The organism is Pseudomonas sp. NPDC086581 (assembly GCF_044746165.1).
Lineage (GTDB): Bacteria > Pseudomonadota > Gammaproteobacteria > Pseudomonadales > Pseudomonadaceae > Pseudomonas.
Map to the genome: position 1 here is coordinate 338,841 of NZ_JBIVBR010000005.1, position 55,206 is coordinate 394,046.

Genomic DNA, 55,206 nt, shown 5'->3' on the forward strand with positions numbered 1-55,206 from the left:
GAAAGCCAGCGGGTAACTGGTGATGAAGCGCACCTCGTCGTAATCGCTGGCGTAGCTGCTGCGAACTGTGGAGGTGCGCATGAGGAACGACAGGGTCTTCAGCGGCCCGCTCTGGATCGTATAGCCGACATCGGTATCGCGCTCGTACTCGTGGCCATCGCTCTTGCCCTGCCGCGAGATGTCGGTGCCCTTGGTGTAGCGCGTCGTCAGGGTCAGGCCCGGCACGCCGAGGCTGGCGAAGTCGTAATCGTAGCGCAGCTGGTAGGAGCGTTCCTGCGCCCAGAAGAAGCCGCCATTGGTGACCCAGTTGACCAGGTACGGTTGCGGCGTGTTGCCCAGCAGCATGGGGAACATGTCTTCGCCGAGCATGCGCTGGTAGGTGGCCGACAGCATGTGGCCGCCGTGCTTCACGCCGAGTCTCGCGCCATAGGCACGGTTGTCGATGCGCCCGGCCAGAGCCTGCCCGGATTCCTCGTTGTGGAAGTAGCTCAGGGTGCCGAGCAGCGCAGTCTTCTCGCCCACCGGCTGCTTGAAGTTGGCGCCGACGTAGTGCTGGTCATAGATGTCCTCGAGCTGGGCGAAGTAGTAGCTGGTGGACAGCCCGGGCGTCCACTGGGCATCGACGCCGCCCAGGTTCAGCTTGTTGCTGTCCTGGCTGGCGGGACGGGTAGCCAGGTAGAACGACTCGCGGTCGCTTGAGGCACGGGTGCTGGTATTCCAGAGTTGCGCGGCAGTGAACTTGAAGCGATCCGACTCCTTCGACTCCAGCATCACGCCTTGGAAGGTCTGCGGCAGCACGCGCACATCATCCTGGAAAATCACCGGCAGGCGCGGCTCCAGCAGACCGACCTTCAGCGTGGTCTTCGAATAGCGCAGCTTGAGCGTGGCGCCGCCACGGCTGAAGTTATCCACCGGCTCACCGCTCGTGCGGTCGTAGGGCAGGTTGCTGTCGTTGCTGGTGCCGGCGCCGCCGTCGAGCTTCAGGGCGTAGAAACCGGTGAAGTCTACGCCGACGCCGATGGTGCCTTCGGTGAAGCCGGAGCTGAAACGCGCCAGCACGGCCTGGGACCAGCTGCCGGCCTGGGATTGGGGGGCGTTGTCCTGGCGGTAGTCGCGCAGCATGTAGAAGTTGCGCAGGGTGGCGTCCAGGCGGCTGTCGTCGATCAGGTCAGCCTGGGCGCAGAGGGGCATCAGCGCGCTGGACAGCAGCGCACCGGCAAAGCGAATACGGAACATCGTCATCTCCTGGGTGCCGTTCGCCGGGGTGCAGGGCGCCACGCCGGCGAACGGGCGTACGTCTTGTCGAGGCGGGCGCGATCAGTTCGCGGCGGCGTTATCCAGCGGTGCGGCTTCGGACTGGACCGTCTGCTCCTGGCCCAGGCTGCGGCGGAAGTGCTTGCGCCCGTTGCCCAGCAGCCACAGGCAGAGCAGCCCGGCGAGGGTGACGATGATGCCGATGGACGAGCCGACGGCCTTCGGGTCCTTGAAGTATTGGTCGGTGAGCAGTGCCACCAGGGTGGTGCCGACGCCCAGGCCAATCAGGTTGGAGACCAGCAGGAACAGTGCCGACACCTGCGCGCGCAGGCGGTTGGGCGTGAGCACCTGCATGGCGGCCGCCGAGGTGGAGATGCAGAACGCGCAGAAGAACATTGCCGGCCCCATCAGCATTACCGACACCTGCAGGCTGCTGGCAGTGACCGAGCCGATGACGAAAGGAATGGTGCAGGCGGCGCCGAGCATGCCGCTGATCATCGCGGCGTCGCTGCGCCCGCGCTTCTGCAGCACGTCCACCAGCCAGCCGGCGCAAAACACCCCGGCGGTGTTGAGCACCAGCAGGATGCCGCCGAGGATGTAGCCCACCTCCAGTGGCGTCAGGCCGTACTGGCGGATGTACATGGCCGGCGCCCAGCCCATCAGCGCGTACTGGCACATGGCGAAGAAGGAGAAACCCAGGTAGTGGCAGGTGAAGGTCGCGCGGTGGCGCCGCAGGAAGCGCAGGCCGTCGCCGATGGTTGCCTTGTGCTGCGGGTTCGTTTCCTTGCGCGCCGGGTCACGGATGGTCAGCGCGATCAGCAGCGCCACCAGCACGCCGGGCAGGCCGACGATGAAGAAGGCGATCTGCCAGGAGCGCACCTGGCCCAGCCAGCCCAGGTCGATGGCCGGCACGTCGCGCAGGGCCTCGATCACGTAGCCGCCGACCAGGAAGGCCAGGCCGCCGCCGAGAAACGCGCCCATGGAGTAGAGCCCCAGCGCGCGGCCGAGTTTCTCCTTGGGGAATAGGTCGGCGAGCATCGAGTAGGTCGCCGGTGTCAGCGCGGCCTCGCCGACGCCGACGCTCATGCGCGCGAGGAACATCTGCAGGAAGTTCTTCGACAGGCCGCACGCGGCGGTGGCGATGCTCCAGAAGGCCACGCCGATGGCGATGATCTTCACCCGCGAGGAGCGGTCGGCGAGGTATGCGATGGGCAAGCCCATGAAGGCGTAGAACAGCGAGAAGGCCAGTCCGCTGAGCAGGCTGAACTGGGTATCGGTGATCTGCAGGTCGGCTTTGATCGGCTCGATCATCAGCGAGAGGATCTGCCGGTCAACGAAGGAGAAGATGTACGCCACCATGCACAGCACGACGACATACCAGGAATAGCGCGGAGTGAAGACGGATTTCGAGTGGGATTGCGGGTTCACGGTTACTGGCTCCTGAAGCGGGTGAAGGCAGATGGCCAAGCACGTCGAGCTCGTTGTTGTTGTAGGTAACCAGGCGCCACTGGACGCAAGGCAGGGGCAGCCGAAAGTGTCTGATTGCGTGACACGGTTTTTTGTTTGCCTGCCGCTTTCACGGCAGTGCACGCAAGACTAGGGAAGGGACGAGGCAGGGGTAATCGGGGCGAGTACCAGCATTGCGGAGACTGCCCCCTAGGAAACTAGGGGGAATCTTTAGACGGGAGGACGCAAGGGATCAGGCGTTGCCGGTCAGGGGCAGCAGGAAGGCGGCGCCGAAGACGATCGCCATGATGACGATCAGGAACAGCAGGCTGATGCCGAAGGCGCGCCAGTTGGACAGGTAGCCACCACCGGCCGCGGCGTGGCGATCAAGCGCTTCGCCGGTATTCTGCTTGGCGTACTGGTGCATGGCGAATACGGCGGCGATGTTGATCGGCGCGGCGGGAAAGTTGTCCGGCAGGAACCAGGATAGGACGAAGATCAGCACGGTGATGCCGATGCCGACCCGCCAGGCTTTCTGCACTTCCTGCGGGCGGTTCAGACGCTTGAGGTTCTGCGCGATCACCCAGCTGCCGGCCACGGGCGTGCCGAAGAAGGTGGCGATGCCGGCGGCGGCCAGGCGGTAGAGTGGCTCGCCAGTGGCAACGCCGAGGCCGTCCTGGAGTGCGGCGGCGGGGGGCTGGAAAGGATTGTCCTGCGGTGCGGTCGTCATGTTTTCACTCCATCGAAAACAGCCCCGGACGCACGAGGCGTCCGGGGCAAAGGGACTTACAGGTTAACTGAGGCTCACGCGGCTTTCGCGTGGCCCAGCGTCACGGCGCGGTTCAGGGCGCTGAACAGCGCACGGAAGCTCGCGGTGGTGATGTTTTCATCAATGCCGATGCCGTGCAGCGAACGACCACCCTCGACACGCAGTTCGATATAGGCGGCTGCGCGGGCATTGGTGCCGGCGCCGATGGCATGCTCGTTGTAGTCCATGATCTCGACGTCCACCGGCAGCGAGGCGACCAGGGCTTCCAGGGTACCCTTGCCCTTGCCGTGCCAGCGATGCTGCTCGCCCTTGTGGGTCACGTCGATGTCGATGGCGCAGACGCCGTTCTCTTCCTGCAGGCGGTAGTTCTTCAGGCCGAACGGGGAAACGGCCTGCAAGTACTCGGTCTGCAGCAGGGTGTAGATCTGCTCGGCGGTCATTTCCAGGCCGAGACGGTCGGTCTCGTTCTGCACCACCTGGCTGAACTCGATCTGCATGCGACGCGGCAGGCTGATGCCGTATTCCTGTTCGAGCAGGAAGGTGATGCCGCCCTTGCCGGACTGGCTGTTCACACGGATCACCGCCTCGTAGCTGCGGCCGATGTCCGCCGGGTCGATCGGCAGGTACGGCACTTCCCATACGGCATCCGGCTGCTGCTGGGCGAAGCCCTTGCGGATGGCATCCTGGTGGGAGCCGGAGAAGGCGGTGTGGACCAGGTCGCCGACGTACGGATGACGCGGGTGCACCGGAATCTGGTTGCACTCTTCCACCACCTTGCGCACGGCGTCGATGTCGGAGAAGTCCAGCTCGGGGTCGATGCCCTGGGTGTACATGTTCAGCGCCATGGTCACCAGGCAGAGGTTGCCGGTGCGCTCGCCGTTGCCGAACAGGCAGCCTTCGACGCGGTCGGCGCCGGCCATCAGGGCCAGTTCCGAAGCAGCCACGCCAGTGCCACGGTCGTTGTGGGTGTGCAGGCTGATCAGCACGCTGTCGCGCTTGTTGATCTGGCGGCCGAACCACTCGATCTGGTCGGCGTAGTTGTTCGGGGTGGCGCACTCGACGGTGGCGGGCAGGTTGAGGATCAGGCGGTTGGCCGGGGTCGGCTGGAACACGTCGATCACCGCGTTGCACACCTCGACGGCGAAATCGGTCTCGGTGGAGCTGAAGACTTCCGGCGAGTACTCGAAGCCCCACTGGGTTTCCGGCGCGGCTTCGGCCAGGCGCTTGATGGTCTGACCGGCGGCCACGGCGATGGCTTTCACACCGGCCTTGTCCTGGTTGAAGACGATCTTGCGGAAGCTCGGTGCGCAGGCGTTGTAGTAGTGGACGATGGCCTTCTTCGCGCCCTTGAGGGACTCGAAGGTGCGCTCGATGAGGTCGTCGCGGGCCTGGGTCAGCACCTGGATGGTGACGTCATCGGGAATGTGGTCGTTCTCGATCAGCTCACGCACGAAGTCGAAGTCGGTCTGCGAGGCGGACGGGAAGCCCACTTCGATTTCCTTCAGGCCCACCTGAACCAGGCACTTGAAGAAGCGCATCTTCTTCTCGGCGTCCATCGGCTCGATCAGGGACTGGTTGCCGTCGCGCAGGTCGGTGGACAGCCAGATCGGCGCCTTGTCGATGATCTTGTCCGGCCAGGTGCGGTCGGGCAGGGTGATCTGGGTGAAGGCGCGGTATTTCTTCGACGGGTCTTTCAACATGCTCATGAGCGGAATCCTTGTTCTCTGCGGCCTGCGTGGCCTGCGCAAAAAAATCTGAATGAGGCGAAACGGGGGAGGGGGGCTCAGCCACGCAGTCGCGGGCTGACCAGGCGCAGGCAGGCGTGTTGGCGAAGCAGGATGAGGGTGTGTGCGGTTTTCATGAGTGCCAAGCTAAAGGCCTGGAAGACCAATGGCAAGCATTTGGGGAAATTTGGTAGGAAAAGTCTTCGATAGCGATTGAGGGGTGAATAATTGTCGAAAAATTACTATTTAAGCAATTAATCCTGAAGCTTAGCGCTGTGCTTAACTGATTCTGCGTCTTCGTGCCGCAGCGGAGCTTTATCACTCCGTGCGATCATTGCGCACCCCGCCTCAGGCAGGGACCTTCCATCCGCAAGGACTTTTCGTGACCCGTCGTACTCGACAAGGCGTAGGCACCTGGCTGGCGTTGTTCGCCATGCTGATGATCTATGTCGGCCCGCTGGTTTCCCAGTCGATGCCGATGGATCACGCCATGCCCATGGATCACGTCATGCCGATGGAGCATGGCAAGGCGCCGGCCCATGAAATGTCCCATGACATGGCCGGCATGGACGACATGGCCTGCTCCGACGGCCAGCGCGCCGCGGGCCATCACGCTGCCCCCGTATCCCACGGCGAACAGCCGCTCACCGCCGACGCCTTCATGGAGAAGTGCGGCTATTGCAGCCTGCTGATCCACAGCCCGCCGCTGACGCCGCCGCCGGTCCTGCTTGACCACGGAGTGCCCGCCGTTGGCGCACCGGTTGCCCAGTTCGTTTCCTCGCGCATTCCCGCCTCACCGGTCTTCCCCGGTGCTCGTTCCCGCGCTCCTCCGTTCCTGATCGGCTGACCTGCAACCCCGACTCCCCGACCCCGGCGCACTTGGCTGTCCTCAGTCTGCGCGCCGTGCGAGTACGCGCGGAGCGGGCGTCATCACCGATCATGGAAATCATGCAATGTCCCGCATGCCTATGCGCCGTCGGCAAACTGCCGTCGGCCTGCGCGCCCTGTGCGCGCTGACCGCCCTTGGCGGTTTCACTGCCGTCCCTGTGCTGGCCGAGGAAGAAGATCACTCGGCGCACGCCAGCAATGCGTCGGTCACCGAACTGTCGCCCAGCGTCATCACCGCCGTGGCGCAGAGCTCACCGCTGACCGTGGTCACCGACCCCAAGCAGCCGCGCCAGCCGATTCCCGCCAGCGACGGCGCCGACTACCTCAAGACCATTCCCGGCTTCTCCGCCATCCGTAACGGCGGCACCAACGGCGATCCCGTACTGCGTGGCATGTTCGGTTCGCGCCTGAACATCCTCACCAACGGCACCACCATGCTCGGCGCCTGCCCGGCGCGGATGGACGCGCCCACCTCCTATATCTCGCCGGAAACCTTCGACAGGCTCACCGTGGTGAAAGGCCCGGAGACCGTGATCTGGGGCCCCGGTGCCTCGGCCGGGACGATCCGCTTCGACCGCGAGCCGGAGCGCTTCGGCGAGCTGGGCACGCGGGTCAATGGCAGCCTCGTCGCCGGCTCCAACGGCCGCTTCGACCGCGTGCTGGACGCCGCCGCTGGCGGGCCGCTGGGCTACGTGCGGGTCACCGGCAACAAGTCGCAGTCCGACGACTACGAAGACGGCGGCGGCAACACCGTGCCCTCGCGCTGGAACAAGTGGAACGGCGACGTAGCGGTGGGCTGGACGCCGGACGCCGACACCCTGGTCGAGCTCACTGCCGGAAAGGGTGACGGTGAGGCGCGCTATGCCGGGCGCGGCATGGATGGCTCGCAGTTCAAGCGCGAAAGCCTCGGCCTGCGCTTCGAGAAGTCCAACATCGGCGAGGTGCTCGACAAGCTGGAGGCGCAGGTCTACTACAACTACGCCGACCACGTGATGGACAACTACAGCCTGCGCACGCCCTCGGGCACCGGCATGATGGCTGGCCCCATGGCCTCCAACGTCGACCGTCGCACCCTAGGCGGGCGCCTGGCCGCTACCTGGCGCTGGGACGACTTCAAGCTGATCACCGGGGTCGATGCGCAGACCAACGAACACCGCGAACGCAGCGGCATGGGGATCAATACCTATGACGAGCAGCCGTGGGACAAGGATGCGGTCTTCCATAACTACGGCGCCTTCGGCGAGCTGACCTGGTACGCGGCCGAGCGTGACCGCGTGATCACCGGCGCGCGCCTGGACCGTGCTTCGGTCAAGGATTACCGGCAGACCACCGGCTCGGGGATGATGGCGATGCCCAACCCCACCGCCGATGACACCCGCGCTGACACCTTGCCCAGCGGCTTCGCACGTTACGAGCATGATCTGGCCGACACGCCGACCACCCTCTACGTCGGCCTCGGCCACGTACAGCGCTTCCCCGATTACTGGGAGCTGTTCTCCCCGGACAAGGGCCCGAGCGGCTCGGTCAACGCCTTCGACAGCATCAAGCCGGAGAAGACCACCCAGCTGGACTTCGGCGCGCAGTACGAGGACGAGAAGCTCAAGGCCTGGGCCTCGGGTTACGTCGGCGTGATCCGCGACTACATCCTCTTCGACTACCAGCCCGGCGGCATGATGGGCCGCACCTCCCAGGCGCGGAACGTCGATGCCCGCATCATGGGGGGCGAGCTGGGCGCGGCCTACGCGCTGACCAGCAACTGGACCGCCGATGGCACCCTGGCCTACGCCTGGGGCAAGAACACCACCGACGACACTGCGCTGCCGCAGATGCCGCCGCTGGAAGCGCGTTTCGGCCTGACCTACGAAGAAGGCGACTGGAGCGCCGGCGGCTTGTGGCGCGTGGTCGCGCACCAGGGCCGGATCGCCGAGAACCAGGGCAACGTGGTCGGCTACGACTTCGACGAAAGCCCCGGCTTCGCGGTGTTTTCGCTCAACGGCTCGTACAAGCTGAGCAAGCACCTCAAGGTCAGCACCGGCGTCGACAACCTGTTCGACAAGGACTACGCCGAGCACCTGAACCTGGCGGGCAACGCCGGCTTCGGCTACCCGGCCAACGATCCCGAATCGATCCACGAACCGGGCCGTACGTTCTGGACCAAAGTGGACTTCTCGTTCTGAAGCCCGACCGGCCCCCGCCCGTCGGGGGCCTCCTTGCGTGAGGAGATCAACGAATGCAGCACAAGACATTCGATTTCTACAACCTGGCCTGGCGCTGGCACTTCTATGCCGGGCTGTTCGTCGCGCCCTTCATGATCCTGCTGTCGCTCACCGGCATCATCTACCTGTTCAAGCCGCAGCTCGACCCGCTGATGTACAGCGACCTGCTGACGGTAAAGCCAGGCGAGGTGCGGCTGTCCGCCGACGAGCAACTGATGCACCTGCATCACCAGAACCCGCAGTTGCAGGTCAGCCAGTACCTGCCGGCGCCGGCCGCCGACCGCAGCGCGCAGTTCGTCGCCCAGCTGGATGGGCGCGAGGTGAACGCCTTCGTCGACCCCTACAGCGGCAAGCTGCTCGGCCTGCAGGACGCCAAGTCCAATCTGCAGGCCATGGCCCGCGCGCTGCACGGCGAGCTGATGATCGGCACCGTCGGGGATCGGCTGATCGAGCTGGCGGCGGGCTGGGGCATCGTGCTGGTGGTCTCCGGCCTGTACCTGTGGTGGCCGCGCAAGCGCTCGCTGCGCGTGCTGCTGTGGCCGGACCTGTCGCGTCGTGGTCGTGCGCTGTGGCGTGAGGTGCATGTGGTGGTCGGCTTCTGGGGCTCGCTGCTGATGCTGTTCATGCTGCTCACCGGCATGACCTGGACCGGCTTCTGGGGCAAATCCTTCGCCGACGTGTGGAACCGCTTCCCGGTGGCCATGTGGAACGAAGTACCCAAGTCGGACCTGGAGGCGCGCACGCTCAACGAGGCGCACCGCCAGACCATCCCCTGGGCCATGGAAAACACGCCGATGCCGATGTCCGGCGGCGCCCACGCCGAGCACATGGCCCATGGCTCCGGCGGCATGGCGATGCCGCAGATCAGCCTGCAGCAGGTGGTCGACACGGCCGATCAGGCCGGCGTGGTGCCGGGCTACGCCATCGCGTTGCCCAAGGGCGAGCAGGGCGTGTTCACCGTCTCGGTGTTCGCCGACGACTCGCGCAACGACGCCACCCTGCACATCGACCAGTACACCGGCAAGGTACTCGCCGACGTGCGCTGGAAGGACTACGGGCTGGTGGCCAAGGGTGTCGAGTCCGGGGTGATGCTGCACGAAGGCAAGATGTTCGGCCTGTTCAACCAGCTGCTCATGCTCGGCGTCTGCCTGATGATCCTGCTCAGCGCCGTCAGCGGCCTGTGGATCTGGTGGAAGCGCCGCCCGCAGGGGCGCCTCGGTGTGCCGCCGATGCCCCATGCGTTACCGGTTTGGAAGGGCGGGGTGGCGATCATGGTCATCCTCGGCGTCGCCTTCCCGCTGGTGGGTGCGTCGCTGTTGCTGGTTTGGGCGCTGGACTGGGCGGTGCTGTCGCGGATCAAGCCGCGCAGCCCGGCCTTGAGTTGAGAGTTGCGGGTGGAACGTGCTTCCACCCTGACGCCTGCCGCGAGGCAGGCTATGCTGCGGCGCGATCGTTGCGCCCGCGGCCCGATGGATTCCCGCCGCTGCGGCGGACCTGATCACAAGCCAACTGGAGTCTCGAACATGCGTAAAACCCTGCTTGCTTTCGCTGTCCTGCTGGGCTTCTCCGGCGCCGCCATGGCCCACGAATACGAGGCCGGCAACCTGCACATCGACCACCCCTGGTCGCTGCTGCTGCCGGCCAACTCGGTGAACGGCGCCGCCTACTTCATCGTGCAGAACCACGGCAAGGAGGCGGACCGCCTGCTCGGTGCCGACACCGACCGTGCTGCCAGCGCCGAGGTGCACCAGCACGTGGAGAAGGACGGCATGATGAAGATGGTGAAGGTCGAGGGCGTGGAAATCCCCGCCGGCGGCAAGATCGTCTTCGCGCCCGGTCAGTACCACCTGATGCTGTTCGGCCTGAAGAAGCCGCTGGCCGACGGCGAGCGCTTCCCGCTGACCCTGCATTTCCAGAAGGCCGGCGACGTGAAGGTCGAGGTCGCGGTGCAGAAGGAAGCTCCGAAGGGCACCGACATGGGCCACGACATGCACGGCATGCAGATGAACTGATGAGCGACCGGCTCCTGCGCCCGCTGGTGTGGGCGCAAGACGGCGAGTGGCTGCTGGGTTTCGACGGCAGCTACTCGAGCGACTCGATCCTGCGGATCGAGAGCGCCGCCGATGGTTTCATCCTGCGCGAGGAGCGTCTGACCGAGACGCAGACCAAGCGCTATCCCTTCGCCGACCTGAAGGACGACGTCACGGCGGCCGACTGGACCGCCGTGGTCGTCGACGAGGAAGGCGAGCGGCTGGGCTTTGCCATCGCCCGCTACGAAATCTGGAATCGCCGCGCGGTGCTGGACGACCTGTTCGTCCTCGCCGACGCGCGCGGCCAGGGCGTCGGCCGGCAATTGCTGGAAGGCTGCCTGGACTGGGCGCGCAGCACCGAGGCGCGCCACCTGTGGCTGGAAACCCAGAACCTCAACTTGCCGGCGGTGGGCTTCTACCGCTCCCGCGGCTTCGCCCTCAGCGGGCTGTCCACCGATCTCTACGATCCCGCGCAGGTGCTGCCCGGGGAGATGGCGCTGTTCTTCAGCTACCCGCTGGCCTGAGGGCCAGGCGCGTCTGCCGCGCCGCGAGGATCAGCACGAAGCCGATGCAGTAGGCCAGCACATCCAGCCAGTCCGGCGTGGCGCCGAGCACGATGCGCAGCGCGCGGTTGCCTATCTGCCAGTGGAAGGTCGCGGCGAGGTACTGGCCGAGCTCGATGATCAATCCACAGCCCAGCGCCGCAGAGGCCAGCCAGTGGGCAGGAGCATCGATAGCTGTGCGCAGCAGGCAGTACAGCCAGATCACCGCCAGCACGTCGCCGCCGAAGCCGCGCAACCAGCCGAGGTGCGCCCCGCCCGTGGCCAGCCAGGCCAGTACGGCGAACCAGAGCAGCGCGAAGAGGGCGCTGCGTCCATCGAAGCGAAGCCGCATCAGGGCTTGAACGCGCCGATGAAGATCGCCGGGTCGACGCGGGCGTCGTTCAGGCTGACGTTCCAGTGCATGTGCGGCCCGGTGGCGCGGCCGGTGGCGCCGACGCGGCCGACCACGCCGCCGCGCGGAACCGCATCGCCGACTTTCACGTCGATCTTCGACATATGGCAGAACATGCTGATGAAGCCCTGGCCGTGGTCGACGAACACGGTGTTGCCGTTGAAGAAGTAGTTGCCGATCAGGATCACCTTGCCGGCGGCCGGTGACTTGATCGGGGTGCCGGCGGGCACGGCGAAGTCCAGCCCGGAGTGCGGATTGCGCTCCTCGCCGTTGAAGAAGCGGCGCAGGCCGAAGGGGCTGGAGAGCGGGCCGTTGACCGGTTTGTCCAGTACCAGGTTGCTCGGCGTACCGGGGCTGAAGCTGCGGTAGGCGGCGGTCTGCTCGGCCAGCTCGCGGTTGATGCGCTTGAGGTCTTCGGGCAGCGGGTTCACCTGGCGGGTGTTCTTCAAGGTGATGCGCTGCTCCTTATAGTGCTTGTTGCCGACGCTGAAGCCGAGGTTGCGGCTGGCGCCTGACTGCTTCACGGCGATCTGCTGGCTGCCGGCCTTGGTGGTCAGCGGGATGCCGACGATGGCGATCCAGTCGCGGCCTTCTTCGCGTACCACCAGCACCGGTTTGCCCTGGTAGGTGGCGGTCGGCACGGCGGCGTCCTGGCCCAGCTGGACGACGGCGACGCCGCCGGGCACCGGCTTGTTCAGCGTGCGGCTGATGAAGCCTTCGGCGTGGGCGGTCAGGGTGAACAGGGCGGTGACGAGCAGGCAGGAAATTCGAAACATGGCGCTATCCGTGGACGTGTCGGCGGATGAAGCGGGCAGTCTACACGGGCCGCTCCGGCGGGCGCGGCGATTTCGTCGAAAGCGGAATCCAGTTGTGCAGCAGACCAATCCAGGAGCACGAACGTAGGGTGGGTGGAGCGCAGAGATACTCATCGATAACCCAGCTGCGCCATTGATGGGTATCGCTGCGCTCCACACCATCCTACAAAAGCAGCTGCTAGCGACGCAGGCCTTCGAGCTGCTGGCGCCACAGTTGTTCCAGCGACGGCACCTGCGCCGGGCCGTAGATGGCGTGGGGCTTGCCCAGGTGCGCGGCCCACAGCTGGTCGCCGTAGTCGTAGTGCCACCACTCGCTGGAGAGGTTGCTGAAGCCCGCCGCCAGCATGGCGTTGAACAGCATCCGGCGGTTGTCGCGCACACGGCGCTGGGCTCCGTCGGGCTGGGCAATCTCCTCGTAATGGCGGGTATAGGAGCGCGGCGTCGCCTCGTCGAACAGGCTGCCCATGTCCAGCCAGCGACCTTCGCTGTCGCACAGAGTCAGGTCGATGGCACCGCCGGTGAGGTGCGGGCTGGGCGACTCGGCGCGGGTGCTGGGCGGCGCGACGAACTCACGGGTGCGCCGGGTCAGCTCGCGCGGATCGGCGTCCGGCTCGTGCTGGCGGAGGATCTCGTAGAGCGTGTCGTACAGGTGCTGCTGCACCGCGAAGGGCCGCCAGGCATCGAGGATCACCAGACGGATGCCATCGGGCAGCAGGCTCGCGGCGTGCAGCAGGCGCTCGAAGACTTCGGTACGCGCATAGCATTCCGGCTGCGCGTTCGGCACGCCGAGGCGGTGGTAGGCCGGCCACACCGCGAAGCCGGTGGCGATGCCCAGCGCCTGCAGCGGCTGGTCGCATTCGACGATGGGCACGCGGAAGGCCTCGGCCCAGTCCGGATCGGGTTGCGGCAGGATCGGCGCGAGCAGGTCGGTCATCGGCCATCAGTCCAGCAGGGAAAGGGTGACGGGGGCCTGGTGGTTGTCCTCCACCCGCACTTCCAGTTCACCGTCGCCCAGCTTGGCCTTGAGGCGCTGGCCGTTCTTCGTCTGCGCGGCGCTGCGGATGGCCTGGCCCTTGTCGTCCAGCAGGATGCTGTAGCCACGGCCGAGGGTCGCCAGCGGGCTGACGATGTGCAGCGTCTGCATCAGGCTGTCGAGGCGCTGGCGCTGTTCGCGCAGGATGGCGTTGGTGGCGCGCGGCAGACGGGCGCTGAGGTTGTCCAGGCGCTGGCGCAGCAGGGCCAGGTTGCGGCCGGGGTGCTGCGCGGCGAGGCGGGTGTCCAGTCGTGCGACGCGCTCGTGGCGAATCTGCAATTGGCGCTCGAAGGCGCGGCGCAGTCGCATGTCCAGGTCATCCAGGCGCTGGGATTGCTGGCGCAGGCGTTCGCCGGGGTGGCGCAGGCGCCGGGCGGTGCCTTCCAGGCGCAGGCGCTCGCGGGTCAGGCGGTCCTGGATGCGCAGGATCAGCCGGCGGCGCAGGCTGTCCAGGCGCTGCTGCAGATCGCCGCTGTGGGGCGCCAGCAACTCGGCGGCGGCCGAGGGCGTGGGCGCGCGCACGTCGGCGACGAAATCGCTGATGGAGACGTCGGTCTCATGGCCCACGGCGCTGACGATGGGCGTCACGCAGGCGGCGATGGCGCGGGCCACCGGTTCCTCGTTGAAGCACCAGAGGTCTTCCAGCGAGCCGCCGCCACGGGCCAGGATCAGCGCATCGAAGCCCTGTGCGTCGGCCAGCTTCAAGGCTCGGACGACCTGCCCGATGGCCTCGCGACCCTGCACGGCGGTGGGGATCAGGGTCAGCTCGACCTGTGGCGCGCGGCGGCGGAATACGCTGATGATGTCGCGGATCACCGCGCCAGTGGGCGAGCTGACGATGCCGATGCGCCGCGGGTGGGCAGGCAGTTCCTGCTTGCGCTCGGCGGCGAACAGGCCCTCGGCGGCGAGCTTTTCCTTCAGCGCCTCGAAGGCCAGGCGCAGCGCACCATCACCGGCCGGCTCGACGGTATCGGCGATCAGCTGGTAGTCGCCACGCCCTTCGAACAGCGAAACCTTGCCGCGCACCCGCACCGCGAGCCCGTCGCGCAGGGCCTGGCGCACGCGCAGGGCGTTCTGCCGGAACAGCGCGCAGCGCACCTGGGCGTTGCTGTCCTTGAGGGTGAAGTACATGTGGCCGGACGCCGGTCGGGCGAGGTTGGAGATTTCGCCCTCGACCCAGACCTGCGGGAACACGTCCTCCAGCAAGTGGCGGGCGCGCTGGTTGAGCTGGCTGACGGTCAGAACCTCGCGGTCGAGGCCCAGCCGTTGGAAGGGATCTTTCTGCATGGCGAAGGATGATAAGCGGGCCTGCGGACAGGGGCCAGCGCGCGAGGTTCATAAAGGCTTCATTCAGATCGTCCGGTTGCGTTGAGCCCGACCCCCTGACTGAGATATAATGCCGCGCTTCCATTTTTCCCGATCGGGAGCCCCCGCCATGCTGCGCATCAGCCAAGAAGCCCTCACTTTCGACGACGTCCTCCTGATTCCAGGTTATTCGGAAGTCCTGCCCAAGGACGTGAGTCTCAAGACTCGCCTGACCCGTGGCATCGAACTGAACATCCCGCTGGTGTCCGCCGCGATGGATACCGTGACCGAAGCCCGCCTGGCCATCGCCATGGCCCAGGAAGGCGGCATCGGCATCATCCACAAGAACATGAGCATCGAGCAGCAGGCCGCCGAGGTCCGCAAGGTCAAGAAGCACGAGACCGCCATCGTTCGCGACCCGGTCACCGTGACCCCGTCGACCAAGATCATCGAGCTGCTGCAGATCGCCCGCGAGTACGGCTTCTCCGGCTTCCCGGTGGTGGAAGAGGGTGAGCTGGTCGGTATCGTCACCGGCCGCGACCTGCGCGTGAAGCCGAACGTCGGCGACAGCGTGTCCGCGATCATGACCCCGAAGGAAAAGCTTGTCACCGCCCGCGAAGGCACGGCCCTGGAAGAGATCAAGGCCGCTCTCTACGAGAACCGCATCGAGAAGATGCTGGTGGTCGACGAGAAATTCCGCCTGACCGGCCTGGTGACCTTCCGTGACATCGAGAAGGCCAAGACCTACCCGCTGGCGTCCAAGGACGACCTGGGCCGCCTGCGCGTCGGCGCGGCCGTCGGCACCGGCGCCGACACGGGCGAGCGTGTTTCCGCCCTGGTCGCCGCCGGCGTGGACGTGGTCGTCGTCGACACTGCCCACGGCCACTCCAAAGGCGTGATCGACCGCGTGCGCTGGGTGAAGGAAAACTTCCCGCAGGTACAGGTCATCGGCGGCAACATTGCTACTGGCGAAGCCGCCAAGGCACTGGCTGACGCCGGCGCCGACGCCGTGAAAGTCGGTATCGGCCCGGGCTCCATCTGCACCACCCGTATCGTTGCCGGCGTCGGCGTGCCGCAGATTTCCGCCATCGCCAACGTCGCTGCGGCTCTTGAAGGCACCGGCGTCCCGCTGATCGCCGACGGCGGCATCCGCTTCTCCGGCGACCTGGCCAAGGCCATGGTGGCTGGCGCCTACTGCGTGATGATGGGTTCGATGTTCGCCGGTACCGAAGAAGCTCCGGGCGAGATCGAGCTGTTCCAGGGCCGCTCCTACAAGTCCTACCGTGGCATGGGCTCGCTGGGCGCCATGGCCGGTTCCACCGGTTCCTCCGACCGCTACTTCCAGGACGCCTCCGCCGGCGCCGAGAAGCTGGTGCCCGAAGGCATTGAAGGCCGAGTGCCCTACAAGGGCCAACTGACCGCCATCGTCCATCAGCTGATGGGTGGCCTGCGCGCCGCCATGGGCTACACCGGCAGCGCCGATATCCAGGACATGCGCACCAAGCCGCAGTTCGTGCGCATCACCGGCGCCGGCATGGCCGAGTCCCACGTCCACGATGTGCAGATCACCAAGGAAGCCCCGAACTACCGCGTAGGTTGAGGGCTTCAAGGTAAATGAGTCGGACACGGGGCTGGTTGATACAGCCCCGTGTCGTTTAAGAATTTCGCTACGAGAGATGGCCATGGCCCAAGACATTCACGCTCACCGGATCCTGATCCTCGACTTCGGCTCCCAGTACACCCAGCTGATCGCCCGCCGCGTCCGCGAGATCGGCGTGTACTGCGAAATCCATCCGTTCGACATGAGCGACGATGAAGTTCGTGCCTTCGCCCCGCGCGGCATCATCCTGGCCGGCGGCCCGGAGTCGGTGCACGAGGCCAACAGCCCGCGCGCGCCGCAGGCCGTGTTCGACCTGAAGGTGCCGCTGTTCGGCATCTGCTACGGCATGCAGACCATGGCCGAGCAGATGGGCGGCAAGGTACTGGGCTCTGACCTGCGCGAATTCGGCTACGCCCGCGTCGACGTGGTCGGCAAGGCCCGACTGCTTGATGGCATCGAGGATTGCGTCAGCGAAGACGGCGTGTTCGGCCTCGACGTGTGGATGAGCCACGGCGACAAGGTCACCGAAATCCCGGCCGGCTTCCACATCCTCGCCAGCACCCCGAGCTGCCCGATCGCCGCCATGGCCGACGACGCCCGCGGTTACTACGGCGTGCAGTTCCACCCGGAAGTGACCCACACCAAGCAGGGCGGTCGCATCCTCTCCCGCTTCGTGCTGGACATCTGCGGCTGCGAAGCCCTGTGGACCCCGTCCAACATCGTCAACGACGCCATCGCCACCGTGCGCGCCCAGGTCGGCAACTCCAAGGTGCTGCTCGGCCTGTCCGGCGGCGTCGACTCCTCGGTGGTCGCGGCCCTGCTGCACAAGGCCATCGGCGACCAGCTGACCTGCGTTTTCGTCGACAACGGCCTCCTGCGCCTGCACGAAGGTGACCAGGTGATGGCCATGTTCGCTGAGAACATGGGTGTCAAGGTCATCCGCGCCAACGCCGAGGAGAAGTTCCTTAGCCGCCTGGCCGGTGTCAGCGATCCGGAGCAGAAGCGCAAGATCATCGGCGGCAGCTTCATCGAGGTCTTCGACGAGGAAGCCACCAAGCTGAAGGACGTGAAGTTCCTCGCCCAGGGCACCATCTACCCGGACGTGATCGAGTCGGCCGGCGCCAAGACCGGCAAGGCCCACGTGATCAAGTCGCACCACAACGTCGGCGGCCTGCCTGAAGACATGCAGTTCGAATTGGTCGAGCCGCTGCGCGAGCTGTTCAAGGACGAAGTCCGCAAGATCGGCCTGGAACTGGGCCTGCCGTACGACATGGTCTACCGCCACCCGTTCCCGGGCCCGGGCCTGGGTGTGCGGATCCTCGGCGAGGTGAAGAAGGAGTACGCCGACCTGCTGCGTCGCGCGGACCACATCTTCATCGAAGAGCTGCGCAACTTCGACTGGTACCACAAGACCAGCCAGGCCTTCGTGGTGTTCCAGCCGGTGAAATCCGTCGGCGTGGTCGGTGATGGCCGTCGCTACGCCTGGGTCGTGGCCCTGCGCGCGGTGGAAACCATCGACTTCATGACCGCTCGCTGGGCGCACCTGCCTTACGAGCTGCTGGAGAAGGTCTCGAACCGCATCATCAACGAGATCGAAGGCATCTCCCGCGTCACCTACGACGTATCGAGCAAGCCGCCGGCTACCATCGAGTGGGAATGATCGGAGACGTTTAACGTTTCCTTAACGCAGAAGACGGCAATCTCGCCGCCTTCTGCAACAGGCGAGGGCGGGAATACCCGTCCTTGACCTGGCGCATGAGAGGCGTTTGCCTCTTCATGCAGAGTTGCTTCCTGCTTGCGTTTCAGCCGGCAGGACCGTGCAGCCGGCCGCAAGAGCCTGGCGCCAGGCGCGAAACGCGCCAACCTCCGTGATAGCCGATGGGGTCGCAAGTCCCTTGTTCTAGGAGTCTGGACCCATGTCGTTTACCCGTAGACAAGTACTCGGCGGCATCGCCGGCCTGGCCGTGCTCGGCCTGGGCGCCGGTGGCGCGCGCATTTGGCTGGCGCGCCCGGAAGTCGCCGCCGAGCACGATTACGAACTGATCGCGGCCCCGCTCGACCTGGAGCTGGTGCCCGGCCACAAGACCCCCGGCCTGGGCTATGGCGGCCAGGCTCCCGGCGTGGAGATTCGCGCACGCCAGGGCGACTGGCTGCGTGTGCGCTTCACCAACAAGCTGGACGAACCGACCACCATCCACTGGCACGGCATCCGCCTGCCCATCGAGATGGACGGCGTGCCCTACATCTCGCAGCCGCCGGTGCAGCCGGGCGAGAGCTTCGTCTACCAGTTCAAGACGCCGGACGCCGGCAGCTACTGGTATCACCCGCACCTGATGAGTAGCGAGCAGCTGGGCCGTGGCCTGGTCGGGCCGCTGATCATCGACGAGCGCGAGCCGAGCGAGTTCACCAGCGAGAAGATCCTCAACCTGAAGACCTGGCATGTGGACGAAGAGGGCAACTTCACCGCCTTCAGCGTACCGCGCGAGGCCGCGCGCGAGGGCACCCGCGGGCGCCTGTCGACCATCAATGGCGAACGCACGCCGGTGATCGAGCTGCCGGCCGGCGAGATCGTCCGGGTGCGCATCCTCAACGTCGACAACACCGTGACCTACCGCCTCAACCTGCCGGACGCCGAGGCGAAGATCTACGCCATCGATGGCCATCCGGTGGAGCCGCGCGACTTCGGCAAGGGCCCCAACGACCAGTACTGGATCGGTCCGGGCATGCGCCTGGAGCTGGGCATCCGTGGCCCGGCGGAAGGCACGGAGCTCTCGCTGCGCAATGGTCCGGTACGCCTGGCGACCATCCGTGGCGTGGCCAACCCGAAGGCGCCGACCGCCCAGTGGCCGGCCCCGCTGCCGCACAACCCGGTGGCCGAGCCGGACCTGAAGAACGCAGAGACCATCAACTTCAAGTTCGAGTGGGTCGGCGCCATGTCCGACTACTCGAAGGGCCAATCGGCGCCTTCGCTGTGGCAGATCAACGGCGTGGCCTGGCAGGGCGGCGAGGAGCACAAGCACAACTCGCCGCCGCTGGCGAAGCTCAAGGAAGGCAACAGCTATATCTTCGTGCTGCGCAACATGACCCAGTATCAGCACCCGATCCACCTGCACGGCATGGCCTTCAAGGTGCTGGACTCCGATCGTCGGGAGATCATCCCGTACTTCACCGACACCTACCTGCTGGGCAAGAATGAGACGGCACGCGTGGCGCTGGTGGCGGATAACCCCGGCCTGTGGATGTTCCACTGCCACGTGATCGATCACATGGAGACCGGGCTGATGGGAACCATCGCGGTGGGTGAGGCATGGTGCGGCTGACCAACAGCAAGGGCCACCCGACGGTGAAGGGGCTGGTGCCGGTCATCGATCGCAGCCAGGACATCCCCTTCATGCGCGAGGCCATGGCGCTGGCCGAGCAGGGTGCGGCTCTGGGCGAAGTGCCGGTGGGCGCCGTGCTGGTGCTGGACGGCAAGGTCATCGGTCGTGGCTTCAACCGGCCGATCACCTCCCATGATCCCAGCGCCCATGCCGAGATGGTCGCGATCCGCGAGGCTTCTGCGGCTACGCAGAATTATCGGCTGCCTGGCAGTACGCTCTATGTGACTCTCGAACCTTGCAGCATGTGCGCTGGCCTGCTGGTGCATTCGCGCATCCAGCGCGTGGTGTTTGGTGCTGCCGAGCCGAAGTCCGGAGTGGTGGTCAGTCGGGGTAACTTCTTCGAGCAGGACTTTCTCAATCACCGGGTGCTGGTGGAGGGCGGGGTGCTGGGGGATGAGTGCAGCGCGATGTTGTCGGCGTTCTTCAAGGCGCGGCGTAGCAAGGGCTGATCATTTTCCCTTTGTGATACTGGGCCTCTTGTTGGGTGTGCTGCGTCGCTTCGGCGTGCGCTCGGACTCTGTGGTTTCGCCCCCTCGGGCGACCTACTTTGGCAAACGCCCCAAAGTAGGCAAAGGTCTTGCCCCGGACATCCGGTTTTTCGCCTAGGCGAAAAATTCCCTCGTCGAAGCGAAGTTTCAGGGGCCCGCCGCGAAGGGCCATCCCTGGCCCATCGCGGCTCTCGCGACATCCATGTCGCTCAACCCCTGAAACTCCGCTTCAACGAGGCCTCCTGAACGGGGCATTCGGCGTGCGCGGATATTTTCCTGGAAGTCTTTAAAAGCCAAAGCCAGGGGCGGATGGGGTAGAGGCTCTTCGTAGGAGCGAGCTTGCTCGCGAACCAGCCCAGCGCCTGGGATTCGGTTGTCATAGGAGCGGACCTTGTCCGCGAAATCCATCACCAACAAACCCACGTCGCAGTGAGGCACGTGCTTTGCGCAGACGCGGCTACGCGGCCGGTGGGGATTCGTAATGGAGGGTGCGTGTCTGGGAAAGGCTACGCAGGAGATGCTCTGAACGACTGCCTCAGAGCTTCTGATCCCGCCCATCCTCATCATCGGGCTTGGTCTTGTTCACGCCCGGCAGGTGCAGGCCGCTTTCGGCGAGCTGGCCGCCTTCCATCTGCGGCTGGGTTACCCAGGTGAGGATGTCGTAGTAACGGCGCACGTTCTGCACGAAGTGCACGGTCTCGCCGCCGCGCGCATAGCCGTAGCGCGTCTTGCGGTAGTACTGCTTCTGCGCCAGGCGCGGCAGCATCTTCTTCACGTCGAGCCACTTGTTCGGGTTCAGGCCTTCCTGCTCGGCCATCTTGCGGGCGTCGTCCAGGTGGGCGCCGCCGATGTTGTAGGCGGCCAGGGCGAACCACATGCGGTCCGGGTCCTTGATGCTGTCGGGCAATTCGTCCTTGATCTGCACGTAATACTTGCTGCCACCCTGGATGCTCTGTTTCGGGTCCAGGCGGTTGGCCACGCCCATGGCCTGGGCGGTGCGGTTGGTCAGCATCATCAGGCCGCGCACGCCGGTCTTGGAGGTCGCGTCGGGCTGCCACATGGATTCCTGGTAACCGATGGCGGCCAGCAGCCGCCAGTCGGCCTCGAGCTTGGTGCCGCTCTGGCGGAAGTGCGGCTCGTACTTGGGCAGGCGCTGCTGCAGGTGCTGGGCGAAGGTGTAGGCACCGACGTAGCCCAGTACGTCCACATGGCCGTAGTAGCGATCCTTCAGACGTTGCAGCAGGCCATCCTGCTTGGCCTTGTCGAGGAAGGCGTTGACCTTCTCGATCAGGCTGTTGTCATCGCCGGCCGGCAGTGCCCAGGCCAGGCCCTTGGCATCGCCGAGGTCGAAGGCGACGCGCACGTTGGGGAAGTACACCTGGTTCATTGCCAGTTCGTTGGAATCCACCAGCGTCAGGTCGATCTCGCCCACGTCCACCATGCGCAGCAGGTCGACCATCTCGTCGGCGTCGGACTCGCGGTACTCCAGCTTGGGGTACTGCTTCTTCAGTTCGGCCAGTTGCGAGGCGTGGCTGCTGCCCTTTAATACGACGATACGTTTGCCCACCAGGTCTTCGGGGCGGGTGGGGCGCTGCGCGCCGTTGCGATAGACGACCTGCGGGGTGACGTCGAGGTAGGAGTGCGAGTAGCGCACCTGGGAATCGCGTTCACCGCCCGGGGTCAGGCCGGCGGCCGCCAGGTTCGGGCCGCCATCGCGGCCGATACGGTCGTAGAGGTCGTCGATGTTATCGGCGGTTTCGATCTGCAACTGCACGCCCAGGCTATCGGCGAAGCGCTTGGCCAGTTCGTACTCGAATCCGGTATCGCCGTTGCGGTCCTGGAAGTAGGTGGCCGGACTGTTGCGGGTGATCACGCGCAGCACGCCGTCCTTCTGCACGCGCTCGAGGGCCGTCGGGGCTTTCGCCTCGCTACAGCCGGAAAGCAGCAGAAAGATACAGGTCGCCAAGATCCAGGCGGTGCAGCGCACACGGGACACAGTCAGGGCAAGCATCAGGGCAGTATACGCAAAGGCCGTTGTGCGCCATATCTCGACAGCTCGAAGCTTCTCTGCTAGCTGGGGAGCCGTTCGTCGGCATTTTCCGTGCTGAAGGCCGCAGGGCTAGGATTTTTCCTAGGCCGCTCGAAGGCCTTCGAAGATGAATGGCGATTTCCGCCGGAGCAACGGCAAGGAAGGTACTTGAAAGCTGCCGCCGAGCAACGCTTTACGGTAGAATGCACGGCCTCTGTGGGCCGGCCCGGCCGGCCCCACACACTTCCCCGTCTCCAGAGGCTGTTCCGACAATGCTGATCCTGCGCGGTGCTCCCGCCCTTTCCGCTTTCCGCCACGGCAAACTGCTCGACCTGCTGACCCAGCATGTGCCCGCCGTCACCGGGCTGTATGCCGAGTTTGCGCACTTCGCCGAGGTCACCGGAGCCCTCAACGCCGAGGAAGAACAAGTCCTGGCGCGCCTGCTGAAATACGGTCCGAGCGTTCCCGTGCAGGAGCCCGCCGGCCGTCTGTTCCTGGTTCTCCCGCGCTTCGGCACCATCTCGCCCTGGTCGAGCAAGGCCTCTGACATCGCCCGCAACTGCGGCCTGGCGAAGATCGAGCGCCTCGAGCGCGGCATCGCCTACTACGTCACCGGCGACCTGAGCGAGGCCGACGCGCAAGCCGTCGCCGCCCGCCTGCACGACCGCATGACCCAGCTTGTACTGAATGAGCTCGAAGAAGCTTCGGCCCTGTTCAGCCACGCCCAGCCCAAGCCGCTGACCGTGGTCGACATCCTCGCTGGCGGTCGCGCCGCGTTGGAGAAGGCCAACCTCGAGCTGGGCCTGGCCCTGGCCGAAGACGAGATCGACTACCTGGTAAAGAGCTTCGTCGAGATGGGTCGCAACCCACACGACGTCGAGCTGATGATGTTCGCCCAGGCCAACTCTGAACACTGCCGCCACAAGATCTTCAACGCCAGTTGGGATATCGACGGCCAGGCTCAGGACAAGAGCCTGTTCGGCATGATCAAGAACACCTATGAAATGCACCGCGAAGGCGTGCTGTCCGCCTACAAGGACAACGCCGCGGTGATGAAGGGCTACGTCGCCGGCCGCTTCTACCCGAACGCCGAGACCCGCCAGTACGGCGCCAGTGAAGAACCGGTGCATATCCTGATGAAGGTGGAGACCCACAACCACCCGACCGCCATCGCTCCCTTCCCCGGCGCCTCCACCGGCTCCGGCGGCGAGATCCGCGACGAAGGCGCGACCGGGCGTGGCGCCAAGCCGAAGGCCGGTCTGGTCGGCTTCACCGTTTCCAACCTCAACATCCCCGGTTTCGAGCAGCCCTGGGAAGTGCCCTACGGCAAGCCCGAGCGCATCGTCACCCCGCTGGACATCATGATCGAAGGCCCGCTGGGCGGCGCCGCGTTCAACAACGAATTCGGCCGCCCGAACCTGGCCGGCTACTTCCGTACCTTCGAGCAGGCCATCGCCACCCCGCGTGGTGAGGAAGTCCGCGGTTACCACAAGCCGATCATGATCGCCGGCGGCCTGGGCAACATCCGCGAAGACCACGTGCAGAAGGGCGAGATCTCGGTCGGCGCCAAGCTCATCGTGCTCGGCGGCCCGGCCATGCTGATCGGCCTGGGCGGCGGCGCCGCTTCCTCCATGGCCACCGGCGCTTCCGCCGCTGACCTGGACTTCGCTTCGGTGCAGCGCGAAAACCCGGAAATGGAACGCCGCTGCCAGGAGGTCATCGACCGCTGCTGGCAGATGGGCGAGAACAACCCGATCAAGTTCATCCACGACGTGGGCGCGGGCGGCATCTCCAACGCCCTGCCGGAACTGATCAACGATGGCGGCCGTGGCGGCCGCTTCGAACTGCGCAACGTACCCAATGACGAGCCGGGCATGAGCCCGCTGGAAATATGGTGCAACGAGTCGCAGGAACGCTACGTGATGTCGGTGGACGCCGCCGACTTCGAGACTTTCAAGGCCATCTGCGAGCGCGAGCGCTGCCCGTTCGCGGTGGTCGGCGAAGCTACCGAAGAGCTGCAGCTGACCGTCGCCGACAGCCACTTCGGCAACAAGCCGGTGGACATGCCGCTTGAAGTGCTGCTCGGCAAGCCGCCGCGCATGCACCGTTCGGTCACCCGCGAAGCCGAGCTGGGCGATGACTTCGCCGCCGCCGGCCTGGACCTCGTCGAGTCTACCGAGCGCGTATTGCGTCACCCGGCCGTGGCTAGCAAGAACTTCCTGATCACCATCGGCGACCGCACCATCACCGGCCTGGTTGCCCGCGATCAGTTGGTCGGCCCGTGGCAGGTCCCGGTGGCCGACTGCGCCGTCACCGCCACCAGCTTCGACGTCTACACCGGTGAAGCGATGGCCATGGGCGAGCGTACTCCGCTGGCCGTGATCGACGCCCCGGCCTCCGGCCGCATGGCGATCGGCGAGACCATCACCAACCTGGCCGCCGCGAGCATCGACAAGATTTCCGAGATCAAGCTCTCCGCCAACTGGATGGCCGCTGCCGGCCACCCGGGCGAGGACGCGCGCCTGTACGACACCGTCAAGGCGGTCGGCATGGAGCTGTGCCCGGCGCTGGGCATCACCATTCCGGTGGGCAAGGACTCCATGTCCATGAAGACCCGCTGGCAGGATGGAGACGCCGAGAAGAGCGTCACTTCGCCGATGTCGCTGATCATTTCCGGCTTCGCCCCGGTCAACGACGTGCGCAAGACCCTGACCCCGCAGCTGCGCCTGGACAAGGGCGAGAGCGACCTGATCGTCATCGACCTCAGTCGTGGCAAGAACCGCATGGGCGGCTCGATCCTCGCCCAGGTCAACGGCCAGATCGGCCGCGCCGCTCCGGACGTCGACGACGCCGAAGACCTGAAAGCCTTCTTCGCCGTGATCCAGGGCCTGAACGCCGACGGCCACCTGCTGGCCTACCACGACCGTTCCGACGGCGGCCTGATGGCCACCGTAGTCGAAATGGCCTTCGCCGGTCATTGCGGTCTGGACCTGAACCTCGACGCACTGGCCGACAGCCGTGACGAGCTGACCGCCGCCCTGTTCAACGAAGAACTGGGCGCCGTTATTCAGGTGCGCTCTGCTGCCACCCCGGAAGTGCTGGCCCAGTTCAGTGCCGCCGGCCTTGAAGACTGTGTCGCGGTCATCGGTCAGCCGGCCAGTGGCGCCGACATCGAGCTGTCCTTCAATGGCGAGCGCGTCTTCAACGCCCAGCGCCGCAACCTGCAGCGCATCTGGAGCGAGACCAGCTACCGCATCCAGCGCATGCGTGACAACGCCGACTGCGCCGACCAGGAATTCGACGGCCTGCTGGAAGAAGACAATCCCGGCCTGTCGGTGAAACTGAGCTTCGACGTCAACGACAACATCGCCGCACCCTATATCAAGAAAGGCGTGCGCCCGCAGATCGCCATCCTGCGCGAGCAGGGTGTCAACGGTCAGGTGGAAATGGCCGCGGCCTTCGACCGCGCCGGCTTCGCCGCCGTCGACGTGCACATGAGCGACATCCTCTCCGGTCGCGTCAGCCTGGAGCAGTTCAAGGGCCTGGTGGCCTGCGGCGGCTTCTCCTACGGTGACGTACTGGGCGCCGGCGAAGGCTGGGCCAAGTCGATCCTGTTCAACGCCCGTGCCCGCGATGGCTTCCAGGCCTTCTTCGAGCGCAAGGACAGCTTCGCCCTCGGCGTGTGCAACGGTTGCCAGATGATGTCCAACCTGCACGAACTGATCCCCGGCACCGAGTTCTGGCCGCACTTCGTACGCAACCGTTCCGAGCAGTTCGAAGCGCGCGTGGCGATGGTCCAGGTACAGGAATCGCAGTCGATCTTCCTGCAGGGCATGGCCGGTTCGCGCATGCCGATCGCCATCGCCCACGGCGAAGGCCATGCGGAGTTCGAGAGCGAGGAGGCGCTGCTGGAGTCCGATCTGTCCGGCACCGTGGCCCTGCGTTTCGTCGACAACCTGGGCAAGGTCACCGAGAGCTACCCGGCCAACCCGAACGGCTCGCCGCGTGGCATCACCGGCCTAACCAGTCGCGACGGCCGCGTCACCATCATGATGCCGCACCCGGAGCGTGTGTTCCGCGCGGTGCAGAATTCCTGGCGTCCGGACGAGTGGGAAGAGGACGGCGGCTGGATGCGCATGTTCCGCAACGCCCGCGTCTGGGTCGGCTGAGTCCGGTCTGATGCAACACGAGAAAGGGGAAAGCTTCGGCTTTCCCCTTTTTCTTTGTCCGGCCACCGAGGAGGGGCGCGTTGACTGACGACGAGAGGCTTCCTGAAGTTCGCGCCGTCACGCCGGGACAGGTCCTGCGCCTGTGCCGCTGCGGGCACTGCGCCAGCGCGCCGGATGCCGCCGCGAGTTGTACCGACTCGCTGGAACTGACGGTCGGGCGAGAGCGCTATCTGCTGCTGTGCAGTTGCGGACTGTCGGCGACGTTACCGTTCTGCGACGGTTCCCACTCCTCGACGGCGCCAGGTCTGAAAGAGCGCTGGCGGCGCTTCACTGGTCGGTGAGATCGAAGTCCGTCACAGTTTTTGTACAAAGTCGTTCGCAAACGAACAAGCCCGGAACCGGACGGTCGAACTTCCACGATGACCTGCAAGTCATAAGAGGCAAAGTGCCACTATTTGTGGCAGGATTTGTCACCCGTGGCGTCCTTTGTCACGGCTGTGTCCCTGTTTCGATCGGAGCCTCCGATGTACAAACTGTGTTTCTACGTTCCGGAAAGCCATCTGGAACCCGTCAAGAAGGCGGTGTTCGCCGCCGGTGCAGGACGCATCGGTGCCTATGACAGCTGTTGCTGGCAGGCGCTCGGACAGGGACAGTTCCGCCCTCTGCAGGGCAGCAACCCCTTCATCGGGCAGGCCGGCAGCGTCGAGCAGGTCGCCGAGTGGAAGGTGGAGATGGTGGTGGCCGACGAGTTGATCCACGACTCGGTGAAGGCCCTCAAACAGGCCCACCCGTACGAGACGCCGGCCTTCGAGGTCTGGCGGCTGTCGGACATGGTGTTCTAAAAAGGCGCCCTCGGGCACCTTTTTTCTTTCCGCTGCCGCTTACGGGCGGATCTCGATCAGCGTGCCGTCCTTTACCAGGCTCCAGACCTCGCGCATATCGGCGTTGGTCATGGCGATGCAGCCATTGGTCCAGTCCAGAGTCGAGAAGTACCACTCCGGGTAGTCGTCATCCATCGGCGTGCCATGGATCATGATCATGCCGCCGGGCGACAGGCTCTTTTCACGCGCCTTGGCTACGTCGCGGGCGTTGGGGTAGGAGATATGCATGGAGAGGTTGTACTTGTCGCTGGTCTTGCGCCAGTCGACCCAGTAGAAGCCTTCCGGCGTGCGGTTGTCGCCCTCGGCCAGCTTCGGGCCCTGCGGGCGCTTGCCCAGAGACACGCGATAGCTCTTGAGAACCTTGCCGTTGCTGATGAGGTTCAGTTTGCGCTCGGACTTGAGCACGAGAATCTTGTCGATACGACCGTCGAGCGTGGGCATCGCGTTGGCATGCGAGAACGCTGCGAAGGTCAGACAAAGTACGGCAATCAACCAGCGCATCGAGTGGTGTTCCCCGGTAGTTCCTAAAGCCTTAGAGGCGGTAAATGAGCTTATTAGTTCTTTTTCTGTGCAAACATTGGGAGAATCCCTTCATTGCGTATCGGGAAGTTCTGAACGATCCGATCCGACAGGAAATATTCTAAGGTACGGCCCACGGTGGGGAAAGCCAGCTCGTCCCACGGAATGTCGGATTCTTCGAAGAGTTGTACTTCCAGGCTTTCCTCGCCGGCGGAGAAGTCCAGGTCGGCCATTTCCGCGCGGAAGAAGATATAAACTTGGCTGATATGCGGTAGATCAAAGACCGTATAAAGCTGCAGGCCGTGGACGCGGGCGTTGGCCTCTTCGAGGGTCTCGCGGGCGGCAGCCTGTTCCAGGGTCTCGCCGTTCTCCATGAAGCCCGCCGGCAGTGTCCAGAAGCCCTGGCGCGGCTGGATGGCGCGGCGGCAGAGGAGGATTTTCCCCTCCCAGACTGGCAGGCAGCCGGCGACGATGCGCGGGTTCTGGTAATGCACGGTCTGGCACTGGTCGCAGACGAAGCGCGGGCGGTTGTCGCCGCTGGGGATGCGCAGGTTCACGCCGGCGCCGCACTGGCTGCAGAATTTCATGCCGTTTCCTTGTTATAGATTGCAGCAATCTTGCGCGCTGCGTGGTGCGCCCAGCAAGGGGCGGGGGTTGGGCAGGGGCGTCTTTCGTGCCATGATCCTTCAATTAGAAGAATCGGCCCCCGCAGGATGTTCGGCATGCTGGACCAGCTGCGCCAACGCATACAGACGCACACGCCAAGCGACCTTGAAACGGACCACAGCTTCCCGGAAGCGGCGGTCCTGCTCCCCATCACTCCCCAGGAAGAGCTCGTGCTCACCCTGCGCGCGACCGGGCTTTCGACCCATAGCGGCGAAGTCGCCTTCCCTGGTGGACGGCGCGATCCGGAGGACGTGGATCTGATCCATACCGCCCTGCGCGAGGCCCAGGAGGAGATCGCCCTGCCACCGGGGCTGGTGGAGGTCGTCGGGCCGTTAAGCACCCTGGTGTCGCGGCACGGTATCCTGGTCAAGCCATTCGTCGGCTTCGTCCCCGATTTCGTGGAGTATCGCCCCAACGACGGCGAGATCGACGCCGTGTTCAAGGTGCCGCTGGAATTCTTCCGTGGCGACCCGCGGGAAACCACCCACCGCATCGACTATTTCGGCCGCAGCTGGTACGTCCCGAGCTACCTGTTCGAGGGCTACAAGATCTGGGGCCTGTCCGCGATCATGCTGGTCGAGTTGCTGAACCTGCTGTACGACGCTCGCATCGACCTGCACCAGCCGCCGTCGACGTTCATCAAGCTGAGCTGAGACCCGATAATCAAGAGCGGCCCGCTCCTGAGGAGAAACCCATGAAGTACCGCCTGGGCTCGTCCCGAGTCGAAACCCATCCGGAAAGCTGGATCGCCCCCAACGCCACGGTGGTTGGCAAGGTGCGCCTGGATGCCGGCGCCAACGTGTGGTTCAACGCCGTGCTGCGCGGCGACAACGAGCTGATCCACATCGGCGAGCACAGCAACGTGCAGGACGGCACTGTCATGCACACCGACATGGGCTTCCCGCTGACCCTGGGCAAGGGCGTGACCATCGGCCACAACGCCATGCTGCACGGCTGCACGGTGGGCGACTACAGCCTCATCGGCATTAACGCAGTGATCCTCAACGGCGCGAAGATCGGCAAGTACTGCATCATTGGCGCCAACGCGCTGATTCCCGAGGGCAAGGAAATTCCCGACGGCTCCCTGGTCATGGGCTCCCCCGGCAAGGTGGTGCGCGAGCTGACCGAGCCGCAGAAGAAAATGCTCGAAGCCAGCGCCGCCCATTACGTTCACAACGCCCAGCGCTACGCCCGCGACCTGGCCGAGCAGGAAGATGACTGAAGAACGTCCGGTCGCCTCGCCCTGCGTGCACGTCTGCGCGCTGGACGACGCCGACATCTGTCTGGGCTGCCAGCGCAGCGCCGCCGAAATCACCCGCTGGGGCCTGATGGACAACGCCGAGCGCCGTGAGGTGCTGAAGCGTTGCGACCAGCGCGCCCGTGAGCAGGGCGTGCTGGTCTAGAACCGCCACGCCCGAACGCTTTCCCGTTTCGAACTTTCCCTTCCCGAGGTTTCCCGCAATGCCCCGTATTGGAACTCCCCTGTCGCCGAGCGCGACCCGCGTACTGCTCTGTGGCTCCGGCGAGCTGGGCAAGGAAGTGGCGATCGAGCTGCAGCGCCTGGGCTGCGAAGTCATCGCCGTCGACCGCTACGAGAACGCGCCGGCCATGCAGGTCGCGCACCGCAGCCACGTGATCAGCATGCTCGACGGTGTTGCCCTGCGCGCGGTGATCGAGCAGGAGAAGCCGCACTACATCGTGCCGGAGATCGAAGCCATCGCCACCGCGACCCTGGTCGAGCTGGAGAACGAAGGCTACACCGTGATCCCCACCGCCCGTGCCGCGCAGCTGACCATGAACCGCGAAGGCATCCGGCGCCTGGCCGCCGAAGAGCTGGGCCTGCCGACTTCGCCTTATCATTTTGCCGACACCTACGAGGACTACGCCGCAGGTGTCGCCGCCGTGGGTTATCCGTGCGTGGTGAAGCCGATCATGAGCTCCTCGGGCAAGGGCCAGAGCGTGCTCAAGTCCGACGCCGACCTGAAGACCGCCTGGGATTACGCCCAGGAAGGTGGCCGCGCCGGCAAGGGCCGCGTCATCGTTGAAGGCTTCATCGACTTTGACTACGAGATTACCCTGCTGACTGTGCGTCATATTGGCGGCACTACCTTCTGCGCACCCATCGGTCACCGCCAGGTGAAGGGCGATTACCACGAGTCGTGGCAACCCCAGGCGATGAGCCCGAAGGCGCTGGCCGAGTCCGAGCGCGTGGCCAGAGCGGTCACCGAAGCGCTGGGCGGCCGCGGCCTGTTCGGTGTGGAACTGTTCGTGAAGGGCGATGAAGTGTGGTTCAGCGAAGTCTCGCCGCGCCCGCACGACACCGGCTTGGTCACCTTGATCTCCCAGGACCTCTCCGAGTTTGCTCTGCACGCGCGCGCCATCCTCGGCCTGCCGATCCCGGTGATTCGCCAGTTGGGCGACTCCGCCTCGGCAGTGATCCTGGTGGAAGGCAAGTCGCAGCAGGTTTCCTTCGGCAACCTCGGCGCTGCACTGAGCGAGCCGGACACCGCGCTACGCCTTTTCGGCAAACCGGAAGTGGACGGCCAGCGCCGCATGGGCGTGGCGTTGGCGCGCGATGAGTCGATCGACGCCGCTCGCGCCAAGGCCACCCGTTCGGCCCAATCGGTCAAAGTCGAGCTGTGAGCCGCTGGGCGGGGCTGATGTGGTGGGCAGCGGCGTTACCGTTGCTGCCGCTGGCCCTGCCCTTGGCTGTGCGCACCCGGCGCACGGCCCTGCGCCTGGCCCCAGCCGCCGGCGTTCGCGAAGGCGTCGCAGGGGTGGGGCTTGCTGGGGAACCCTTTCGCCTGATGTTGCTGGGGGAGTCCACCGTCGCCGGTGTCGGCGCTTCCTGCCTGGATTTCGCCTTGGCCGGCCGGCTGGCTTTGGCACTTTCAGATCGTCTCCAGCGCCCCGTCGCCTGGCGTGCAGTGGGGGAGAACGGCATCACTGCCGGCGAAGCCTGCGAACGTCTGCTGCCGCTAGTCGCCGAACAGGATTATGACCTCGTGGCGCTGGTCTTCGGCGTCAACGACACCACGCACTTCAGCTCCAGCCAGCGTTGGTTGACCTCCCTCGGGCAGTTGATCGAGCACTTCCGCGGCCGTGGCGCGGGGGTGGTGTGCACGGCGGTGCCACCGTTGCAGCACTTCACGGCGTTGCCCTGGTTATTGCGGCAGCTGCTGGGTTGGCGGGCGATGCTGCTGGATCGCCAGCTCAGTGCCTTGGCGCTGGTGCAGGGCGCGGGCTATTGCGGGGTGAGCCTGGAGATGCAGCCGCAGTTCCTCGCCATCGATGGGTATCACCCTTCGGCGCTGGGGTATCAGGTGTGGGGAGAGCATCTGGCGCAATGGTTGATTTCCCGGCCCCTGGTGGAAGCCTGGGCAGGTTTCAAGGCTCTTTGAACGGCAGTGGCGCCTCGGTTTCGCGCCGCACCGAGAATGCATTGAGCGTCATGGCGACCAACGCGTAGTAGCCGAATATCCCCACTAGCTCCACTAGCCCGGCTTCACCGAAGCAGGCCGTGGCTTCTTCGTACAGCGCCTGTTCGATGCGTCGGGTTTCATACAGCGAGCGGCCCAGGCGATGGATCAGGCGTTCGTCTTCACGCTGGAAGTCCGGCGTCCGATTCTGCCGCAAGGCCTCGATCACCTCGTCGCTGAGGCCGGCCTGGCGCGCGATGGGTTCGTGGATTTGCCATTCCGCCTGGGATTGCCACCACGCGGCGGTGACCAGGATCGCCAGTTCACTCAGCCTCAGTTCCAGGCGCGTGCCGTAGCGGCAGAACGCGCCGAGCTTCTGCGCATTGTCCGCCAGCCCGGGGCTGTGTACCCAGGCCAGGAACGGGCCGTCCAGATTGCCGCGCGGGCCGCTGAGGATCTCCTGCAATACGCGGCGCTGGTCGTCGTCCATGTTGGCATCGGACAGCGGGGTCAGGCGTGAATCGATTTTCATACGAGGTCCTTCAGAGGCTGCTGATGGCGTTGACGATGGCGCGCTGCAGCTTTTCAGTCAGTTCATCCAGCTGCGCTTCTTCGAGGATAAAGGGCGGGGCCAGCAGGATATGGTCGCCGCGGCGGCCATCCAGCGTGCCGCCCATGGGGTAGCACATCAGGCCTTCCTGCATGGCGGCCTTCTTGATCCGTGCGTGCAGTTTCGCTTCGGCGGGGAAGGGCGCCTTGCTGGCGCGGTCGGCCACCAGCTCCACTCCCTGGAACAGCCCACGTCCGCGAATGTCACCGACGTTGGGATGCTCGCCAAGGGCGCTGCGCAGGCGGTGCTGCAACTGTTCGCCCAGCTCGCGCACACGTGGCAACAGATTGCGCTGTTCGATGGTCTTCTGCACGGCCAGGGCAGCGGCGCAGGCGGTGGCATGGCCGATATAGGTGTGACCGTGCTGGAAGAAGCCCGAGCCGTTGGCGATGGCGTCATGGATACGCTGGCTGACCAGGGTGGCGCCAATGGGCTGGTAACCGGCGCCCAGTCCCTTGGCGATGGTGATCAGGTCGGCGCTGATGCCTTCCTGTTCGGCGGCGAACAGGCTGCCGGTACGGCCCATGCCGCACATCACTTCATCGAGGATCAGCAGCACGCCATAGCGGTCGCAGATTTCCCGCACGCGCCTGAAGTAGCCCGGCACGGCGGTCACCGCGCCCAGCGTGGCGCCTACCACAGGCTCGGCGACGAAGGCCATGACGTTGTCCGGGCCGAGGTTGAGGATTTCAGTTTCCAGTTCCCGCGCCAGGCGTTCGCCGTAGGCTTCCGGCGTTTCGCCTGCGGCCTGGTCGCGATAGGCGTAGCAGGGGCTGACGTGGCTGGCATCGATCAGCAGCGGCTGGAACTGCTGGCGCCGCCAGGCGTTGCCGCCGGTGGCCAGGGCGCCGAGGGTGTTGCCGTGGTAACTCTGGCGCCGTGCGATCAAGTGCGTGCGCTGCGGCTGGCCGATCTCCACGAAGTACTGGCGGGCCAGCTTGAGCGCCGCCTCTACCGCTTCCGAACCGCCGGAGACGAAGTAAACCGAGCGCATCCCGGCCGGTGCGCGGGCGATCAGGAAGTCGGCCAGCTCTTCCATTGGCTCGCTGGTGAAGAAGGAGGTATGGGCATAGGCCAGGGTGCCGACCTGCCGGCGCACCGCGTCGATCACCTCGGCGTCGCTGTGCCCCAGGCAGGACACCGCGGCACCGCCGCTGGCATCGAGGTAGCGGCGTCCCTCGCTGTCGATCAGGTAGGCCCCGTCGCCGCGAACGGCCATAGGGTAGGACTGGATGAGACTGCGGTGCAGGACGTGGCTCATGGTGACCTCCAGGGGTTTTCGCAAATATTAAATGCATTTTTGCGCTTGGCAAATTTTTCTTGCGCACCTGGAAGGGCGGGATTGGCTCGGGTTTGCCCGTTGTTTCAGCCTTCGTCCGCGTGGAATGGGCGGTCGAAGTCATTTTGTCGGATTTGCAGATCGGCGAAAAATGCTTGCAATGATTTTATTTGCATGTTTATTTTGCACAAAAGCACGCAAGTGCATGCAGCCCAGAATGTGGGTTAGCCGCTTAAAACAATAAAGTCCGGGCCCCGGCCCGTTGCATCGAACTGCCGCTAATGCGCGCCGCCCCCAGGGTGGCGCATCCCGCCGTCCCGCAAGAGGAAGTCCTGCATGAAAAAGCTGCTGCAAGCCTCGTTCGCCGCTCTCTCCCTGCTCGCCGCCAGCCAGTCGATGGCTGCCGACAAGGAGCTGCTGATCGCCACCGATACCGCCTTCGTTCCCTTCGAGTTCAAGCAGGGCGACAAGTACGTTGGCTTCGACATCGACCTCTGGGCTGCCATCGCCAAGGAGATGGGCGTGAGCTACCAGCTCAAGCCGATGGATTTCAACGGCATCATCCCCGCGCTGCAAACCCGCAATGTCGACGCCGCCCTGGCCGGCATCACCATCAAGGAAGACCGCAAGCAGGTCATCGACTTCTCCGACGGCTACTACGACAGTGGCTTCCTGCTGATGGTCAAGGCCGATAACGACAGTATAAAGAGCTCCGCGGACATCGCCGGCAAGAGCCTTGCGGTGAAGAGCGGCACCTCGGCGGCGGACTACGCCAAGGCCAATCTGAAGGCTGGCGACCTGCGCCAGTTCCCCAATGTCGACAACGCCTACCTGGAGCTGCGCACCGGCCGCGTCGATGCCGCGATGCACGACACCCCCAACGTCCTCTACTACATCAAGACCGCCGGCGACGGGCAGGTGAAGGCCGTGGGCGAGCAGATGATGGCGCAGCAGTACGGCATCGGATTCCCCAAGGGCAGCGAGCTGCGCGAGCCGGTGAACGCGGCGCTGAAGAAGCTGCGTGAGGACGGCACCTACGCGCAGATCTACCGCAAGTGGTTCGGCACTGATCCGAAATAAGGCGAGGTAGGCATTCATGCATTTTCAATGGTCCGCCATTTGGGACGCGTTGCCGGTGCTGCTCGAAGGCGCCCGGCTGACCCTGTGGATATCCATTCTCGGCCTGATCGGCGGCGCGGTGATCGGCCTGGTGGCCGGTGTCGGCCGCGCCTACGGCGGCTTCTTCGGCAGCCGCGCGGCGCTGGTGTTCGTCGAGCTGATCCGTGGCACGCCGATCATGGTCCAGGTGATGTTCATCTACTTCGCCCTGCCGCTGATGATCCCGGTGCGCATCGATCCGTTCAGCGCGGCGGTGGTCACCATCATGATCAACTCGGGCGCCTACATCGCCGAGATCACCCGCGGCGCGCTGCTCTCGGTGAACAAGGGTTTCCGTGAGGCGGGGCTGGCGCTGGGGCTTTCCGGGCGCGACACGCTGCGCTACGTGATCGCTCCGCTGGCCTTCCGGCGGATGATCCCGGCGCTGGGCAACCAGTGGATCGTGAGCATCAAGGACACCTCGCTGTTCATCGTCATCGGCGTCGCCGAACTGACCCGCCAGGGCCAGGAAGTGATCGCCGGCAACTTCCGCGCGATGGAAATCTGGTCGGCGGTGGCGGTGATCTACCTGATCATCACGCTGGTACTGAGCTACGTGCTGCGGCGCATGGAATCGAGGCTGAAGATCCTATGATCGAGTTCAAGCAGGTCTCCAAGCATTTTGGCGAGACCCAGGTGCTCCACGACATCAACCTGAAGATCGGCAACGGCGAAGTGGTGGTCATCATCGGCCCTTCCGGCTCCGGCAAATCGACGCTGCTGCGCTGCATCAACAAGCTCGAAGTGATCACCGACGGCCAGCTGTTCGTCGATGGCATGGAGGTCAACGACCCGAAGGTGGACGAGCGCCTGATCCGCCAGGAGGCGGGGATGGTGTTCCAGCAGTTCCACCTGTTCCCGCAGATGACCGCGCTGGAGAACGTCGCCTTCGGGCCGATCCGCGTGCGCGGGGCGAAGAAGGCAGACGCCGAGGCGCAGGCGCGTCAGTTGCTGGCGAAGGTGGGGCTTTCCGAGCGCGCTGGGCATTATCCTTCGGAGTTGTCCGGCGGCCAGCAGCAGCGCGTGGCCATCGCCCGCGCGCTGGCGGTGAAGCCCAAGCTGATGCTGTTCGACGAGCCCACCTCGGCGCTCGACCCCGAGCTGCGCCATGAAGTGCTGCAAGTGATGAAGGACCTGGCGGAGGAGGGCATGACCATGGTCATCGTCACCCACGAGATCGACTTCGCCCGCAAGGTCGCCTCGCGGCTGATCTTCATCGACCAGGGCCGCATCACCGAGGACGGCGACCCCGCCAGCCTGATCGGCAACCCCACCAGCCCGCGCCTGCGCGAGTTCCTGCAACATGTCGCCTGAGGTGCATCAATGATCCTGCAACCCCTGAAATTGGGCGGCAGCCCTTACGACATCGGCTTGGGGCTGGGCCGTTTCGGCCGCGACGCGGTGCGCCAGCGTCTGCGCCCGCTGCCGCTGTGGCAAAGCCTCGCGGCCCTGGCCGGCTCGGATGTGGCAAAAGCCATGCAGGCGCAGGTCGAGGCCGACTTCCCGCGTATCTGGGAGGAAATCCGCGGCCTGGCCGATGGACTGGAACTGCCGGTCGAGGAAGTCTTCCTGTGGAATTGCCGCGGCGACTTCGTCAGCCCGCAGAGCGTGGATGGCTGCACCACGGTGTTCGGGCCGGCCGCCGAGGGCTGGCTGATCGCCCACAACGAGGATGGTCTGCCCTCCCTCGAGGGTGTCTGCGGCCTGCTGCAGGCGGCGCCGGAGCAAGGCATGGCTTTCACCAGCTTCGTCTACCCCGGCTCCATTCCCGGCCACACCTTCGCAGTGAATGCCGCCGGGCTGGTCAGCACGGTTAACAATATCCGTCCGACCCGCATTCCGGCCGGCCTGCCGCGTCAGGTACTGGCCCGTGCGGTGCTGGATTGTGCCAGCCTGGATGAGGCGGTCGACGTGCTCTCCCGCGCAGGCCGCGCCGGTGCCTTCCACCATACCCTCGGACAGGTCGGCTCGGGTCATCTGCTGAGCGTCGAAGCGTGCTCGTCCAACGTCGTTGTGCGCAAGGTGCGGCGTCTCGGCGGGCACGCCAATCATCTGCTGGATGCCGGGCTGGCCGCCGCCGGGCAGCGCATCACTGGCAGTTCCGGCAGCCGCCAGCACCGTGTCGATGGCCTGCTGGGGGATGGCGCGGGTCTGCTGGATGAGTCCCGTGCCCTGGCGATCCTGCGGGATGTCGCCGGCCCCGAGCTGCCGATCTACCGGCGCACGGAGGATGACCCGGACGAGGAGAACACCCTGGCCACCGCCGTGTTTCGCATCGGGGCGAACTCGGTAGAATGGCGCGTCTACTGCCAGCCCGACGTCCAGCACGTGGAAGTCGCCGGCAGTATCCGCCCTCATTCCGCCAACGGACCTGCACGATGACCCAAGCGCCCGCCGCATTGCCCGATAACCTGGGAGCCCTCAAGCAACTGCTGGAGGCTATCGAGCGTGGCGAATCGGGTATTTCTCTGGGCGGCAGTTCGCGGCGGGTACTGGCTGCGCTGATCGAGGCGCCGCAGCGCACCGCGGTGTCTTCGATCAGCGAATTGTCGGAGCAGCTCGGGGTGAATGCCTCGACGTTGTCGCGCCTGGCCCAGCGTCTGGGGTATGGCGGCTTCAGCAAGTTCCAGGATGTATTTCGCCGCGAGCTGACCGAAGGCAAGAATTTCTACAGCGACCAGGCCTCGCGCCTGTTGCTCACTCCAGCCGACACCACGCTGTCGCGCCTGACCCGCCTGGGCCGGCAGGAAAGCACCAACATCGCCAGCCTGATCGAGCAGGTCGAGCCAGAAGTCTTCGCCCGCGTCGCGGAGTTGCTGGCCACTGTTCCCCGTGTACGTATCCATGGCATGCGGCAGTTCACCTCGCTGGCGCTGTTCATGTCCTACGGCCTGGGCATGCTGCGCCAGGACGTGGCAGCGCTGGACGCCAGCCGCCAGGGTGTGGCCGATGCGTTGGCGCAACTGGATGCCGGCGATGTGCTGGTGGTCGCCAGTTGCTTCCCCTATACACCCAGCGTGCTCGCTACCGCGGAAGTCGCCGCCCGACATGGCATCGAGGTCGTGGCGCTGACCGATTCGTCCAGCTCGCCGCTGGCGAAGGTGGCGCGGCACAGCTTCTATGTGCCCAACCACAGCCTGTTCTACAGCAACAGCATGTGCGCCTTCATGCTGCTGGCGCAGGGGTTGTTGAGCGAGGTGGCGGGGCGATTGGGCGAAAGCGCGCTGGAATCACTGCGCCAGCGTGAAGAACTGATCAGCGAGCTGAATGCGTCGCTCTGAGGCGCCGCATTTCACGCTACCTGCGTACTCGGCTCCAGCGGGCTTTCGCTGCTGAGGAACTGCTCCAGGCGCTCGCGCTGCCGGGCATTGAGGAACAGGCCGAGCTTGGTGCGGCGCCAGAGGATGTCATCGGCGTCGCGCGCCCATTCCTCGCGGACCAGGTATTCCACTTCCCGCGCGTAGAGCCCGGCACCCAGGTGTTCTCCCAGTTCGCTGAGGTTGTGCGCGCCGTCCAGCAGTTTCCAGATGCGGCTGCCGTAGGTGCTGGCCCAGCGCCGGGCGAGGGCCGGGTCGAGTTGGCGCAGGCGGTCCATGAGCTGGACGGCCAGTTCTTCCACCGTGGTCATGGCTTCGCCGCCGGGCAGTGGGGCGCTGGCGGTCCAACTGGCTTTCATCACGCCGGCGAAGTGCGGCGCCAATTGTTCCAGCGCAGCTTCGGCGAGCTTGCGATAGGTCGTCAGCTTGCCGCCGAACACTGACAGCAGCGGCGCTTCGCCGGGAGTGTTGTCCAGTGCCAGGGTGTAGTCGCGGGTCACGGCCGATGGATCGTCGGACTCGTCGTCGCACAGCGGGCGCACGCCGGAGAAGCTGCGCAGGATGTCCTGGCGGCCCAACTGGTGCTTGAAGTGCGCATTGACCACGTTGAGCAGGTAGTCGGTCTCTTCTTCGCTGATGCTGATCTTCGCCGGGTCGCCCTGGTATTCGCGGTCGGTGGTGCCGATCAGGGTGAACTGGCGCAGGTAGGGGATGGCGAAGACGATGCGCCGGTCCTCGTTCTGCAGGATGTACGCGTGCTCGCCTTCGTACAGACGCGGCACGATCAGGTGGCTGCCCTGGATCAGACGGATGCCGTAGGGCGGTTTCTGCCGTAGTTCCTCGCGCAGGAAACGGTCGACCCAGGGGCCAGCGGCGTTGACCAGCGCGCGGGCGCGCACCGAGTACAGGCTGCCGTCGGCGCGCTCCAGATGCAGGTGCCACAGCCCCTTGCTGCGCCGGGCGCTGACGCAGCGGGTGCGCGGGTGCACATGGGCGCCGTTCTCACGGGCGGCCATGGCGTTGAGCACCACCAGGCGGGCGTCGTCCACCGAGCAGTCGGAGTATTCGAAGCCGCGGATGATCTCGGCCTTCAGCGGGCTGTCGAGGCCGAAGCGCACACCACGGGAAGCCGGCAGCTTCTCGCGCTTGCCCAGGTGATCGTAGAGGAACAGGCCGGCGCGGATCATCCAGGCCGGGCGCAGGTGGGGGCGGTGCGGCAGCACGAAGCGCAGCGGGTGGACGATGTGCGGCGCCTTGGCCAGCAGCACTTCGCGCTCGGCGAGGGCTTCGCGGACCAGGCGGAATTCGTAGTGTTCCAGGTAGCGCAGGCCGCCGTGGACCAGCTTGCTGCTGGCGGAGGAGGTGTGGGCGGCGAGGTCGTGCTGTTCGCAAAGGAACACCGACAGCCCGCGCCCGGCAGCGTCCGCCGCAATCCCCGCGCCATTGATGCCGCCACCGACGACGGCCAGGTCATAGACTTCGGCCAGGGGCGCGTGGCGCTTGCTGGTTGGGTTCATGGGGGCCGCCTTGGGGATTGAAAGTGAATCTTTTGATGTTCGTTTTCGAAAATATCCTAGTTCAATGAATGAAATATGACCAGCATTGAGCGCGAATTCGCGCAGGCATTCGTCTGAATGTTCGAAAGTGAAGGAGTCGGGCGCGACTCAGACCAGTTCGAGCTGGACCTTGTGCTGCTGCATCAGGCGCGCCACGGTGGCGGGGGGCGGGCTGTCGGTGAACACCCGGCTGACCAGGGAGATCGGCCCCAGGCGCACCACGGCGTTGCGCCCGAACTTGCTGGAGTCGGCGGCGAGGAACACCTGCCGGGCGTTGTCGATGATGGCGCGGGAGACGCGCACTTCCTGGTAGTCGAAGTCCAGCAGGCTGCCGTCCTCGTCGATGCCGCTGATGCCGACCACGGCGAAGTCGACGCGGAACTGCTCGATGAAGTCCACCGCGGCCTGCCCGACCACACCGCCGTCGCCGCGCACGGTGCCGCCGGCGATCAGCACTTCGAAGTCGTCCTTGCCGGCGAGGATGCTGGCGACGTGCAGGTTGTTGGTAATGACCTTGAGGTTCTTGTGGCCGAGCAGGGCGCGGGCGATGGCCTCAGTGGTGGTGCCGATGTTGATGAACAGCGAGGCGTTGTCCGGGATGTGCGCGGCGATGGCCTCGGCGATGCGCTGCTTCTCGTCGCGCATCTGGTCGGCGCGGGTGTTGTAGGCGGTGTTCTCGATGCTCGAGTCCCAGGCCGCGCCGCCGTGGTAGCGGCGCAGCAGGTTCTGCTCGGCGAGCTGGTTGATGTCGCGGCGGATGGTCTGCGGGGTCACGGCGAACTGCTGGGCGAGTTCCTCGATGCTCAGGTAGCCGCGTTCGCGGACCAGATCGAGGATGCTTTGCTGTCGGGGTGGCAGATTCATTCGGTTCGCTCGCGTGGAAGGGGCGTGAGGCCAGGGATGCTATTGCGTAGAAGGATGCTGCTCAATGCGCCCCTGCGTATTCGGGAATCCATTCACTACTTCAAGTGTCTGTTGAGCGCCGTCCAGGGTTGAGTGCCGTTTCGCTTCTTCAAGTCTGGGAGAAAGGCTCAACCCTCTCCCAGCCTTTCTCAAATACCACTCCCGGTCGGGGGACCCACTCAAAGAAACCAGCACAATCCATTCAGGCATGGGAGCACACCCTCCAACCTGCAATTTAGCTCTGTAGGATGGGTGGAGCTTGCGATACCCATCACCATTGCTCGCATGAACATCAATGGGTATCGCTTCGCTCCACACCATCCTACGTTACCGGTAATGCGTTCAGTCTTCGGCCGCCCAGCCGCGCGTGCGCTCCACGGCTTTCTTCCATCCGGCATACAACCGCGTACGCTCCGCATCGTCACAGGCCGGCTGGAACACCCGCTCGATCACTGCCTTGTTCTTCAACTCGGCCAGGCTGCCCCAGAAACCGCAGGCCAGGCCCGCCAGCACGGCGGCGCCGAGGGCGGTGGTCTCGCGCATCTGCGGGCGCTCCACCGGGGTGCCGAGGATGTCGGCCTGGAACTGCATGAGGAAGTTGTTGGCCACCGCGCCGCCGTCCACGCGCAGGGCGCGCAGCGGCTCGCCGGCGTCCTGCTGCATGGCGTCGAGCACGTCGCGGGTCTGGTAGGCGATGGATTCCAGGGTGGCGCGGATCAGGTGGTCGGCCTTCACCCCACGGGTCAGGCCGAATAACGCGCCGCGGGCGTACGGGTCCCAGTAGGGCGCGCCGAGGCCGGTGAAGGCGGGGACCAGGTAGACGCCATTGCTGTCCTTCACCTTGGTGGCGAAGTACTCGGAATCGTGGGCGTCGTTGATCACCTTCAGTTCGTCGCGCAGCCACTGCACGGTGGAGCCGCCGTTGAACACCGCGCCTTCCAACGCATAGGCCACTTCGCCGCGCGGTCCGCAGGCGATGGTGGTGAGCAGGCCGTGGGTGGATTTCACCGCGTTGGCGCCGGTATTCATCAGCAGGAAGCAGCCGGTGCCGTAAGTGTTCTTCGCCTGGCCCGGCTCCACGCACATCTGCCCGAATAGTGCGGCCTGCTGGTCGCCGGCGATCCCGGCAATCGGCGTGCGGTGCACACCCAGGCCGCCGACCTTGGCGTGGCCATACACCTCGGAAGACGGGCGCACCTGCGGCAGCATCGCGCGCGGTACGCCCAGCGCGGTGAGCAGGCGTTCGTCCCAGTCGCGCTTGTGGATATCGAACATCAGGGTGCGCGAGGCGTTGGTGTAGTCGGTGACGTGCACCTCGCCTTCGGTGAGCTTCCAGATCAGCCAGCTGTCGACCGTGCCGAACAGCAACTCACCGCGTTGCGCGCGTTCGCGGGCGCCTTCGACGTTGTCGAGGATCCACTTGAGTTTGGTGCCGGAGAAGTAGGGGTCGATGACCAGTCCGGTGGTGTCGCGGATGTGCTGTTCCAGGCCGTCGCGCTTGAGCTGCTCGCAGATTGCCGCGCTGCGCCGGCACTGCCAGACGATGGCGTTGTGGATCGGCCGGCCGGTGGCCTTGTCCCACACCAGGGTGGTTTCGCGCTGGTTGGTGATGCCGATGGCGGCCACTTCGGCGACGCTGATGTTGGCCTGGGCCAGGGCTTCCACCAGGGTCGAGCTCTGGGTCGCCCAGATTTCCATCGGGTCGTGTTCGACCCAGCCCGGTTGCGGGTAGATCTGCGCGAACTCGCGCTGGGCCGTGCTGACCACGTTGGCGTCGTGGTCGAAGATGATGGCGCGCGAGCTGGTCGTGCCCTGGTCAAGGGCGACGACGTATTTCTTGTTCGTAAGGTCGGTCATGGCAGCGGCCTTGTGCGGATTCCGTTCGGCAACCCCCGGCGGCAGGGCCGGGTGGGGATTGGCGGTGAACATACGGGATTCATCCGCGTCGGTGAAGCGAACACCGTGCAGTGCGCCACACCTTGGCTTACTGTTATGCGCTGGAAAGCCGCCTGCGAGAAGCCCGCTGATCATGACCCCCGCCATCGACCTGCTGAAGAAGAACCGCGCCGAACACCACGTGCTGAGCTACGAGCACGACCCCAAGGCGCCGTCCTATGGCCTGGAGGCCGCGGAGAAGCTCAACCTCGAGCCGGCGCGGGTGTTCAAGACGTTGCTGGCGGCAAGCGAGAAGGGCGAACTGCTGGTGGCGGTGGTGCCGGTGGTGGGCAGCCTGGACCTCAAGGCGCTGGCCCACGCGGCGGGCGTGAAGAAGGCCGACATGGCCGACCCCAACGCTGCGCAGCGCGCTACGGGCTACCTGGTTGGCGGCATCAGCCCGCTAGGGCAGAAGAAGCGCCTGCGCACCTTCATCGACGAATCCGCCCAGGGCTTCCCGACCATCCATGTCAGCGCTGGCCGGCGCGGTCTGGAAGTGGAATTGAGCGCCGAGACGCTGGCCGGCCTGACCTCGGCGAAGTTCGCACCCATCGGCCGTCCCTGATCGCTCAACTCCAGGGACTGTGTGCTCCCTACTGTACGGTTCGCCGCCCGTCGGCTTCTGTCATGCTCGGCCGTCACTCACAAGGAGATTGTCATGCTGCTCGACTTCCATCAGGTGGACGCCTTCACCGACCGTCCCTTCGCCGGCAACCCGGCCATGGTTTACCGCCTCGACGCCTGGCTGAGCGACGAGCTGATGCAGAAGATTGCCGCCGAGCACAACCTCTCGGAAACCGCCTTCCTGGTGAAGGAGTCCGAGGGCTGGCGCATCCGCTGGTTTACTCCGACCGCCGAGGTGCCGCTGTGCGGCCATGCCACCCTGGCCAGCGCCCACGTGCTGTTGAACGTGTTCGATGACCCGAGCGAGGTGCTGGAACTCAACTCGCTGTCCGGCCCGCTGCGGGTGACCCGCGAGGACGGCCGGTTGGCGCTGAACTTCCCGGCGCAGCCGCCGAGCGAAACCGGTGCCACCGTGGAACTGGCGACCGCGCTGGGTGTGGACGTGGTGGATGCCCTGAGCAACGCCTCGCACCTGATGGCGCTGCTGGAGTCCGAGCAGGCCGTGCGTGACTGCAAGCCGGACTTCGCCGCCCTGGCGCGCCTGCCTTACCTGGGCGTGATCGTCACCGCGCGCAGCGATGACTACGATTTCGTCTCGCGCTTCTTCGCTCCAGCCATCGGCCTCAACGAAGACCCGGTGACCGGTGCCGCCCACTGCAGCCTGATTCCCTACTGGTCGGGCCGCCTGAACAAGCTGCAGATGCGCGCCTTCCAGTGCTCCGAGCGCGGCGGCGAGCTGTGGTGCCGCCTGGAGGACGACCGCGTGAGCATCGCTGGGTACGCACGGTTGGTGGCCAGCGGTCATCTGCTGGTTGGTTGATCTGTGACCGGGGGGATTTCGCCTCCTCGGGGTAGTCTGGTCTTCACTGAAAACCGCGCCCGTCCGGCGCGGTTCGCAGCTTCGCAGGCACTCCCATGGCAACCCTGGTCATCGCTGACTACCACACCCACACCGGCTCCACCGTTCTCGCCCCGGCGACCCTGAATGCACTGGCGGCCGCCCAGCAGATCGGAGGTGACGTGCATCTGTTGCTGGCCGGCAGCTGTCTGGCCCACCTGACGGAGCAGGCATGCGGCATCGAGTGCGTCGCGCGCGTCGTGCTGGTGGAAGATCCAGCCTACGACCACCTGCTGGCGGAAAACCTCTCCGCACTGGTCGTGCAGCTCGCTCCCGGCTACAGCCATATTCTCGCGCCTGCCACCGCCATGGGCCGTGATTGCCTGCCGCGTATTGCCGCGCTGCTGGACGTGGACGCGGTGTCCGATGTGATCGCAGTGATCGACGAGCAGACCTTCCAGCGCCCGATCTACGCAGGCAACGCCATCGCCACGGTGCGCTGCGAGGCGCCGGTGAAGGTGCTGGGTATTCGGCCAACGGCCTTCGACCCGGTTGCCGCTGAAGGCGGCAACGCCCAACTGGAAAGACGCAACGGGGCCGGCGACCTTGCGCTTTCGTCCTGGCAGGGCGAAGAGCGTCCGGACTTCGAACGTCCCGCGCTGGAGTCGGCGAAGGTGATTGTCGCCGGCGGTCGTGGCCTGCAGACGGAGGAAGGTTTCGCCGCGCTCTATCCCCTGGCGGATCGCCTGCACGGCGCTGTGGGTGCTTCGCTGGCGGCGGTGGATGCGGGCTTTGCACCGGCAGAGCTGCAGATCGGCCAGTCCGGGCGCATCGTCGCGCCGGAGCTTTACCTGGCGGTGGGGATTTCCGGTGCGGTGCAACACGTGGCGGGAATGAAGGACGCCAAGGTCATCGCCGCGATCAACCTCGACCCGGATGCGCCGATCTTTGATATCGCCGACTACGGGTTGCAGGGCGACCTGTTCGAGCTGCTGCCGGAATTGGAGAAAGCGCTTGCCTAGAGCGCCACGCTGCCCTGGGCCGGGAACAGCACCAGGTGCTCGGCGGCCACGCCGATGCTGACTTCGTCGCCGGGTTGATGGTCGGAGTGGCTCGGGAAGAGTGATTCCAGCTGGGTGCCGGTGGGCAGTTGCAGGCGATAGAGCGTCGCCGCGCCGAGGAACGACTTGCCGACGATCCGCGCCTTCAGCGCGCCATCGGTGGCCGGAACCAGGTCATCCGGGCGCAGCAGCACATCCACCGCGCTGCCGTCCGGCAGGCTGTAGGCACGGTTGCCGCGCAGCAGACCCAACTCGGTCTGCACCGCGTCGGTCCCGCGCATCTGTCCGCGAATGAAGTAGCCCTGGCCGACGAAGCTGGCGACGAAGGGCGTCTGCGGTTCGTGGTAGAGGTTGAATGGGGTGTCCCATTGCTCCAGCACGCCGTGGCGGAATACGCCGACGTGATCGCTGACGGCGAAGGCTTCTTCCTGGTCATGGGTGACCAGGATGGCGCTGGTGCCGCGCGCCTTGAGGATGTCGCGCACCTCGTGGCTGAGCTGGCGGCGCAGTTCCACATCGAGGTTGGAGAAGGGTTCGTCGAGCAGCAGCAGCTGCGGCTGCGGCGCGAGCGCGCGGGCCAGGGCCACGCGTTGCTGCTGGCCGCCGGAAAGTTCGTGCGGGAAGCGCTGGTCGAGGCCGTCGAGCTTCACCAGTTCCAGCAACTCGCCGATGATGCGCTCGCGCTCGGGATGCTTGCGGATGCCGAAGGCGACATTGTCCGCCACGGACAGGTGCGGGAACAGCGCGTAGTCCTGAAACACCATGCCGATCCGGCGCCTCTCCGGCGACAGGGTGAAACCGGGGCGGGAAATCACTTCGCCGGCCAGTTCGATGCGACCGCCCTGCACCGGCTCGAAACCGGCGATGGCGCGCAGGGTGGTGGTCTTGCCGCAGCCCGAGGGGCCGAGCAGGCAGCCAATGTCGCCGGCGTTCAGGTGAAGGCTGACGTCTTGCACCACACGCTGCTGTTCATAGCCACAGGAAAGATCTTCGAGTTTGAGCAGCAGCGTTTGGGTCATTGAACGTAGAACCTGTTCAGAATCTCGCCGAGCGCAGTCCGAGCTAGGCGGAATCAGGTAAAAAAGCGCAGTTTACGCCTGCTAAATGAGCATTTTTTACCTGATTCCAACGCCGCCCGGGACAGCGCAGGCAGATTATGGGCAGGTTCTCAGGCGTAGTGGGCGTGCTCGACCAATAGTTCGAGCAACGCCTTCTGGGCGTGGAGACGGTTTTCCGCCTGGTCCCAGGCCACGGAGCGCGCGTCGTCCAGCAGGTCTTCGCTGATCTCTTCGCCGCGGTGGGCCGGCAGGCAGTGCATGAATAGTACATCCGCCGCCGCGCCGTCGAGCAGCGCACCTGTTACCTGATATGGCTGGAACAGGCGCAGGCGCGCGGCCGCTTCGTCTTCCTGCCCCATGGAGGCCCAGACGTCGGTGCTTACCAGGTGCGCGCCGGCCACCGCTTCGCGCGGGTCGCGGAAGACTTTCACGCGCTCGCCGGCCTGCGCCATCAGCGCGGCGCTTGGTTCGTAGCCTTCCGGGCAGGCCACGTTCAGCTGGAAGTCGAAGCGGATCGCCGCCTCGATGTAGCTGTTGCACATGTTGTTGCCGTCGCCGATCCAGGCGACGGTCTTGCCGGCGATGCTGCCGCGGTGCTCATGGAAGGTTTGCATGTCGGCCAGCAACTGGCAGGGATGCAGGTCGTCCGACAGGCCATTGATCACCGGCACGCGGGAATTCTGGGCGAATTCGACCAGGTTGCTGTGGGCGAAGGTGCGGATCATCACCGCGTCGACCATTCGCGACATCACCCGTGCAGCATCGGCGATCGGTTCGCCACGGCCCAGCTGGGTGTCGCGCGGGGAGAGGAAGATGGCCTGGCCGCCGAGCTGGATCATGCCAGCTTCGAAGGAAATCCGCGTTCGCGTCGAGGCCTTCTCGAAGATCATGCCCAGCACGCGGTTCTTCAGTGGTTCGTAGAGCACGCCTCGGTCTCGCAGGTCCTTCAGCTCGGTGGCGCGGCGGATCAGACCGAGCAGTTCATCGGTCGTGTAATCCAGCATCGAGAGGAAGTGACGTGCGCTCATGGTTCGTACCTACTACTTATTCTCAGAATCAGGCCGAGGCACCGACCGGCTTTCGTGAGAAAAAACGGGCTGAACCTGCGGCGGGACCGCATGGAGCGGAAAATGGGGGGAGGCGCGATCCTATAAGGAAATGACGGATATACGCAAGTTTCGCCCGGAGGGCCCGTCAGGTGGGGCTTCAACATGGTCGTTCCTGATGCCTTGCGATTCACCCGACGGAAGCTGGTGGTGCTTCGCCAGGACTGGATTCATAGTGCTTTCGACCCCGCGACCGGCCCCATGGGGCGCTGGTGACAACAATAACGAGGCGAGCCATGAGCAAGACCCTCCACCACCGTGCGTGCCACCTGTGCGAGGCCATCTGCGGCCTGACCATCGAGACGGAGGATGAGCGCATCCTATCGATCAAGGGCGACGCCCAGGACAGTTTCAGCCGTGGCCACATCTGCCCCAAGGCGGTGGCGCTGCAGGACATTCAGAATGATCCGGATCGCCTGCGCCAACCGGTGCGCCGCGTCGGCAACGAATGGCAGCCGATTGGCTGGGACGAGGCCTTCGAGCTGGTCGCCACGCGCCTGGCGGAAATTCGCGAACGCCATGGCAGCAACGCGGTAGCGGTGTACCAGGGCAACCCCAGCGTGCACAACTACGGATTGATGACCCACAGCAACTACTTCCTCGGCCAGTTGAAGACGCGCAACCGTTATTCGGCGACCTCGGTGGACCAACTGCCGCATCATCTGGTGAGCCAGCAGATGTTCGGGCATGGCCTGCTGATTCCAATTCCCGACATCGACCACACCGACTTCATGCTGATCCTGGGCGGCAACCCGCTGGCCTCCAACGGCAGCATCATGACCGTGCCGGACGTTGAAAAACGCCTGAAGGCCGTGAAGGCGCGCGGCGGCAAGCTGGTAGTGGTCGACCCGCGCCGCACCGAGACGGCGGCGATCGCGGACCAGCACCTGTTCGTTCGTCCCGGCGAAGATGCGGCGCTACTGCTGGGCATCCTCGATACGCTGCTCGGCGAAGGGCTGACTCGCGAAACGTCCCTGCCGGTGAACGGCCTGGACGCGGTGCGCGAAGCGCTGGCGCCGTTCAAGGTTGAAGCCATGGCCGCACGCTGCGGCGTGCCGGCCGACGATATCCGCCAGCTGGCGCGGGATTTCGCCGCCGCCGACAAGGCGGTCTGCTATGGGCGCATGGGCGTTTCGACGCAAGTTTTCGGCAGCCTGTGCCAGTGGCTGGTGCAGTTGATCAACCTGGTCACCGGCAATCTCGACCGCGTCGGCGGTACCCTGTGCACCACGCCGGCAGTGGATCTGGTGGCGACTACCGCGGGCGGCGCGTTCAATCGCTGGCAGAGCCGCGTGTCCGGCCTGCCGGAATACGGCGGCGAGCTGCCGGTGGCGGCGCTGGCCGAGGAGATGCTCACCGAAGGGGAGGGGCAGGTGCGAGCGCTGGTGACGGTGGCCGGCAACCCGGTGTTGTCCACGCCCAATGGCCGTCGCCTGGAGCAGGCGCTGGACGGCCTGGAGTTCATGCTCAGCGTCGATCTGTACATCAACGAAACCACCCGCTACGCCGACCTGATCCTGCCGCCCACCGCGCCGCTGGAGCACGATCACTACGACACCACCTTCAACGTGTTCGCGGTGCGCAACGTCACCCGGTTCAACGAGGCGATCCTGCCCAAGCCCGAAGGCGCGCTGCACGACTGGGAAATCTTCGTCGGTCTGGCGAAGGCCTATGCTGCGCGCCTGGGCAGCGAGCTCAAGCCGACCATGGCGCCGGAGCAGATGATCGAGATGGGCCTGCGTGTCGGCCCCTACGGCGACGCCAGCGAGCGCAAGCTCAACCTGGCGCGGTTGCGCGAGCACCCGCACGGGCTGGACCTGGGCCCGCTGCAGCCGAACCTCGCGCCACGCCTGAAGACCGCCAGCCGCAGCATCGAAGCCGCGCCGGACATATTCCTGAGCGACTTGCGCCGTTTTGCCGATACCCAGCCGCTGGCCATCGACCAACTGCTGCTGATCGGCCGCCGCCACGTGCGCAGCAACAACTCGTGGATGCACAACTATCACCGCCTGGTGAAGGGCAAGCCGCGCCACCAGTTGCTGATGCACCCGCAGGACCTCGCCACGCGCGGGCTGGTGGATGGGCAAAAGGTGCGGGTGCGCTCGCGGGTCGGCAGCATCGAGATCGAAGTGGCGGCCAGCGATGAAGTCATGGCCGGCGTGGTCAGCCTGCCCCATGGTTGGGGCCACGGGCGGCCGGGCGTGCAGCTGTCCATCGCCCGCGAGCAGGGCGGTGCCAGCGCCAACGATCTGACCGATGAGCGCCATCTGGATGCACTCTCCGGCAACACCGCGCTCAACGGTGTGCCGGTGGAGGTCGAGGCGGCCTGACCAACTGACGCGCGTCACCTGCAAAGCCGAGCGTTGCACTCGGCTTTGCAGTACAATGCGGCGTACCGTGCCGGCCTATGCCCCCGAGGCGACTGCCGGGTCAGTGACTGATAGTTAAGCCGAGGAAGTTCATGGATATCATCGATACCATCAAAGAGCAGATCTCCAGCAACCCCGTTCTGCTGTACATGAAGGGTTCGCCGAACGCTCCCCAGTGCGGTTTCTCGTCCCGCGCCGCGCAGGTGCTGATGGCTTGCGGCGAAAAATTCGCCTATGTCGACATCCTGCAGAACCCGGAAATCCGCGCCAATCTGCCCAAGTACGCCAACTGGCCGACCTTCCCGCAACTGTGGGTCGGTGGTGAGCTGGTCGGCGGCAGCGACATCCTGGCCGAGATGTTCGAGAAGGGTGAGCTGCAACCGCTGATCAAGGACGCCGTTAGCAAGGCCAACGCCTGAGTCTTTCGTGCTGTTGCACAAAGCCCCGCCTTGGCGGGGCTTTGTTTTTGGGAAGAAATAAAAATGACTGAACAGACGCGGGCCAACGCCGCGCGCTGGGCGTGCGGATACTGCTTCGCCATGGGCGGGATGGTCCATGGCAGCGTGATGGGGCGGGTGCCGGCCCTCAAGAGCATGACCGGGGTAGACGAGCAGCAACTGGGCCAGGCGCTCTTGGGCGCTGGCTTCGGCGCGTTGCTGGCATTCGCCTTCGCCGGCGCGCTGGTGCGCCGCTATGGCAGCCGGGCGATCACTCTGATTTCGGGGCTGGCGCTGATGGCGACCTTCCCGCTGCTCGGCCTGGCGCAGGACGTCTGGGTCCTGGCAGCGGGCTTTCTCGCTGTCGGCCTGACGTTCGCGACCATGGACGTGGCGATGAACACCCAGGCGGTGGAAGTCGAGCGGCGTCTCGGCCGCCCGTGCATCTCCAGCCTGCACGGCATGTATAGCCTGGGTGGGCTCGTCGGCGCGGTCGGAGCGGCGGCCTTTGCCGACCTGACGCCGATCTGGCACTTCAGCCTGCTGGCGCTTATCGCCGTGGCGATCCTGCCGTTCTTCGCTCGCCATCTGTTCGAGGGTCGTCCGCAGCCCATGGAGGAGGAGGCGCCAGCCCAACGTGGCTGGCGCCTGCCGCCACCGGCACTGATCGGCCTGGGTGTGTTGACGCTTTGCGCGTTCGTGTCTGAAGGGGCTGTTGCCGACTGGGGCGCCTTGCTGCTGCACCAGGTCTTGGGCGCGTCCGAACGCCTGGCAGCACTGGGCTTCGCGGCATTCTCCGCGACCATGGTGCTGGGCCGGCTGTTCGGTGATCGTCTGCGCGTGCGTTTCGCCGACGAGGCGCTGGTGCGCAACCTGGCGCTGCTGGCCATCGCGGGCATGCTGCTGGCGCTGTTCAGCCCCTGGGTTGCCGGTGCGATTGGCGGTTTCGCCCTGGTGGGTGCGGGACTGTCGGTGGTGGTGCCGATCCTGATCGGCGCGGCGGGCAACCGGCCGGGTGTCGAGCCTTCGCGCGGTGTGGCGGCAGTGGCTTCCTTCGGCTACGGCGGCTTGCTGCTGGGCCCGCCGCTGATCGGCTTCCTCGCCGAGCACGTGGGCTTGCGCCTGTCGTTGCTGGTGGTGGTGGGGCTGTGCGCCGGGCTGGTGCTGAAGGCGTCACTGGTGCGCCGTCCGCCGAAGGCGAACGTCTAGAAGGGAAGGGCACCGGCGTCCACAACAGCGCCGGTGCCTTTTTTCTATCAGTCGTCTTCGTGCATGTGCGACTGCAGGTAGTTTTCCAGACCGACTTTCTGGATCAGGCCCAGCTGGGTTTCCAGGTAGTCGATGTGCTCTTCCTCGGACTCGAGGATGTCCTTGAGCAGGTCGCGGCTGACGTAGTCATGCACGCTTTCGCAATGCACGATGGCGTCGCGCAGGTCCTTGCAGGCCTTGAGCTCGAGGTTCAGGTCGCACTGCAGCATTTCCTGGGTGTTCTCGCCGATCAGCAGCTTGCCCAAGTCCTGCAGGTTGGGCAGGCCTTCGAGGAACAGGATGCGTTCGATGAGCTTGTCGGCGTGCTTCATCTCATCGATGGACTCGTGGTACTCGTGCGCGCCGAGGCGCTTCAGGCCCCAGTCGTTCCACATGCGCGAGTGCAGGAAGTACTGGTTGATGGCGATCAGCTCGTTGCCGAGGATCTTGTTCAGATGCTGGATGACTTTCTTGTCGCCTTTCATGCCGGGGTCCTGCCGTGTGGAGTGGGAGAGATTGAAATTCTCGCGCCCTTATAACCATCTGTCAAACATAAGTCCTTGAATTAGCTATAAAAAGGAATATGAATGCGAATGTTTTCATTCCGCAACTTGGCGCTAAGGCACTGAATCGCGGGCATAAAAAAACCGGGCCAGGGCCCGGTTTCTTTGAAATTTTTGGCTGAATCGATCAGCGGTCTTTTGCTCAACCCGCCGCGTAGGCCAGGTTGTAGTTCATTGCCTGGGCGCTTTGCAGCTCGCCGAGGGTCTCGCGAACCACCTGTTTGGCCAGGCAGGCACACTTGCCGCACTGGGTGCCGACGCCGGTGCATTCGCGCACTTCGCGGTAGTTGCAGGCGCCGTCGTAGATCGCATCGCGGATCTGGGTATCGGTAACACCGTTGCAGAGGCAGACGTACATGGTTGCACTACAGTCGCTGTGGGGTTGTTGGAAGCGATACTAATAATAATGAGAATGATTGTCAAAGTTTGCCGGAAGCCCTTTTTGCGGCCTCCGATAAATGGTCACAAGACAGTGAATCGGCCGCCAATACCGCACGGATGAAGGCGCTGCGTGCCAGGTGTATGATGGCTGCCCCACTGGAGCGGCAACCCCTCAAGCCCGGCGGTTTTGCCCGGACAACAGGTTTTTCGCTCTCAAGCGCCTCACCATTTCTGGAGACAAGGAATGAGCGTACTCGTAGGAAAGAAAGCTCCCGATTTCAACGTGGCTGCCGTGCTGGGCACCGGCGAGATCGTCGACAGTTTCGTGCTGTCCGAAGCGATCAAGGGCAAGTACGGCCTGGTGTTCTTCTACCCGCTGGACTTCACCTTCGTCTGCCCGTCCGAACTGATCGCCCTGGACCACCGCATCCCTGACTTCCAGGCGCGCAACGTCGAAGTGATCGGCGTTTCCATCGACTCCCACTTCACCCACAACGCCTGGCGCAACACTCCGGTAGACAAGGGCGGCATCGGCCCGGTCAAGTACACCCTTGCCGCGGACATCACCCATGAGATCGCCAAGGCCTACGACGTCGAGTCCGAAGGCGGCGTGGCTTTCCGTGGCGCCTTCCTGATCGACCTGAACGGCGTGGTGCGTTCGCAGATCGTCAACGACCTGCCGCTGGGCCGTAACATGGACGAGCTGCTGCGTCTGGTCGATGCCCTGCAGTTCACCGAGGAGCACGGCGAAGTCTGCCCGGCCAACTGGAAGAAGGGCGACAAGGGCATGACCGCCTCGCCTGAGGGCGTCGCCGCCTACCTGGCCGAGAACGCCGGCAAGCTGTAAGGCTGCTGGTTAACGAAAAAAGCCCCGCAATCGCGGGGCTTTTTTATTCAGGAAGGCACGATCAGTGATCGTCTTCCATCCAGCCGCCGAATTCCTTCCAGCGGTTGACGATGCCGCAGAACAGCTCGGCAGTCTTCTCGGTGTCGTAGCGCGCGGAGTGGGCCTCGCGGTTGTCGAACTCGATGCCGGCAGTCTGGCAGGCTTTGGCCAGGACGGTCTGGCCGTAGGCGAGGCCGGCCAGCGTCGCGGTGTCGAAGCTGGAGAACGGGTGGAACGGGTTGCGCTTCACGCCGCTGCGGTTGACCGCGGCGTTGAGGAAGCCCAGGTCGAAGCTGCTGTTGTGGCCGACCAGGATCGCCCGCTTGCAGCCGTTGGACTTCAGCGACTTGCGGATGCCACGGAAGATTTCGGTCAGCGCCTGCTCTTCCGGCACGGCCATGCGCAGCGGGTGGTCCAGCTTGATGCCGGTGAACTCCAGCGCAGCCTGCTCGATGTTGGCGCCCTCGAAGGGTTCCACACGGAAGAAGTAGGTGTGCTCGGGGAACAGGTAGCCGCTCTCGTCCATGCCGATGGTGACGGCGGCGATCTCCAGCAGGGCGTCGGTGCCGGCGTTGAAGCCGCCGGTTTCGACGTCCACCACGACCGGCAGGTAGCCACGGAAGCGGCGCGCCATCGGGTGGCGCGGGCCGGGCGGGAAGGAACCGTCGAGTTCTTCTTCGAAGATTTCGTTCTCGTCACTCATGCCTCGGTCTCCAGCAGGCGCCAGCGCAGTTTTTCACCGGCGCGCAGCGGGACCACGTCGAAGTCGCCGAATGGCAGGGCCGCCGGGGCTTCCCATTCTTCGCGGACCAGGGTGATGCGGTCGCTATTGCGCGGCAGGCCGTAGAAATCCGGGCCGTGGAAGCTGGCGAAGCCTTCCAGCTTGTCCAGTGCATTGCGCTGCTCGAAGGCTTCGGCGTAGAGCTCGATGGCGGCGTAGGCGGTGTAGCAGCCGGCGCAACCACAGGCGGCTTCCTTGGCGTGGCGCGCGTGGGGCGCCGAGTCGGTGCCCAGGAAAAACTTCGGGCTGCCGCTGGTGGCGGCATCCAGCAGGGCTTCCTGGTGGGTGTTGCGCTTCAAGATGGGCAGGCAATAGAAGTGCGGGCGAATGCCGCCAACCAACATGTGGTTACGGTTGTAGAGCAGGTGATGCGCGGTGATGGTAGCGCCGACGTTGGCCGGGGCGGCCTTGACGAAGGCGGCGGCATCGCCGGTGGTGATGTGCTCGAAGACCACCTTGAGGGTCGGGAAGCGCTCGACCACGCGCGTCAGGTGCTCGTCGATGAAGCGCTTCTCGCGGTCGAACACGTCGACCTCGGCGCGGGTCACCTCGCCATGCACCAGCAGCGGCAGGCCGACCTCGGCCATGGCTTCGAGCACGTGGAAGATGTTGTCGACGCTGGTGACGCCGGAATCGGAGTTGGTGGTGGCGCCGGCCGGGTACAGCTTGGCGGCATGCACGAAGCCGGAGGCCTTGGCGGCGCGGACTTCCTCGGCGCTGGTACGGTCGGTGAGGTACAGCACCATCAGCGGCTCGAAGCGGCTGCCGGCCGGACGGGCGGCGAGGATGCGCTGGCGGTAGGCGTCGGCTTCGGCGGCGTTGCGTACCGGCGGAACCAGGTTCGGCATGATGATGGCGCGGCCGAAGGTGCGGGCGGCGTCGCCGACGGTTTGCGCGAGAGCGGCGCCGTCGCGCAGGTGGATGTGCCAGTCGTCGGGGCGCAGGAGTGTCAGGCGGTCGGACATGCGGATTCCAGGGAGGCGGTTGCAGCGGGAAGAGGGGGAAATGCTACCGGAAAAGGCTGCCGCCGGCACTCGCTATCAAGTTTTGCCAAGGCCGACCGATAGAATCTGAGACGCCTCTTTACCTGTGTGGAAGCCATCGTGCGCCAGCCCTCTCTTCTCCTGCTTGCTCTCTGCGCCAGCCTTCCGGCCTGGGGGCTGACCTTCCAGACGCGCATGGAAAGTGCGCAATGGACGGTGGAGGGCGACCAGTTCGAGTGCCGGCTGTCGCAGAGCGTGGCCGGTTTTGGCCTGGGCGAGTTCGTCTGGCGAGCCGGCGAACTGCCGACTTTCCGCCTCAAGCCGCAGACGGGCTGGCTGGGCAGCGGCTCGGCGACCCTGCTGGCGGCCGCGCCACCGTGGCGCCCTGGGCAGGGCGACCTGAACCTGGGGGCGGTGCAGGTGGGGTTGGGCGATGTGCCTTTCAACAGTACCCAGCAGCAGGCCGGGCGCCTGCTCGGCGGCCTGCTGGAGGGGCGCACTCCGGAGGTTCGCCACCGCACGCGCACG

Annotated in this window: 52 protein-coding genes (2 of these 52 running past the window's edge); 30 read left to right on the plus strand and 22 right to left on the minus strand. The window is 65.3% G+C overall.

What is annotated here, in order from left to right:
• From ACIPK7_RS13135 to leuA, 4 genes are all read right to left on the minus strand, one after another.
• A protein-coding gene (locus ACIPK7_RS13135) for an OprD family porin (protein ID WP_401088154.1) crosses the window boundary here: on the minus strand, positions 1–1,236 show its 5' portion. 3 nt of this gene lie to the left of the window's left edge; the window shows 1,236 of its 1,239 coding nt (coding positions 1–1,236); its start codon is at positions 1,234–1,236; its stop codon lies off the left edge, out of view.
• Positions 1,237–1,317: 81 nt separating this feature from the next.
• Positions 1,318–2,682, minus strand: coding sequence for a spinster family MFS transporter (locus ACIPK7_RS13140; protein WP_401088156.1), 1,365 nt, complete (start codon positions 2,680–2,682; stop codon positions 1,318–1,320).
• Between the two features lie 271 nt (positions 2,683–2,953).
• The gene (locus ACIPK7_RS13145; RefSeq protein WP_401088158.1) at positions 2,954–3,430 is read right to left on the minus strand and encodes a hypothetical protein; all 477 of its coding nucleotides are present in this window, start codon (positions 3,428–3,430) and stop codon (positions 2,954–2,956) included.
• A 74-nt stretch (positions 3,431–3,504) separates the two neighbouring features.
• Positions 3,505–5,175 (minus strand): 2-isopropylmalate synthase, encoded by a 1,671-nt coding sequence (gene leuA, locus ACIPK7_RS13150; protein WP_401088160.1) that lies wholly within the window; start codon positions 5,173–5,175, stop codon positions 3,505–3,507.
• A gap of 400 nt (positions 5,176–5,575) precedes the next feature.
• On the opposite strand from leuA, the gene ACIPK7_RS13155 reads away from it, so the two are divergent.
• From ACIPK7_RS13155 to ACIPK7_RS13175, 5 genes are all read left to right on the plus strand, one after another.
• Complete coding sequence (locus ACIPK7_RS13155; protein ID WP_401088162.1) at positions 5,576–6,040, plus strand: DUF2946 domain-containing protein; 465 nt, start codon at positions 5,576–5,578, stop codon at positions 6,038–6,040.
• A gap of 106 nt (positions 6,041–6,146) precedes the next feature.
• Positions 6,147–8,258, plus strand: coding sequence for a TonB-dependent copper receptor (locus ACIPK7_RS13160; protein ID WP_401088164.1), 2,112 nt, complete (start codon positions 6,147–6,149; stop codon positions 8,256–8,258).
• 53 nt (positions 8,259–8,311) lie between these two features.
• The gene (locus tag ACIPK7_RS13165; RefSeq protein ID WP_401088166.1) at positions 8,312–9,682 is read left to right on the plus strand and encodes a PepSY-associated TM helix domain-containing protein; all 1,371 of its coding nucleotides are present in this window, start codon (positions 8,312–8,314) and stop codon (positions 9,680–9,682) included.
• 138 nt (positions 9,683–9,820) lie between these two features.
• Positions 9,821–10,309, plus strand: coding sequence for a copper chaperone PCu(A)C (locus ACIPK7_RS13170; protein ID WP_401088168.1), 489 nt, complete (start codon positions 9,821–9,823; stop codon positions 10,307–10,309).
• Positions 10,309–10,851, plus strand: coding sequence for an N-acetyltransferase (locus ACIPK7_RS13175; RefSeq protein WP_081515938.1), 543 nt, complete (start codon positions 10,309–10,311; stop codon positions 10,849–10,851). Before ACIPK7_RS13170 ends, ACIPK7_RS13175 begins: the two co-directional genes overlap by 1 nt.
• Here the strand turns inward: ACIPK7_RS13175 and ACIPK7_RS13180 are convergent.
• The 4 genes from ACIPK7_RS13180 to xseA form a co-directional block, all read right to left on the minus strand.
• On the minus strand, positions 10,832–11,221 hold the full coding sequence (locus ACIPK7_RS13180) for a DUF2809 domain-containing protein (RefSeq protein ID WP_401088170.1): 390 nt from the start codon (positions 11,219–11,221) through the stop codon (positions 10,832–10,834). The two genes, ACIPK7_RS13175 and ACIPK7_RS13180, sit on opposite strands and share 20 nt — an antisense overlap.
• Positions 11,221–12,057: a M23 family metallopeptidase gene (locus tag ACIPK7_RS13185; RefSeq protein ID WP_081515936.1), complete on the minus strand. Its 837-nt coding sequence runs from the start codon at positions 12,055–12,057 to the stop codon at positions 11,221–11,223. The genes ACIPK7_RS13180 and ACIPK7_RS13185 overlap by 1 nt, the downstream gene beginning before the upstream one ends.
• 217 nt (positions 12,058–12,274) lie before the next feature.
• Positions 12,275–13,030, minus strand: coding sequence for a M15 family metallopeptidase (locus ACIPK7_RS13190; RefSeq protein ID WP_081515935.1), 756 nt, complete (start codon positions 13,028–13,030; stop codon positions 12,275–12,277).
• 6 nt (positions 13,031–13,036) lie between these two features.
• Positions 13,037–14,416, minus strand: coding sequence for an exodeoxyribonuclease VII large subunit (gene xseA / locus ACIPK7_RS13195; protein WP_401088172.1), 1,380 nt, complete (start codon positions 14,414–14,416; stop codon positions 13,037–13,039).
• A 148-nt stretch (positions 14,417–14,564) separates the two neighbouring features.
• Between xseA and guaB the strand changes: the two genes are divergently transcribed.
• The 4 genes from guaB (at position 14,565) to tadA (ending at position 19,863) form a co-directional block, all read left to right on the plus strand.
• A complete protein-coding gene (gene guaB / locus ACIPK7_RS13200; protein WP_401088174.1) occupies positions 14,565–16,034 on the plus strand; it encodes an IMP dehydrogenase in 1,470 nt (489 codons plus the stop codon).
• 82 nt (positions 16,035–16,116) lie between these two features.
• Entirely contained in the window at positions 16,117–17,694 is a 1,578-nt protein-coding gene (gene guaA, locus ACIPK7_RS13205; protein WP_045211294.1) for a glutamine-hydrolyzing GMP synthase, read from the plus strand.
• A 256-nt stretch (positions 17,695–17,950) separates the two neighbouring features.
• Entirely contained in the window at positions 17,951–19,354 is a 1,404-nt protein-coding gene (locus tag ACIPK7_RS13210; RefSeq protein ID WP_401088176.1) for a multicopper oxidase family protein, read from the plus strand.
• Positions 19,342–19,863 carry a tRNA adenosine(34) deaminase TadA gene (gene tadA / locus ACIPK7_RS13215; RefSeq protein ID WP_401088178.1) on the plus strand — a complete coding sequence of 174 codons (522 nt, stop codon included), beginning with the start codon at positions 19,342–19,344 and terminating at the stop codon, positions 19,861–19,863. The genes ACIPK7_RS13210 and tadA overlap by 13 nt, the downstream gene beginning before the upstream one ends.
• A 574-nt stretch (positions 19,864–20,437) precedes the next feature.
• Here tadA and mltF read toward each other — a convergent pair.
• A complete protein-coding gene (gene mltF, locus ACIPK7_RS13220) occupies positions 20,438–21,913 on the minus strand; it encodes a membrane-bound lytic murein transglycosylase MltF (RefSeq protein WP_192435147.1) in 1,476 nt (491 codons plus the stop codon).
• 290 nt (positions 21,914–22,203) lie between these two features.
• Here mltF and purL point away from each other — a divergent pair, with 290 nt between their 5' ends.
• The 3 genes from purL (at position 22,204) to ACIPK7_RS13235 (ending at position 26,942) form a co-directional block, all read left to right on the plus strand.
• The gene (gene purL / locus ACIPK7_RS13225; protein ID WP_192435145.1) at positions 22,204–26,100 is read left to right on the plus strand and encodes a phosphoribosylformylglycinamidine synthase; all 3,897 of its coding nucleotides are present in this window, start codon (positions 22,204–22,206) and stop codon (positions 26,098–26,100) included.
• 80 nt (positions 26,101–26,180) lie between these two features.
• A complete protein-coding gene (locus ACIPK7_RS13230) occupies positions 26,181–26,441 on the plus strand; it encodes a CDGSH iron-sulfur domain-containing protein (RefSeq protein ID WP_192435142.1) in 261 nt (86 codons plus the stop codon).
• A 183-nt stretch (positions 26,442–26,624) separates the two neighbouring features.
• Complete coding sequence (locus ACIPK7_RS13235; protein ID WP_017522254.1) at positions 26,625–26,942, plus strand: YqfO family protein; 318 nt, start codon at positions 26,625–26,627, stop codon at positions 26,940–26,942.
• 39 nt (positions 26,943–26,981) lie between these two features.
• Here the strand turns inward: ACIPK7_RS13235 and ACIPK7_RS13240 are convergent, their stop codons facing one another.
• Positions 26,982–27,482 carry a murein L,D-transpeptidase family protein gene (locus ACIPK7_RS13240; RefSeq protein ID WP_081515923.1) on the minus strand — a complete coding sequence of 167 codons (501 nt, stop codon included), beginning with the start codon at positions 27,480–27,482 and terminating at the stop codon, positions 26,982–26,984.
• 53 nt (positions 27,483–27,535) lie between these two features.
• Positions 27,536–28,087, minus strand: a complete 552-nt coding sequence (locus tag ACIPK7_RS13245; protein WP_401088182.1) for an NUDIX hydrolase — start codon at positions 28,085–28,087, stop codon at positions 27,536–27,538.
• Between the two features lie 135 nt (positions 28,088–28,222).
• Here ACIPK7_RS13245 and ACIPK7_RS13250 point away from each other — a divergent pair, with 135 nt between their 5' ends.
• From ACIPK7_RS13250 to ACIPK7_RS13270, 5 genes are read left to right on the plus strand one after another with little or no spacing between them, the layout of a single operon-like run.
• A complete protein-coding gene (locus ACIPK7_RS13250; protein WP_401088184.1) occupies positions 28,223–28,819 on the plus strand; it encodes a CoA pyrophosphatase in 597 nt (198 codons plus the stop codon).
• Between the two features lie 41 nt (positions 28,820–28,860).
• Positions 28,861–29,388, plus strand: coding sequence for a gamma carbonic anhydrase family protein (locus ACIPK7_RS13255; protein WP_192435136.1), 528 nt, complete (start codon positions 28,861–28,863; stop codon positions 29,386–29,388).
• Positions 29,381–29,569 carry a DUF1289 domain-containing protein gene (locus ACIPK7_RS13260; RefSeq protein ID WP_081515920.1) on the plus strand — a complete coding sequence of 63 codons (189 nt, stop codon included), beginning with the start codon at positions 29,381–29,383 and terminating at the stop codon, positions 29,567–29,569. Before ACIPK7_RS13255 ends, ACIPK7_RS13260 begins: the two co-directional genes overlap by 8 nt.
• Before the next feature lie 58 nt (positions 29,570–29,627).
• Entirely contained in the window at positions 29,628–30,809 is a 1,182-nt protein-coding gene (gene purT, locus ACIPK7_RS13265; protein WP_401088186.1) for a formate-dependent phosphoribosylglycinamide formyltransferase, read from the plus strand.
• Entirely contained in the window at positions 30,806–31,567 is a 762-nt protein-coding gene (locus ACIPK7_RS13270; RefSeq protein ID WP_401088188.1) for an SGNH/GDSL hydrolase family protein, read from the plus strand. Before purT ends, ACIPK7_RS13270 begins: the two co-directional genes overlap by 4 nt.
• On the opposite strand, the gene ACIPK7_RS13275 is transcribed toward ACIPK7_RS13270, so the two are convergent.
• Both ACIPK7_RS13275 and ACIPK7_RS13280 read right to left on the minus strand, forming a co-directional pair.
• Positions 31,554–32,117 carry a carboxymuconolactone decarboxylase family protein gene (locus tag ACIPK7_RS13275; protein WP_401088190.1) on the minus strand — a complete coding sequence of 188 codons (564 nt, stop codon included), beginning with the start codon at positions 32,115–32,117 and terminating at the stop codon, positions 31,554–31,556. The genes ACIPK7_RS13270 and ACIPK7_RS13275 overlap by 14 nt on opposite strands.
• 10 nt (positions 32,118–32,127) lie before the next feature.
• A complete protein-coding gene (locus ACIPK7_RS13280; RefSeq protein WP_401088192.1) occupies positions 32,128–33,456 on the minus strand; it encodes an aspartate aminotransferase family protein in 1,329 nt (442 codons plus the stop codon).
• Positions 33,457–33,810: 354 nt separating this feature from the next.
• On the opposite strand from ACIPK7_RS13280, the gene glnH reads away from it, so the two are divergent.
• The 5 genes from glnH to ACIPK7_RS13305 are packed head-to-tail and all read left to right on the plus strand — an operon-like array spanning position 33,811 to position 37,913.
• On the plus strand, positions 33,811–34,554 hold the full coding sequence (glnH, locus tag ACIPK7_RS13285; RefSeq protein ID WP_401088194.1) for a glutamine ABC transporter substrate-binding protein GlnH: 744 nt from the start codon (positions 33,811–33,813) through the stop codon (positions 34,552–34,554).
• Positions 34,555–34,570: 16 nt separating this feature from the next.
• Positions 34,571–35,227, plus strand: a complete 657-nt coding sequence (glnP, locus tag ACIPK7_RS13290; protein ID WP_192435124.1) for a glutamine ABC transporter permease GlnP — start codon at positions 34,571–34,573, stop codon at positions 35,225–35,227.
• Positions 35,224–35,946, plus strand: a complete 723-nt coding sequence (gene glnQ / locus ACIPK7_RS13295; RefSeq protein WP_401088195.1) for a glutamine ABC transporter ATP-binding protein GlnQ — start codon at positions 35,224–35,226, stop codon at positions 35,944–35,946. The genes glnP and glnQ overlap by 4 nt, the downstream gene beginning before the upstream one ends.
• 9 nt (positions 35,947–35,955) lie before the next feature.
• Positions 35,956–37,014 (plus strand): C45 family autoproteolytic acyltransferase/hydolase, encoded by a 1,059-nt coding sequence (locus tag ACIPK7_RS13300; protein WP_401088196.1) that lies wholly within the window; start codon positions 35,956–35,958, stop codon positions 37,012–37,014.
• Positions 37,011–37,913, plus strand: a complete 903-nt coding sequence (locus ACIPK7_RS13305; RefSeq protein ID WP_192435118.1) for a MurR/RpiR family transcriptional regulator — start codon at positions 37,011–37,013, stop codon at positions 37,911–37,913. Before ACIPK7_RS13300 ends, ACIPK7_RS13305 begins: the two co-directional genes overlap by 4 nt.
• 11 nt (positions 37,914–37,924) lie before the next feature.
• Here ACIPK7_RS13305 and glpD read toward each other — a convergent pair whose 3' ends face one another.
• From glpD to glpK, 3 genes are all read right to left on the minus strand, one after another.
• On the minus strand, positions 37,925–39,466 hold the full coding sequence (glpD, locus tag ACIPK7_RS13310) for a glycerol-3-phosphate dehydrogenase (protein ID WP_401088197.1): 1,542 nt from the start codon (positions 39,464–39,466) through the stop codon (positions 37,925–37,927).
• A gap of 147 nt (positions 39,467–39,613) precedes the next feature.
• Positions 39,614–40,369, minus strand: a complete 756-nt coding sequence (locus ACIPK7_RS13315; protein WP_192435114.1) for a DeoR/GlpR family transcriptional regulator — start codon at positions 40,367–40,369, stop codon at positions 39,614–39,616.
• 381 nt (positions 40,370–40,750) lie between these two features.
• On the minus strand, positions 40,751–42,265 hold the full coding sequence (gene glpK, locus ACIPK7_RS13320; RefSeq protein ID WP_401088219.1) for a glycerol kinase GlpK: 1,515 nt from the start codon (positions 42,263–42,265) through the stop codon (positions 40,751–40,753).
• A gap of 172 nt (positions 42,266–42,437) precedes the next feature.
• Here glpK and ybaK point away from each other — a divergent pair, with 172 nt between their 5' ends.
• From ybaK to ACIPK7_RS13335, 3 genes are all read left to right on the plus strand, one after another.
• Positions 42,438–42,908, plus strand: a complete 471-nt coding sequence (ybaK, locus tag ACIPK7_RS13325; protein WP_192435110.1) for a Cys-tRNA(Pro) deacylase — start codon at positions 42,438–42,440, stop codon at positions 42,906–42,908.
• 93 nt (positions 42,909–43,001) lie between these two features.
• Entirely contained in the window at positions 43,002–43,787 is a 786-nt protein-coding gene (locus tag ACIPK7_RS13330) for a PhzF family phenazine biosynthesis protein (protein ID WP_401088199.1), read from the plus strand.
• 95 nt (positions 43,788–43,882) lie between these two features.
• A complete protein-coding gene (locus ACIPK7_RS13335) occupies positions 43,883–44,827 on the plus strand; it encodes an electron transfer flavoprotein subunit alpha/FixB family protein (RefSeq protein ID WP_401088201.1) in 945 nt (314 codons plus the stop codon).
• On the opposite strand, the gene ACIPK7_RS13340 is transcribed toward ACIPK7_RS13335, so the two are convergent.
• Positions 44,824–45,885, minus strand: coding sequence for an ABC transporter ATP-binding protein (locus tag ACIPK7_RS13340; protein ID WP_192435097.1), 1,062 nt, complete (start codon positions 45,883–45,885; stop codon positions 44,824–44,826). The two genes, ACIPK7_RS13335 and ACIPK7_RS13340, sit on opposite strands and share 4 nt — an antisense overlap.
• Before the next feature lie 149 nt (positions 45,886–46,034).
• Complete coding sequence (argF, locus tag ACIPK7_RS13345; RefSeq protein WP_192435095.1) at positions 46,035–46,952, minus strand: ornithine carbamoyltransferase; 918 nt, start codon at positions 46,950–46,952, stop codon at positions 46,035–46,037.
• 314 nt (positions 46,953–47,266) lie between these two features.
• Between argF and ACIPK7_RS13350 the strand changes: the two genes are divergently transcribed.
• From ACIPK7_RS13350 to ACIPK7_RS13360, 3 genes are all read left to right on the plus strand, one after another.
• On the plus strand, positions 47,267–49,360 hold the full coding sequence (locus tag ACIPK7_RS13350) for a molybdopterin oxidoreductase family protein (protein ID WP_401088203.1): 2,094 nt from the start codon (positions 47,267–47,269) through the stop codon (positions 49,358–49,360).
• 131 nt (positions 49,361–49,491) lie between these two features.
• Positions 49,492–49,818, plus strand: coding sequence for a Grx4 family monothiol glutaredoxin (gene grxD, locus ACIPK7_RS13355; RefSeq protein WP_017521010.1), 327 nt, complete (start codon positions 49,492–49,494; stop codon positions 49,816–49,818).
• 63 nt (positions 49,819–49,881) lie between these two features.
• The gene (locus ACIPK7_RS13360) at positions 49,882–51,045 is read left to right on the plus strand and encodes an MFS transporter (protein WP_401088205.1); all 1,164 of its coding nucleotides are present in this window, start codon (positions 49,882–49,884) and stop codon (positions 51,043–51,045) included.
• Between the two features lie 47 nt (positions 51,046–51,092).
• Here the strand turns inward: ACIPK7_RS13360 and bfrB are convergent, their stop codons facing one another.
• Together bfrB and ACIPK7_RS13370 are read right to left on the minus strand one after the other, a co-directional pair.
• A complete protein-coding gene (gene bfrB, locus ACIPK7_RS13365; protein ID WP_017521012.1) occupies positions 51,093–51,569 on the minus strand; it encodes a bacterioferritin BfrB in 477 nt (158 codons plus the stop codon).
• Between the two features lie 220 nt (positions 51,570–51,789).
• Positions 51,790–52,005: a bacterioferritin-associated ferredoxin gene (locus ACIPK7_RS13370; RefSeq protein ID WP_192435091.1), complete on the minus strand. Its 216-nt coding sequence runs from the start codon at positions 52,003–52,005 to the stop codon at positions 51,790–51,792.
• Between the two features lie 267 nt (positions 52,006–52,272).
• Here ACIPK7_RS13370 and ACIPK7_RS13375 point away from each other — a divergent pair, with 267 nt between their 5' ends.
• Positions 52,273–52,875, plus strand: coding sequence for a peroxiredoxin (locus ACIPK7_RS13375; RefSeq protein ID WP_192435089.1), 603 nt, complete (start codon positions 52,273–52,275; stop codon positions 52,873–52,875).
• A gap of 61 nt (positions 52,876–52,936) precedes the next feature.
• Here the strand turns inward: ACIPK7_RS13375 and rnt are convergent, their stop codons facing one another.
• Positions 52,937–53,617, minus strand: a complete 681-nt coding sequence (gene rnt, locus ACIPK7_RS13380) for a ribonuclease T (RefSeq protein ID WP_037011317.1) — start codon at positions 53,615–53,617, stop codon at positions 52,937–52,939.
• Positions 53,614–54,660 (minus strand): dihydroorotase, encoded by a 1,047-nt coding sequence (pyrC, locus tag ACIPK7_RS13385; RefSeq protein ID WP_192289623.1) that lies wholly within the window; start codon positions 54,658–54,660, stop codon positions 53,614–53,616. The genes rnt and pyrC overlap by 4 nt, the downstream gene beginning before the upstream one ends.
• A 138-nt stretch (positions 54,661–54,798) precedes the next feature.
• Between pyrC and ACIPK7_RS13390 the strand changes: the two genes are divergently transcribed.
• Positions 54,799–55,206: the start of an OmpA family protein gene (locus tag ACIPK7_RS13390; protein ID WP_401088208.1), read on the plus strand. 591 nt of this gene lie beyond the right edge of the window; 408 of the gene's 999 nt are visible here — the first part of the coding sequence; it begins with the start codon at positions 54,799–54,801; the stop codon falls past the right edge of the window.

Bases quoted from the DNA above. Each gene is read 5' to 3' on its own strand.
- mltF (WP_192435147.1), bottom strand. From the start codon at position 21,913: ATGCTTGCCCTGACTGTGTCCCGTGTGCGCTGCACCGCCTGGATCTTG.
- glpD (WP_401088197.1), bottom strand. From the start codon at position 39,466: ATGAACCCAACCAGCAAGCGCCACGCGCCCCTGGCCGAAGTCTATGAC.
- ACIPK7_RS13335 (WP_401088201.1), top strand. From the start codon at position 43,883: ATGGCAACCCTGGTCATCGCTGACTACCACACCCACACCGGCTCCACC.
- guaA (WP_045211294.1), top strand. From the start codon at position 16,117: ATGGCCCAAGACATTCACGCTCACCGGATCCTGATCCTCGACTTCGGC.
- purL (WP_192435145.1), top strand. From the start codon at position 22,204: ATGCTGATCCTGCGCGGTGCTCCCGCCCTTTCCGCTTTCCGCCACGGC.
- leuA (WP_401088160.1), bottom strand. From the start codon at position 5,175: ATGAGCATGTTGAAAGACCCGTCGAAGAAATACCGCGCCTTCACCCAG.
- ACIPK7_RS13190 (WP_081515935.1), bottom strand. From the start codon at position 13,030: ATGACCGACCTGCTCGCGCCGATCCTGCCGCAACCCGATCCGGACTGG.
- ACIPK7_RS13315 (WP_192435114.1), bottom strand. From the start codon at position 40,369: ATGAATCTGCCACCCCGACAGCAAAGCATCCTCGATCTGGTCCGCGAA.
- ACIPK7_RS13245 (WP_401088182.1), bottom strand. From the start codon at position 28,087: ATGAAATTCTGCAGCCAGTGCGGCGCCGGCGTGAACCTGCGCATCCCC.
- grxD (WP_017521010.1), top strand. From the start codon at position 49,492: ATGGATATCATCGATACCATCAAAGAGCAGATCTCCAGCAACCCCGTT.
- ACIPK7_RS13165 (WP_401088166.1), top strand. From the start codon at position 8,312: ATGCAGCACAAGACATTCGATTTCTACAACCTGGCCTGGCGCTGGCAC.
- ACIPK7_RS13340 (WP_192435097.1), bottom strand. From the start codon at position 45,885: ATGACCCAAACGCTGCTGCTCAAACTCGAAGATCTTTCCTGTGGCTAT.
- ACIPK7_RS13170 (WP_401088168.1), top strand. From the start codon at position 9,821: ATGCGTAAAACCCTGCTTGCTTTCGCTGTCCTGCTGGGCTTCTCCGGC.
- ACIPK7_RS13145 (WP_401088158.1), bottom strand. From the start codon at position 3,430: ATGACGACCGCACCGCAGGACAATCCTTTCCAGCCCCCCGCCGCCGCA.
- purT (WP_401088186.1), top strand. From the start codon at position 29,628: ATGCCCCGTATTGGAACTCCCCTGTCGCCGAGCGCGACCCGCGTACTG.
- glnQ (WP_401088195.1), top strand. From the start codon at position 35,224: ATGATCGAGTTCAAGCAGGTCTCCAAGCATTTTGGCGAGACCCAGGTG.
- ACIPK7_RS13360 (WP_401088205.1), top strand. From the start codon at position 49,882: ATGACTGAACAGACGCGGGCCAACGCCGCGCGCTGGGCGTGCGGATAC.
- tadA (WP_401088178.1), top strand. From the start codon at position 19,342: ATGGTGCGGCTGACCAACAGCAAGGGCCACCCGACGGTGAAGGGGCTG.
- ACIPK7_RS13160 (WP_401088164.1), top strand. From the start codon at position 6,147: ATGTCCCGCATGCCTATGCGCCGTCGGCAAACTGCCGTCGGCCTGCGC.
- ACIPK7_RS13275 (WP_401088190.1), bottom strand. From the start codon at position 32,117: ATGAAAATCGATTCACGCCTGACCCCGCTGTCCGATGCCAACATGGAC.
- ACIPK7_RS13210 (WP_401088176.1), top strand. From the start codon at position 17,951: ATGTCGTTTACCCGTAGACAAGTACTCGGCGGCATCGCCGGCCTGGCC.
- guaB (WP_401088174.1), top strand. From the start codon at position 14,565: ATGCTGCGCATCAGCCAAGAAGCCCTCACTTTCGACGACGTCCTCCTG.
- ACIPK7_RS13350 (WP_401088203.1), top strand. From the start codon at position 47,267: ATGAGCAAGACCCTCCACCACCGTGCGTGCCACCTGTGCGAGGCCATC.
- ACIPK7_RS13250 (WP_401088184.1), top strand. From the start codon at position 28,223: ATGCTGGACCAGCTGCGCCAACGCATACAGACGCACACGCCAAGCGAC.
- glpK (WP_401088219.1), bottom strand. From the start codon at position 42,265: ATGACCGACCTTACGAACAAGAAATACGTCGTCGCCCTTGACCAGGGC.
- rnt (WP_037011317.1), bottom strand. From the start codon at position 53,617: ATGAGTGACGAGAACGAAATCTTCGAAGAAGAACTCGACGGTTCCTTC.
- ACIPK7_RS13260 (WP_081515920.1), top strand. From the start codon at position 29,381: ATGACTGAAGAACGTCCGGTCGCCTCGCCCTGCGTGCACGTCTGCGCG.
- ACIPK7_RS13180 (WP_401088170.1), bottom strand. From the start codon at position 11,221: ATGCGGCTTCGCTTCGATGGACGCAGCGCCCTCTTCGCGCTGCTCTGG.
- ACIPK7_RS13280 (WP_401088192.1), bottom strand. From the start codon at position 33,456: ATGAGCCACGTCCTGCACCGCAGTCTCATCCAGTCCTACCCTATGGCC.
- ACIPK7_RS13185 (WP_081515936.1), bottom strand. From the start codon at position 12,057: ATGTTTCGAATTTCCTGCCTGCTCGTCACCGCCCTGTTCACCCTGACC.
- ACIPK7_RS13175 (WP_081515938.1), top strand. From the start codon at position 10,309: ATGAGCGACCGGCTCCTGCGCCCGCTGGTGTGGGCGCAAGACGGCGAG.
- xseA (WP_401088172.1), bottom strand. From the start codon at position 14,416: ATGCAGAAAGATCCCTTCCAACGGCTGGGCCTCGACCGCGAGGTTCTG.
- pyrC (WP_192289623.1), bottom strand. From the start codon at position 54,660: ATGTCCGACCGCCTGACACTCCTGCGCCCCGACGACTGGCACATCCAC.
- ACIPK7_RS13235 (WP_017522254.1), top strand. From the start codon at position 26,625: ATGTACAAACTGTGTTTCTACGTTCCGGAAAGCCATCTGGAACCCGTC.
- ACIPK7_RS13370 (WP_192435091.1), bottom strand. From the start codon at position 52,005: ATGTACGTCTGCCTCTGCAACGGTGTTACCGATACCCAGATCCGCGAT.
- bfrB (WP_017521012.1), bottom strand. From the start codon at position 51,569: ATGAAAGGCGACAAGAAAGTCATCCAGCATCTGAACAAGATCCTCGGC.
- ACIPK7_RS13255 (WP_192435136.1), top strand. From the start codon at position 28,861: ATGAAGTACCGCCTGGGCTCGTCCCGAGTCGAAACCCATCCGGAAAGC.
- ACIPK7_RS13330 (WP_401088199.1), top strand. From the start codon at position 43,002: ATGCTGCTCGACTTCCATCAGGTGGACGCCTTCACCGACCGTCCCTTC.
- glnH (WP_401088194.1), top strand. From the start codon at position 33,811: ATGAAAAAGCTGCTGCAAGCCTCGTTCGCCGCTCTCTCCCTGCTCGCC.
- ACIPK7_RS13240 (WP_081515923.1), bottom strand. From the start codon at position 27,482: ATGCGCTGGTTGATTGCCGTACTTTGTCTGACCTTCGCAGCGTTCTCG.
- ACIPK7_RS13300 (WP_401088196.1), top strand. From the start codon at position 35,956: ATGATCCTGCAACCCCTGAAATTGGGCGGCAGCCCTTACGACATCGGC.
- glnP (WP_192435124.1), top strand. From the start codon at position 34,571: ATGCATTTTCAATGGTCCGCCATTTGGGACGCGTTGCCGGTGCTGCTC.
- ACIPK7_RS13375 (WP_192435089.1), top strand. From the start codon at position 52,273: ATGAGCGTACTCGTAGGAAAGAAAGCTCCCGATTTCAACGTGGCTGCC.
- ybaK (WP_192435110.1), top strand. From the start codon at position 42,438: ATGACCCCCGCCATCGACCTGCTGAAGAAGAACCGCGCCGAACACCAC.
- argF (WP_192435095.1), bottom strand. From the start codon at position 46,952: ATGAGCGCACGTCACTTCCTCTCGATGCTGGATTACACGACCGATGAA.
- ACIPK7_RS13305 (WP_192435118.1), top strand. From the start codon at position 37,011: ATGACCCAAGCGCCCGCCGCATTGCCCGATAACCTGGGAGCCCTCAAG.